Origin of the sequence: uncultured Roseobacter sp. (assembly GCF_947491795.1) — a bacterium.
Classification (GTDB): domain Bacteria; phylum Pseudomonadota; class Alphaproteobacteria; order Rhodobacterales; family Rhodobacteraceae; genus Roseobacter.
Window position 1 is genome coordinate 56,494 of the sequence record NZ_CANLKW010000006.1, and the last position, 43,800, is coordinate 100,293.

Sequence of the window (43,800 nt, forward strand, 5' to 3'; positions counted from 1 at the left end):
CGGCCCTGGTCGTCGGTTCCCAGCCAGAACGTGTCGCCGGTAAAGGCATTGGGGGTCATGGGCCTGGAAAAGCCGTTCATCAGGTTGAGAGACGCCGGATCGAACGGATTGTAAGGTGCAATAAGTGGCGCGAAAACGGCCGCCAAAACCATCAGCAACACCACGGCAGCCGAAACGATGGCCACCGGGGATTTGCGGAACTGCCATGCGAAATCGCTTTCGAGAGCCACGCGCAGGCGGGATTTCTCGGCAGTTTTGGCGGACGTATCTGTCGAAAGGTCAGCCATCAGTGCGCCGCCGTTCTGTCCGCGCGCAGGCGCGGGTCAATTGCAAAATAGAGCAGATCAACGATCAGGTTGATGCCCACAAACATCACGGAAATCAGCATGAGATAGGCCGCCATAACCGGGATATCGACGAACTGAATCGCGTTGATAAAGAGCAGTCCTACACCCGGCCACTGAAAAACGGTCTCGGTGATAATGGCAAATGCGATGATCGAGCCGAGTTGCAGACCAGTGACGGTGATCACGGGCACAAGAGTGTTTTTCAGCGCATGCCGGAAGTTTACAGCGCGCTCTTTCAGCCCCCGCGCCCGGGCAAACCGTATATAGTCCTGGCGCAGTACTTCGAGCATTTCGGAGCGCACAAGCCGCATTATGAGGGTCATCTGGTACAGACCCAGGGTGATTGACGGCAGGATCAGCGCTTGCAGGCCACTGGATGTCAGAAATCCGGTGCTCCATCCCCCTATGTCAACGGTCTCGCCCCGTCCGAAACTGGGCAGCCAGCCCAGTTCGACAGAAAAGAGGTAAATGAGCAGGATACCGATCAGGAATGTCGGTAAAGAAACGCCAATCAGCGATACCGACATGATCGCATTCGCGGCAAAACCGTTTCGTCGGATGGCGGTGAAAACTCCCAGCGCGATCCCGATGGATATCGCCAGAAAGCCGGATACCGCTGCCAGTTCCAGTGTTGCCGGTGCCCGTTCCATCAGGATGTCAGAAACCGGGCGGCCCTGGCGGTAACTGACACCGAAATTGCCCTGGGCGGCACCTGACAGGAATTTGTAATACTGAACAGGAAAGGGCTGATCCAGACCCAGTGTCGTGCGCAGCCGTTCAATATCTTCCTGGGTCCGTTCCTGACCCAGCATGTTGTCGATCGGATCGCCGACAAAGCGGAACATGGAAAAGGCCACGAGGCCCACGACCAGCAGCACAATGGCCGACTGAAACACGCGTTGGATGACGTAGGCGAGCATGGGTCCCTTTCCGGTAGTCGTACAGTTGTCGCAAGGCCACCCCTGAGGGTCAAGGGATGCTTCCGGGGATAATGGGTCACAGGATCATGCTTTTCGACTTTTTGATCAGGCCACTTGCAATTCCAGAATGAAAGGTGCATATGCACGTAAAGGAGATGAAAAATGCCACACCCGCCCTTCCACGAATGCCTGAACGCTCAGCTGCGCAGATCAATGCGGGCTGTTGGCAAAGCCTATGATGCGGCACTGAGACCGGCTGGTATCAAATCGACACAGTTCACTCTGCTAGCCGTTTTTGCATACCACCCCGAGTTGTCGGTGAGCCGCCTGGCCTCGATAATGGGGATGGATCGCACCACCCTCACCCGCAATCTGCAGCCGCTTTTGCGCGAGGGCTGGCTCGAAATCCGGGGAAATGACGACGGGCGCGTGCGCGTCGTCCGCATGACGACGGCAGGGAGCCGAAAGCTCGCGGAAGCAGCACCGCTATGGGAAAGTGTTCAGGCGAAAACCGCGGAGCTGCTGGGCCCGGACGGGCGCGAACAACTTGCCCAACGTCTTGCCAGGTTAGAGACGGGCTGATTTTTTCACCTATAAAGGTGCATATACACTCAAAATACGAAATCTCAGAAAGGAATGAGACATGGAAACCGAACAGATATTTCAGATGCAGTTTGTCCTGAGCCTGATCGTGACGGCAATGGTCGGACTATGGTGGGTGCGGCCATGGCTGGCACGGACAGATTTTCATGATGGCTTGTTCTGGCTTACTGTCCCGCACGCGCTGCGCCACCTTGGGATGGTGTTTCTTGTGCCTGCCGTTGTGCACACCGACATGCCGCAGGACTTTGCGCTGGAGGCCGGTTATGGAGACCTTGCAGCCGGTGTTATCGCATTGCTGGCCTTGCCTGCGCTGCACTACCGGCTGATCGTCGCCCTGCCGCTGGTCTGGCTGTTCAATATCGTGGGTACGGTTGATCTGCTGAACGCATTGCCACAAGCCCATGCCATCCCGTTTTTCCGGTCGGCCTGGTACATTCCGACATTCATTGTGCCGGTCCTGCTCGTAACCCACGCATTGATGTTTGCGGCACTGTTCGAGCGGCTGCGCGGCACTCCGGCCGGCAGGAAAACCGCTCTGTGAACAGCTTGGTTACCCTCGCCCGCCGTGCGGGCGGGGGCTTCAGTTCACGGTTACCCAGCGCAGAATAAAGAAGTTATCGGGGCGTTGGGTCAGTTCGATATTCGTTGCGGTGCCCCAGACCAGTGGCTGCACATAAAGCGGTACATAGGCCACTTCATCCTGCAGAATTTTTGCCGTTTCATCCAGCATGGCCTGACGTTTTGTATCGTCAATCTCTGACTGGATCATTGGCAGCAGCTCATCCACCCGGGCGTTTGAAAACCCGCCGAAGTTCCAGGACCCCAGCTTCTTTTCCTCGTTCGGCGTCGAGGCAAGGAACCGGACCGGGTGCTCTGCATCGAAAGTGCCCGGGGACCAGCCCAGCAGGTACATATCGTAGTTATCCGCGCGCAGCTCGGGCCAGTAATTCTGAACCGGCATCGCATCCAGCTGGGCCGAAATGCCGACCTGCGCCAGCATGCCCGTCACCGCCTGACATACAGATTCGTCGTTCAGATACCGGTCGTTGGGGCATTTCAGACCAAAGGAAAATCCGTCGGCATACCCTGCTTCGGTCAGCAGCGCCCGTGATTTTTCAGGATCGAAAGGCGCACGTTCTGCCAGTGCTTCGCTGAAGCCGCGCATCGCGGGGCTGACCAGCTGGCTGGCAGGTTCTGCACTGCCGCGCATGATCGTTTGCAAAATCGCGGGCACGTTCACAGCATGTGCGATCGCCTGCCGCACACGGACATCCGCAAACGGGTTTTTATCGCTGGTTTCAGCGGAATACTTAAGCGCGTCTGCCTCATGCGGGAACCCCAGCATGATCACGCGGGCTTCGATACCCTGAATGACCTGCACATCCGGGTTGGCGTCGAGGCGTGCGGCATCCTGGATCGGGACCGGGTTGATCAGGTCGATATCACCGGACAACAAAGCAGCCACGGCAGTCGCCGGGTTCTGAATGGGGGTGAATTCGGCACGGGTGATATTGTGCTCTGTTGTGTCCCACCAGCCGTCAAAGGGTTCCAGTACAGTGCGCAGACCAGGTTCGCGCGCGGTCACGCGGAACGCGCCGGTGCCATTGGCATTCAGGGTTGCATAGTTGCCGTTGTCTTTGTCCGGACGGGCGGCGCTGTTTGTTTCTGCCCACCCCTGATCAACGATCATCCAGTTTGCGATACTGTCCGGAAAAATCGGGTTCGGAGCCGTCGTCATGATATCGACGGTATAGTCATCGACTACGGTGACACCGGACACAGGGGCGAACCAGCTGCGCGTGTCCGAAGTTTCGTCGGACGCGCGCTGGTATGAGAAGAGAACGTCAGAGGCATCGAATGCGCTGCCATCGTGGAACGTTACCCCTTCGCGCAGCCTGAAGCGCCAGCCTTCGCCTTCTCCGATAGGTTCCCAGGATGTTGCAAGCGCGGGTTCGATGCTCATGTCTTTACCGCGACGGACAAGGCCTTCGTAGACGTTATTCAGAAAACCGAGCACCGGCGCAGAGTTGACCGCATGCGGGTCCAGCGTCTGCGGGTCGGTAGTGGCGGCCCAGGTAAACTCCTCGGCCAGGACACCCTGTGACAACAGGGCAGAAAAAGCAGCGGCTGTGAGTGCATATCGCATTTTGACGTCCTTTGTATCTGAAAGCGCAGGTCTGATCCGGCGGCGCGCCCCTGTCGGGGCGCATTCTGTGTCTGGAGACCGGAGGCTGAACCCTCCGGTCCGCAGGATTGCGAATGTCTGCGCGGCTGAAAAGAACGCCGCGCAGGGCGGATCAGTTCATGGTGAAGTATTTCACTTTGGGCTGATCCTCTGGATCTACGTCAATGCCCACTTTTTCTGACATACCCCAGTTCAGGACCTGGTGGTGGATCGGGATGTAGAGCTGTTCGCCCTGCACGACTTCCCAGATCTCCGAGATGGCCTGATCACGTGAACTCAGATCAGTATTGGAGGCCAGCGATTTGATTTTCGCGTCCAGATCCGGGTCGGTAAAGCCGGTGCCGTTCCAGGTGCCGATATCGGATTCGCGAGAGTGCACCAGGAAGTTAAAGATGTACTCGGAATCGTATGTCGGCACACCCCAACCCAGCATATAGAAGTCAGTCTTGCCATCTGTGATCAGCGGAAAGTGCTGTGCCTTGGGCTTGGCATCGAGGTTCACGGTCACGCCGATCTGCGCCAGCATGCCTACGGCAGCCTGGCAGATTGCTTCATCATTGATGTAGCGATCGTTCGGGCAATCCAGCTGAATGGTGAAACCGTCACCATAGCCTGCATCGGCCATCAGCTGTTTCGCTGTGTCGAGATCAGTTGTTGAGGACCCGTCCATCTCTGCCGACCAGCCGTTCACAAAGGGCGGCGCGATCATGCCCGCAGGCTCGGACTGGCCGCGCATCACAACCTGTTGGATCGCATCACGGTTGATCGACATCGACATGGCCTGGCGCACACGCACATCGGCCAGCGGATTTGCACCGTCAATGTTGTCCGCTTCCAGGTCATCCGCACCCTGGTTCATACCAAAGAAGATCACCCGGTTCTGAGGGGCCTGTTTTACCACCAGGCCCGCGGCGCTGTTCACGCGATCCAGGTCCTGGACCGGCATGTCCTGGAGGAAGTCAACCTCACCGGACAACAGTGCGGCAACGCGGGTCGCGGCATTCTGAATAGGGGTATAAATGATTTCCGTTACTTCCATCGGAAACTGGTCAATTCCCCAGTAATTGTCGTTTCGCGTCATGACAGTGCGCACGTCAGCTTCGCGGCTTTGCAGCACGTAAGGGCCGGTGCCATTGGTATTGCTGGTGGCATATGTCAGCTCGCCGCCCTCAAAGTCCTGCACGTTCACCGTGTCGTTTGCCTCGGTCCAGCCTTTGTCCATGATAAACAGGTTGGTCAGGTTGCTGGGCAGGATCGGGTTCGGGCCATCTGTGACCATCTCGATTGTATAGTCATCAACTGCGCGGACCTCGGTGATCGAGCCGATCAGCTCTTTCATATCTGAGTTCGGCTGCTTGGCGCGCTCAAAGCTGAAAACCACGTCTTCTGCGGTAAATGCGGCGCCATCGTGGAACGTTACACCCTGGCGCAGATTGAACACCCAGACGTTCGGATCATCCTCGGACGGTGCCCAGTCTGTTGCCAGCGCCGGCTCAAAAGCACCCGTGACATCGCGGATGATGAGCGGCTCGTACATCTGGTGGCGTATCGTGTGGGTGGGTCCTTCGTTCTGTGCATGCGGGTCAAGCGTCAGCGCATCACCAGCGCGCGCCCAGCGGAGCGTTTCCGCGCTTGTCAGCGTAGCAGTTGTCGACAGCAAAATGGCCGCCGTAATGACGGAGGTCGTGAGTTTCATTGGAGTCTCCCCAGATTTTGTTTTTCTGCCCGTAATGTTTGCCACCAGGGCCGGTTTGGCAAGCCCTTAGTACACCATAACGTGCGTGTGACATCTCTGTGCTGCCCGTTCTTCAGGCAGCTCCCGGAATTCGGATCATGCGGCTGCCTTCCTCAAATCCGTTCATCGGCAGCGGCCATGTACTCCCCGGCCAGCGCAGCTCCATCTGCTGACGGCGCGGGCGGTAAACAGCGGTATAAAGTGTGCCAAAACCCGCGTTGAAGGCCGTTGAATAGAGTGGAGGTTTCAGAAACGCGCCGATGAATTTCTCTTCGGGATCGCGGTGCAGTGTCAGTCGCTGCAACAAAAACCTCTCGCGCTCGACCGTGGCGGTAAACCGGGCGTGGCTGACCCATTCTACATTTTCCTGATGGTTTGTGGCCACCGCGGCATGGGTGATGACGGTCGGGCGATCCGGAGCCATCATTGCAGTGAGGTATTGCCGCTTTTTGTCGAGCACGGTGACATTATAGCTCATATGGGTCGGAATGCGGGCGAGCGCTGCGCCCGCTTCTTCGGCAGTATCGCAGGTCTGCAACACATAGCGCAGGATCAGCGGCACGCCAAAACCCTCGCCGACAATGCGCCTGCCCCCGAAAGTCAGCGAGATCGCGAGGCCCGCATCATTCATTCCGTCGACCATGCCAAACAGACCGTCTGATGTACCGACGACACGCCGCCCCTGCCAGTTTGTTCGCAGCACAAGGCTGTCGAAAGCATTTGGGTTATAATCGTAGTTGCGCACCAGCACCGGTTCTTTGCCCGTCCAGATTGCCTGGCTGCAGCCAGCCAGGTAGGGCGGCGGGCAGTAAAAGGACAAAAAGCGCGCGGCATGATCGCTGCCGCCAGCCAGTTCGCACAGTTCTTCCCAGAGCGGGATGATCTCCGGCATATGCTTTTTCAACGCCCTGCGCGACTCGGCATAGGTCGGGCGGGTTGTCTCACCTTCCTTCAGCCACCATCGCTGATAATCGGGCCAGTATTCGGCGAAAAGCCCGGACCATTTCGGACCGGGCGTTTCTTCTGTAAAGGCGCGCCATAACATTGGGTGCGCTGTCCTTTCGGATCAGAGGATTTTAAAGGCAGGATCCGCCAGCGCGGGTCCGGCCTCTGCCTGTGGCAGCGGTTTGGCTGCCACACATTGCTTGATGCCGTGGATCCACTTTTTCGCCCGGTCATTCAACTGGAAACTCTTGGTCATCGAACGACCCCGCGTCACGAGGATGCCAATGTCAGCACCTTCATAACGATAGTCACCCGGGCCCAGAATGCGCAGGAAGAACGCCTCATTCTCGGATTCTACTGCGCGGCGGTGATAGTCGAAGCGGTCATAGACCACGCGCCCGTCCTCGAGCATTTTGTAGATGCCCGTTTCCGGGGCCGCGGTGCAGATATCGACCGTATCGTCCGTGTGCTTGATCACCATCTGTGACCAGCTGTCGATATTGGCGCTGTCGGCCCAGCGGGCGTTGAGCTCATCCACATCCAGATTGAATTTCTTCTTCGAGAACTCCAGCAGGTGGAACAGAAACAGCGGCGCATCCGCATGGGCAAAAGCGGCGTGGTTCGTCATGGACGACGCGCCCGTGATGCGCGGGTTCAGCTCGCCCAACCAGATATCACCGGTTTTCTTGTCGATCAGGAAGTCGAGCTCAAAATACCCGCGATACCCCTCCTTGCGCAGTTGCTCACCGAACTTAAACGTCAGATCCCGCGCTTTCTCACGCACTTTGGGCGGAAAGGCGGTTGCGAGCATTTCATTGCCACACCAGCCGCCGCGATATGGCGTCAGCTCTTTGAAGCCGACCAGTTCGGTCATCAACGGGCCAACAATCGTGCCTTCAGACGTGGCACAGGCCTCGATGGCCGAGCCACGGCAATCAATCCGTTTCATGATCTTGATCTCGCCCTCGCCGATGATCTCGTGCTCATGACGGCGGAAATCAGCTTCGGACTTGATAAAGAACGTGGTGTGCCCGCTGTCGCCAAAGGCGGACTGCAGCACCAGGTCATGCCCGATCCCGGCCTTGTCACAGGTCTTTTTAAGATCCTCATAGGATTTGACCTCTGCCAGCACGTTCGGCACCGACGGCACACCGGCTTTGTTACCGATGCGGACTGTTTCGATTTTGTTGTCCATGTTCGTGCGCAGCTTGGCTTTGGGAAACCAGACCGACCCGCCGAGCTCTTTGGCCAGACGTTCGGTTTCCTCGTCAAACATCAGGAACACAAACTTAGGCTTGCCGCCGCGACGCTTGATAAAGTCGATGACCTCTTTGTGCTGCAGCAGGTAATTGTTGATGTCCTCGATGGACTGAAATTCCGCATGCGGCTGCTCAGACGGGCAAAAGACGTTGGGATGCCGGCCATCGTAACAGTCAATGTAGCAGATGTACTTGAAGTTCTTCACCCATTCGTCAATCCCGAGCAGGTTGAAGTTCGTGGCCGAGACAAAATAGACCGGATCCTCGTTGCGATGAAAAAAGCGGCGGATTTCCGAGATGTTTTTCAGAACCGTTGTAGACATGAATTGCTGTCCTCTCTGTTAGTTTATTCCGCCGCAGGGGCGATTTTTGGCGCATCTGCGCGCGCCTCGATGATTTCGTCCAGGGCTTCGGTCGTAAAGACCCGCAAGCCCAGATCCGGCCGGTAGCCGTGGATTTCGGTAACGTCCAGCGCCAGCATAAAGGCAAGGATTTCCTGACTGATGACCTGACCCGGTACGAGGATGGGGAACCCGGGCGGATAGGGAATGATAAAGCTGGCGGAAACGACCGTTTCACCAGCGTCCAGCGCCTCCTTCAGAGATCCGTTGATGTCCAGATAGTCACATTTGTTTTCGTCATATGCCAGGAAGAAGGCTGACCTGATATCGCCCTCGCCCGTCACCGGACAGGCACGGAAGGCATCGTGGAACCGGCTGAAATCGGGCAGCGGCGGCAGGTCTTCCATCAGCGCCTTGACTCGGCGATCAAACGACAGCCGCTCCATCTTGCTGGCGTCATCAATACGTTCATCCAGCGATTTCGCGATCTCCACCAGCACTTCGATCAGATAGGCAACCGAGGACCGTGTGGTGCCGATGTTTGTCATGAACAATACGGTATTGCGCGAGGTCTTGTTGATCTGAATCCCGTATTTGTCCATCAGGATATCGGTTTTGAACGTATCCCCGTCCCAGCCGGTACCACCGACGGCCAGCGTCACGCGGGTCGCATCCAGAACAAAGTCATCCTGTTCCCAGCTGTCCCACATATCGGTCCAGCCCTGTTCGGCGTCATAGTAACTGGTGATGCCAGACTGGCGGTATTCGTCCGGGATCATGTCGCCGGCGGTCAGCACGCGGAAGTATTTCTTCAACAGCGGATGGGTCATGATCGCGCGGCGCATCGACAGTGCGGCCTCGATCTGGCGCTGAACGAATTCATAGCCCTCCAGCTCGACCTGGCGGCGCCCCACATCGAGGCTCGCGATGATCTGATAGTTCGGCGAGGTCGAGGTATGCGTCATATAGGCTTCGTGGAAAGCCTGCTCCACTTCGCCTTTGAAATCCTGATCATTCACATGGATCATGGACCCTTGTCGCAGCGACGTCAGCGTTTTGTGGGTGGATTGTGTGCCATAAACCCGGACCCTGGCATCGGGTGGCGGGATCAGCCTTGTATCCAGCAGCTTTTCGTCATCGGCGTCTTCCAGCGTGCTTTGCTGGGCCTCATACATACGTTTGTGCGCATCAGAGCGGAAACGCGTGCGCAGCGTGTTTGCTGCCGTCATCGCGGTGCGCTGACGATACGTCGGGTTGAAACGGGCAAAGGCAAACCAGGCCTCATCCCACAAAAAGATCAGGTCCGGCTTGATGGCAAGGCATTCTTCCATGACCCGCTCAACATTATAGACAAGCCCGTCAAAGGTGCAGTTCGTCAGCAACAGCATACGCACCTTGTGCAGTTTGCCCTCTGCCTTGAGCTTCAGCAGCTGGTGCTTGATCTCGCGCAGCGGCACAGCCCCGTACATCGAGTATTCATTGAGCGGATAACTGTCGAGGTAGCATACCTGCGCACCGGCCAGCACCATGCCGTAGTGGTGTGACTTGTGACAGTCCCGGTCAACCAGAACGATATCGCCGGGCCGGACAAGGGCCTGAACGACAATCTTGTTGCAGGTGGATGTTCCGTTTGTGGCAAAGAAAGTCTGTTTTGACCCGAATGCCCGGGCGGCCAGTTCCTGCGCCTCTTTGATGGGTCCGTGCGGCTCCAGCAGGCTGTCCAGACCGCCGGAGGTGGCGGAGGTCTCTGCAAGGAAAATGTTGGGTCCGTAAAAGGCCCCCATATCCTGAATCCAGTGACTGCGCGAAATAGACTTGCCCCGGCTGATGGGCATCGCGTGAAACACGCCCGTCGGCTGTTTGGAATATTCGACCAGCGCGGTGAAAAACGGCGTTTTGTTACGCGCCTGAACACCCCGCAGGATGTTCAGGTGGAGTTCCATAAAGTCTTCCTGATTATAGAAGACACGCCGGCAGATCCCAAGATCAAGCCCTGCGATATCCTCCACTGAACGTTCGGTGACCAGATAGGCGTCCAGTTCCGGGCGCACCCGGTCAATCAGGCGGCACAGTTCGGGCCCGTAATTTTCGGGCTCCATATTGTCGATCTCTTCCTGACCCCCTGCCCGGTTCAGAAAGCGCTGCACGATCTGCTGATCCATCTTGGATTTCAGCACCAGACCCGGCCGTACGACGATTGCCTGGATGTTGTGATTAAACAGGACGGCAACAAGCGCGTCCTCAAGGCTGGGCACGACAAGCGCTTCGTAGATGAACGGGTCTTCTGGGCGGCGCATGCGCGTGACATTGCTGCGCAGCCAGCGTTCCTGATGCTCGTTCACATTATCAACGATCAGAACCTCAAAATAAGGTTTCGCGAGTGCGCGGGCTTCGGGCGACTGCATCGCCTCATCTTCGAGCTCATCGTTGTCGATGCTTTCCCGTTCCAGCGGAATATGACGGCGACGGTATGCGCCGGTTGTCAGTGCACGGGTGACACGCCCGATGGCAAAAGCCAGTTCTTCAAAATTACCATGCTCGAACTGGCGCCGCATATAGTCAAAGGCCGCCATACCGGGGAATGCCCAGTAGGGTTCAATGAAGGACAGACTGTTGAAAAGCTCTTCTGTCTTTTTTGTCAAAGACGCTGTCTGCCGGGCGTTTGGCCCGCGGGACAGGGCAGAGGTTGCCTCCCGCAGAGCACTCCACCGGTCAGAACGAAGCTGGATCGCCGAAGCGTAGTCGTTAGTAGCGTGCATCAGTAGTTCCCCGTTGTGCGGATACCATAACGCAGCTGCGAGCAGTCTTTGCCACTCTGCCTGTCTGCGGTGTTATCCGCTGGATTGTTGTTTGTCGTCTCCCGCAACCGGTTTCATCAGATCTGCGCCCGGCACCTCGTTCTGGACAGGAATATTGGCAGGTGCGCCCGGAACCACAATAGGATCGGCCCCTTTGAATGCCGGTGCTTCATCCTTTTTCTGCCCTGGTACATCAACATGCAGCCCTGCGCGTGATCCCTGTTGTGGTATCTCCAGTGGTCCCAACGTTTTAAGAAACGCGTCGGTTCCACTGTTTCTGTCGTAAACCGAAAAATCTGTTGATCTGTCGCGGAAACTCTTGAGAACCTGCCCCAGACCTTTCATGCCTGTTTCCCGCTGGCGGCGCACCATGCTGAGGTCGACCTCAATCGGGAACATATCTTCCTGACCGGCAGACTGGTGCAGGACATGCGCAGAGGGGTCCACGACAAGCGATTTGCCAACACCACCGGCACCGAGGCCGTTCACGTCGATGACATAACACTGGAACTGGGCGGCTGTTGCCCTTGCAATTGCGAGCTCAGCGTCGCGGTCCGTCGTCCCTGTCAGAACCGGGTGCAACAGTACTTCGACACCCTGTGCAGTCAGCTGGCGGGTGGTTTCCGGGAACCAGATGTCATAGCAGATCGACAGCCCGAAACGCCCGACCTCAGGCACGTCAAAAACGCAGAATTCCTCGCCTGCGGCAATCCCGGCCTCGTAAGGCCGGAACGGGAACATCTTTGCGTAGCGGCGGATGATTTCACCCTCCGGGTTAATCACCACAGAGGTGTTGAAAATCCGCCCCGTCTCAGGATCGCGCAGGAACATGGAGCCGGGAATGAGCCAGACCCTGTGGCGCCGCGCGGCCGCACAGAACTGGTCCAGCGCCTCGTTTTCGGGTGGCTGCGCGAAACGGTCAAGCGGGCCATAGGGGGCCAGCTCTGAAAAAAGCACCATCTGTGTCCATGGAAAGCGTGCCATGAGCACATCAAGACGCTGGATCATACCTTCCACGTTTGATTGCAGGGCGTTGACGTGCATCTGCACGCCGGCAATGGCAAAAGGGGTCATCGTAAAGCTCTCCGTCCGGTCAGGGCGCACAAAACTGCCCCGATACTACATCTCAGACTGAATGCTTTACGCCCATCTGTCAGGGGATAAAACAGGTGAAACACACTGCCGTTGCGATAAAACGCAAACCAGGACGCAAATGCCTGTTTGCAGGTCACCGGCAGTACCGGTTTCTGATCAAAGACGACGCAAAAGTGATTAGAAAATTAAACACTGCGATCCTCCCTGTCTGGTGCCCTGATGCTGTCATCCGCACCAAAGCGGATGATTCCCCACAACCAGTGTAACTTGCCCACCCGTTATCCTGACCGGCGCGTCCCATTATGCCCAAGCGTAAGCAGGTTCGCGGGTCAGCGCAAGTCCCGCATCCGTCCGAGGCAGGGCACTCTCTTCTTGCGCCGTCTGACCTTATGCTGGATCATCGCGACATGTTTAATATTTCTGCAATGCCTGCGCGACTGACCTGCCCTTGCGCGCAGCATTGCGGTCCACAAAGGCCGGAGATTTCATGCCAGACCCAGGTTCGATGACGCGTTTTTCGATTTTTGCCGGGGTGGGTGCCCTGACCCTGATCAGTCTGGCTCTGGCACTGGTTTGGACATGGTGGATGCTCATACCTTTCGCGTTTTTCGCCTGGCTGACAGCTTTGGGTGTGCACGATGTCCGCCAGACGAGCCATTCAATCCTGCGCAACTATCCGGTGCTGGGGCATATGCGCTTTCTTTTCGAAGGCATCCGACCGGAAATCCGCCAGTATCTGATTGAAAGCGATCAGGACGAGGAGCCGTTCAGCCGCGATGCGCGCAGCCTTGTCTACCAGCGCGCCAAGGGACAGGAGGACAAGCGCCCGTTTGGGACACGCATGCGGGTATACGATTCCGGATATGCCTGGGTCACACACTCTGTGGCGCCCGTAGAAATCCACGATACCGACTTTCGGGTGAGCATCGGCGGTAAGGATTGCAGGCAGCCCTACAGTGCATCTGTTTTCAACATCTCTGCGATGAGTTTCGGCTCACTTTCGGGCAATGCGATTGAAGCGCTGAATACCGGGGCACGCAAAGGCGGATTTGCACATGACACCGGCGAGGGATCGGTAAGCCGCTATCACCGGGCGGGCGGCGGAGATCTGATCTATCAGGTTGCGTCCGGATACTTTGGGGCGCGGGCCGCAGATGGCACTTTTGATCCGGAAAAGTTCCGTGTGACGGCATCCCAGGAACAGATCAGAATGATCGAGCTGAAGCTCAGTCAGGGCGCAAAGCCGGGGCATGGCGGTATGTTGCCCGCCTCAAAGATCACGCCCGAAATTGCCGAGGCCCGCGGCATTCCGATGGGCGAGGACTGTGTATCGCCCGCAGCCCATTCCGCGTTTTCGACACCCATCGAAATGATGGAGTTTATCGGTCAGATGCGGGAGTTGTCGGGCGGAAAACCAACAGGTTTCAAACTGTGCATCGGGCACCGCAGGGAGTTCATGTGCATGGTAAAGGCCATGCTGCAAACAGGTATCGTGCCTGATTTCATCGTCGTTGACGGGACCGAAGGTGGCACAGGGGCGGCACCTGTAGAATTCTCAAACCATATCGGCATGCCCCTCGTTGAGGGCCTGACCTTTGTTCACAACACGCTGCGCGGCGCCGGCCTGCGCGACCAGGTCAGAATTGGCGCGGCGGGCAAGGTCGTCTCCTCTTTTGATATCGCGCGCGCACTGGCGCTGGGGGCGGACTGGTGCAATTCTGCGCGTGGCTTTATGTTTGCGATTGGCTGTATCCAGGCTCAGGCCTGCCACACCAATCATTGTCCCGTTGGCGTTGCGACACAGGACCCGATGCGCTCCCGTGCGCTGGACGTTGGCTCAAAATCGGAACGCGTGGCGCGGTTTCACGGCAATACCCTTAAGGCGCTGGGGGAAATGACCGGTGCCGCGGGTCTGCGCCATCCCGGAGAGTTCATGCCCCAGCACCTTATGGTGCGCCTGGGCGACAAGGAAATGGCAGAGGGGAATGACGCCTACCCCTACCTTCCCGAAGGGTTTTTGCTGAGCGACAAAGGCGACGACGCGATACTGGGCGATTACAGAAAGCGCTGGCACCGCGCTGACCCCGCCAGTTTTGCACCACCGCCCTGCTGACGAAAAAAAGCACCCAATCGGGTGCCTTTTCCTTTGCAATTCGTCCCGCTGGATGTGTTAGGACGCCTGTTCTGCCACCGCTTCGGCCAGGGCGGCTTCAAAGATCTCCAGCCCTTCTTCGATAATGGCGTCGGATGCTGTCAACGGCACCATGATACGCAGCGCGTTTCCGTGCATGCCACAGCCCAGAAGGATCAGGCCCCGTTTCAACGCATGCGCGCAGACAGATTTGACCAGCGCCGCATCTGGTTTTGCGGTATCAAAATCGGTGACGAACTCGACAGCAAGCATTGCACCCAGCCCACGGATGTCCCACATCCGGAAGGGCGCTGTGCGTGCGCCGATCTCAGCAAACCGTGTGCGGAAATGCGCGCCCAGTTTTAGCGAACGGGTCAGCAACCCTTCGGTTTCCAATGCCTCGATGGCCGCCAGGGCCGCCGCACAGGCAACCGGGTTTCCGCCGTAGGTACCTCCCAGACCGCCAGGGTCCATCGCGTCCATCACATCCGCCCGGCCAATAACACCGGCGATGGGGTATCCACCGGCCATGGATTTGGCGACCGTGATCAGATCCGGCACAACGCCGGAATGCTCGATGGCAAACATGGTGCCCGTACGTCCGAACCCGGCCTGAATTTCGTCGGCGATCAGCAGGATGCCATGCGCGTCACAGATGGCGCGCAGTTCACGCAGCATCTCGAACGGAACCGGCGTATAACCGCCCTCGCCCAGAACAGGCTCGATGATGATTGCCGCGACACGGTCAGGCTGCGCATCAGTCAGGAACAGGTTTTTCAGACCGGTCAGCGCATCCTCGACGGTTATTCCGTCCCGTACCGAAGGAAAAGGCGCGCGGAACACGTCAGCCGGGAACGGCCCGACATCTTTTTTGTAGGGGCTGATTTTGCCGGTCATCCCCAGCGTCAGAAGCGTACGGCCATGATACCCGCCGGTGAAGGCAATAATTCCAGGGCGGCCAGTTGCTGCGCGGGCAATTTTGACCGCGTTTTCGACAGCTTCAGCGCCGGTTGTGACCAGCAGTGATTTCTTTGGATGATCGCCCGGCGCAAGCGTGTTCAGCTTTTCAGCAAGAGAAATATAGGATTCGTAAGGCACGACTTGGAATGAGGTATGCGTGAAACGGTCTTCCTGGGCTTTGGCCGCCGCAACGACGGCAGGATGCCGGTGGCCGGTATTCAGAACGGCAATACCGCCGGCAAAGTCGATGTAACGCTTTCCCTCGACATCCCAGAGTTCGGCATTTTCAGCATGATCCGCAAAAACGGGGGCAGCCGAAGCAACGCCGCGCGGTACGGCGGCTTCGCGGCGTGCCAGCAGTGCCGCGTTGGTCTGAACGTCCGGCGACGTTGCGACCACTTCAATCTTTGGTTTCTTTGCAGCGCGGGATTTGCGCGGTTTCTTCACAGCGGGGGTTTTCACAGTAGTGGCCATCGGGGCGTCCTCTGATGTAGGGGGTGTTTAAAATATCGATACTCTGTTTAATTTAGTTGTCAATCGCCATTTCTACGACAGGCAATTCCACTCTCAGAGTGGTCCGCAGTTTTGGTGTGACAATGTCCGGCCAGCCGGATAATCATTGGCACGCATCAGGCGCTTTACCGCTGTAACGCAAGGATATTATTTTGGATATCGGGCATCGCCTTCGCGCCATCCGGAAACAGCGTGGCCTTTCGCAGCGCGAACTTGCTGCGCGTGCGGGCCTCACGAACGGCACCATTTCTCTGATCGAAAAGAACCGGACCAGCCCGTCGGTGGCATCGCTCAAAAGCCTACTTGATGCGATTCCCATCTCTATGGCCGAGTTTTTCGCCACGATCGAGGAGACCGGTCAGAGCAAATACTTCTACAAAGCGGGCGAGTTCACAGAGCTCGCACCGGGGAGCAAAGAGGGGAGCGGCGGGCAGCCGTTGTCCCTGCGCATGCTCGGGCATTCCCAGGAAACTGCTTTGCAGGTGCTGCACGAAAGATATGCGCCCGGTGCCGACACCGGCCCGGAGTTTCTGAGCCATGATGCCGAGGAGGCAGGCGTCATCATCCGCGGCAACATCGAGATAACCGTCGATGAGGAGGTCAGCGTACTGGGTCCGGGGGATGGCTATCTGTTCAACAGCCGACTGCCCCACCGTTTTCGGAACATCGGTGAAGAGGTTTGCGAAATCATTAGCGCCTGCACGCCGCCAAGTTTCTGACGCCGTCCTCAGTCTTCACCGCTGCTGCGGTTTTTCCCGCGTGTCGTCAGGTACACGAAAACCGCAACCAGAGTCAGAATAGCAAGGCCGTAAAAAAACGGGTCTTCAGACATGGTTCGATCTCCTTTCTCCTGAGGTTCACGGGTACAACGCGACGCGCGGGCAAAAAGTTCCGCCCGCAGGATCGCATAGCAAATAAAGGTTAATAATCCCGTATTCCCGGATCGCGGTGCCGGACCGGGAATGTCAGTTCAAGACGGTGGATATTATCCTCGAAACAGACCTCAACATGACCGTTCAGCTGCCGGGCAAACGCATTGATCAGCTGGGAGCCAAGACCTGTTCCCTCTGACCCATGTGCTCCTGATGTGCTGTTGGATATCGAAAAGACTGCTGTTTCCGGTTCGGTTTGTTTCAGCGACACCGCCAGCGTGGCAGCATGATCCGTGCCAGGTGCACCGATGTATTTCATAGCATTCGTCACAGCCTCGGACACCAGCAGCGTCAGAGGTGCTGCATCATCTGCATCCATGTGTACCGCATCATAGTCCTGGGTGACCTCCACACCGGATCCTGCGGGCAGGCCAATCACCAGCAACTGACCTACGATCTCACGCAGGAGCAGGCCAGCATCCGCCCGGTCCAGCGCATCGGACTGATAGAGGTTCTTGTGCACGGTCGCGAGGCTGAGAATGCGATCCTGCAGGCGGCGCAGCACATCACGTGCGTCCTCGGACCGAGCCCGGCGGATCTGCAGGTTCATAATTGACGATATCAGCTGCAGATTGTTTTTCACCCGGTGGTGCACTTCTTTGAGCAGGATATTCTTGTCGCGGATATTGTCTTCGAGCGCGGCCTCGTCGCGGATGATCGATTCCGCCATGCTGACAAAGGTCCCCTGAATTTCCTGCAGTTCCAGCGGGACATCATCCCCCATCGTCTTGCGCGGCAGTGCACGGTTGAACGCAAAGAGCCGCATCTGCCTGCCCAGCTTGCTGATGTGACGCACCGCGAGGCGATTGAGCGACCAGAATGCAACCACCAGGCTCGCCAGCCACATCAGAACGGGCAGGAAAATGCTCAACCGGCCGGTCTGGTCCGCGCTTTGCAGAACATCGTCATGCTGCCAGATGCTCATGGAATATGCGACACCCGGAATGATCGGCACGACAGCATAAACGCTTTCTGTATCGCGTCGGTTCACATCAGAAAAAACAACGGGCTTTTCCCCGATCAGCGTGGCAAGGCTGCGGTTTTGCGGCAGATTGAGTGCCGAGGACTTCTGGCCCTGGTCCGACAGGAAAACCTCTCCCGATGCGTTGAATATCACCAGATCAAACGGCGACAGGGGCAAAGGTGGTCCCTGCGATGATCGGATGCGGGAAACTGGAATGGACAGCGTGATCCAGCCGACAAAGCGGTCGTTTGAGTAAAATGGCTCGAAAAGTACAAGAACGGTTTCCTGCGTCATTGGTCCGGCTTCGTGCCGCGTGATCGTGCGGACTGGCTCCTGCGGCAATGACTGGAAAACCGCAGTGTCCCGGAAACTGTCGCCCGCCCGCGCCGATGAGCAGCGCATGGCACCATCAGCGGACAGCAATCCTACCAGCGAAAAATGTTCCGCATCCTGCTGATAGCGCCGCAAAAACCGATTGCAGGTTTCGGGGTCGTCAATGGCCACACGGATGACCGAGGCCAACGCCTCTGCCGTGCCAAATGCCTGCTGGATGATCGTCCGCTCAGCGCTGGAAGACTGTTCAGTCAGGCCCAGCAGCGACAACTCCGCACTGCGTTCTGCCTGCCGGGCGATTTCCTGGGTCTGCACAATCGCGATCACACCAAAGGGCAGCAATGCCAGCGACAGAAACAAAAGGATCCTGAACGCGAGGCCGCGAAAAATGTTTTCACTCAGAAACCCGCCGGTCATGATCAGAAAGAGGCCGCCTTTGAGGCAGAGATCACCGACATTGTCGCCTCGTCCGTCAGCTCCAGCGCTTCATCCTCGTTCAGATGCATCAGCTCTGCCAGCCGCTGGCGGGCCCGGTTGGTCCGGCTTTTGATCGTACCGATGGCAACCCCGCACATCTCTGCGGCATCTTCATATGAAAATCCAGAGGCACCGACGAGCAACAGCGCCTCGCGCTGCTCATCACTGAGCTGCGCAAAAGCATCGCGGAAATCCGTCATCTGCAGACGACCGTCGTGCGCGGGTTTCTCTGCCAGCGCTTCGGTGTGTACACCATCCACATCGGCAACCTCGCGCCGCGCTTTGCGACGGGACGAATAGTAAGTGTTGCGCAGAATGGTAAACAGCCAGGCACGCATATTGGTGCCCTCCTGAAACTTGTCCATATTTGTCCAGGCTTTCACGACTGTGTCCTGCACCATATCATCTGCGGTCGCCCCGTTGCGCGTCAGACTGATCGCAAAGGCACGCATCGCCGGCAGGTGTTCCACCAGCTCATCACGCGGGTCCGGCGTGCTCATTTTTCTTTGTCCTTCGCCTGATCCTGTTCTTTCAACGCCTTCAGCAGGTCGGTGAAACGATCAGGAATACCTTCCTCAAGCGCTTCGTCGTAAACGCGTCTGAGATTTTCATCGATGACGCTTTCGCGCTTACGATCAGTGCCGGACTGGGCCATAAAGAGACAGCTCTCCTGGAAAAGGGACATGCACATGTCATTTTGTCTGGAACAAAACGCACAGTTCCACGTTTGGTTCCGACAAATATCAGAAAAAAGGAAATCCTGGAATGACCGATGCCTCTGCGCCAACAGACATCAGCGAGAAACTTGGTGAGGTTCTGCCATACCTGCGCCGTTTTGCACGTGCGATGACCGGCAGTCAGTCCAGCGGAGACCGGTTTGCAGCCGCCGCGCTGGAAGCTATTCTGGCAGACCGCTCGGTACTCTCCGGGTTTGATGTCAAAACAGGTGTTTTCCGGGTGCTCTACCGCATCTGGGCCTCCGCAGGTGCGCCCGTGGAAACCGGGGAAAGCGGGCTCAAAGCACGGGCGCAGAAACACCTCGCGCGGCTCACCGAAGACAGCCGCGAAGCGCTTCTTCTGCACACCATCGAAGGGTTTGCCTTTGGAGAGATTGCACAGATCATCGATGTGACCCAGGCAGAGGCCGAAGAGCTGGTGAGCATCGCGCGGCGCGAGATGGCCTCTGTGGTGTCCGGCTCGGTCATGATCATCGAAGACGAGGCCATCATCGCCATGGATCTTGAGAACATCGTCTCGGAAATGGGTCACCGGGTGACCGGGGTGGCCAGAACCCGCGACGAGGCTGCGACACTCGGCGCAAGCGAAACGCCCGATCTTATCCTCGCTGATATTCAGCTGGCGGATAACTCTTCGGGTATCGACGCCGTCAACGATCTGATTGCAAGCCTCGGCGACAGACCTGTGATATTCATCACTGCTTTCCCGGAACGCCTGCTGACCGGAGACAAACATGAGCCTGCGTTCCTGATCTCAAAGCCATATACAGAAGATCAGGTCGTTTCTGCCGTGAGCCAGGCGATGTTCTTTTCCAGCACTGAAACGCTGCATACCTGACGGATCAGCGGCCCCGGTGTGCAGCCTTGCGGGGCTGCACCACTTTTTAATCATAATTACGCCTGTTTTGGTGATTAACCAATTTTTCAGAGCTGCCTGACAGGGTGGTACTGAGCGAGGTGTTGCCATGACAGGATCCAGAATGAGAAGGCTTATCCGTCGGATTTTTTCGGTGACCGTTCTGGCAAGCGTGGTGACCGTTGTTCCCGCAGTCTCTTCCGTTCCCGCGCACAAGGTTGAGTACCGGTCAGCACCGGTTGTTGATGTACAACAGGTTCCGGGCAGAGATCTGGCAGAACGGTTTGTAACCGTTGATCTGGATGGTCGTCATCACAGAATTCGCACATCAGAAGACCAGTTGGCCGCAACGCCCGGCAACCAGGTCTGCATTTCAAAACGTACATTGCTGCGCGATCACTGGGTCATCTATACCCTCAAAGCTCCGGGCCTTTGCACGCCCGTCTGAGCATAAAAAAACCCCGCCTTGCAGCGGGGTCCCTTTGTTTACATCCGGTTTCCGGTCAGCTTTTGGAAACAGACCGCAGCATCCACGCTGCTTTCTCGTGAAATGTGGCCCGCGCGACGGCCAGATCCTCTGTCACCGGATCACCATGCTCTCCGGCAATGCGGATGAGCGCGTGCATGCGGTGCGCAATACGCTCGTGATCTGCAGCGAGGCTCTGACACATCTCGCCGGCAGAGGCTGGTTTTTCATCGTCCTGAACAACCGAGTTGGCAACAATTGCCGAGAGCGTCGAGGGCGCGAGCTGCCCCAGAGAGCGGATGCGCTCAGCGATCTCATCGGCCGCTTCAAAAAGATCCTGGTACTGCTCTTCCGTCAGATTATGCACGGCAAAGAACATCGGTCCTTCGACATTCCAGTGAACAGCATGTGTTTTGAAAATCAGACGGTATGTGTCCGCCAGCATATTCTCGAGACCCTGCGCCATGGCTTCGGTGTCGCGGACACCGGTGCTGACGTCGGTGGATTCGGGCACTACGTTCAATGCGCTTGTCATATCAATCTCCTGTATTGGTTCACCGGATCAACGCGTGAGACCGCACAGGGTTCCTGATTATTCCTCGGAAATGTTGTCTGTTTCTACAGGTTCCGGCGCCGGCGGGCCCTGGAGCGCCGCCTCCCGGCGCAGTTCCAGTTCTGCATTCAAAGCGGCACCCACCAGAACAATGAACGTACTGATCCAGAGCCAGACAAGCATCGCAATCACAGCCCCGATCGAGCCGTAAACTTCGTTATAATTGCCGAAGTGCGAGACATAATACGAAAAAGTAATCGAGACTGCAGCCCATGCCAGAACAGAAAAAACAGCGCCCGGGGTCACCCAGCCGATGGGGATACCCGACCGGTTGGGCCCATAGCGATAAAGCAGTCCGATGCCTGCAAAAATTACTGCAAGGGCAATGGTCCACCGCAGCACCTGCAACGTAAATCCTGCCACCGGCCCCAGAGGTAGAAACGCCAGAGCCACAGGAACAACCACGACCATCAACAATGCGACAACACCGACCGAAACGAGGCTGACGGTGAGAAACAAAGCCCGCACATAATGGCGCCAGGTTGCCCTGCCCTCTTTTCCGTACACCGCATTCAGGCCCTGCATCACCGCGCCGGTTCCGGCACGCGCCGACCAGAGCGCCAGAAACAATGAAATGCCGCCCGCCCAGCCGAGTTTGTCCGAGCTGGTACTGACCAGGCCCACGATCTGCGCATTCAGGATGTCATAAACATCGGCGGGCATCAGCCCTTTGAACTGCTCAAGTTGCATGACCACAACTGCCGGGTCTGCAATCAGGCTCAGAACGGCGATCAGAGCGGCGAGCGCCGGAAAAAGGGACAGCATCGAAAAAAAAGCAACACCAGCCGCAATCAGGCTGATGTTGTTTCTTCCGACCTGTCCGAAGGCGGCGAAAGCGGCTGCCCTGTAGGTCGCCAGTGGATAGCGCAGTGGCGCAATCATGTCAGACGGCGGACCGCACCGAGCGCGGGCCGGCAAGGAACCAGACGACAAAGCCAATGAGCGGCAGGACCAGAATGAGAAGCGTCCATATCACTTTGCGTCCTGTGGTTGCAGAAGATCCGATCACCGAGATGATAGCCCAAACATTGAGCGCCAACAGGATAAATCCGCCTACACCTGCATATTCCATTGTAACTTCTCCTTTTCAGTTCACGGATACAACTCGGAAGTCTTGTCGAAAGTTCCAAAAATGTCAGGCAGCGGGCAATTCATCCCGCACCTGTCCCCAGGCCATTAGAGTAAAAATGACCGTGCCGCCGATGATGTTGCCGGCCAGTACAGGCAGGAAAAAGGTACTGATCGCGGCAGAGGGCAGCAGGTCACCCATCAGGATAAGCACTGCCATCTCGACGGACCCGGCGACAATGTGCGTAAAGTCACCGGCAGCGATCAGCCATGTGAAGGTCAGGATGAGCAGAAAGCCTGCACCGTCCGCCTGGGGCAGCATCCACACGATCAGGGCAACAATGACCCCGGCCGGAATGGCGCGCCAGAAGCCCATCTGGGCTCCCATGCCCGTGGCATGGTGAGACAGGTCAACGACCGACTGCATAATCTCAGGCGCGATGGCGGGCGTGAACACAAACAGGCTGGCGACCGCAAAAGCACCCACGACATTCGCCGCGAGAACAATGCCCCAGAGCCGGAGCATGGCCAGAAGTGATCCCCAGCTGCGCGACACCATTACCGGCAGCACAGTCGTGATCGTGTTTTCAGTGAAAAGCTGCATCCGTCCAAGAATAACAGCGAGGAAACCCAAGGAATAGCCAGCGTTTTCAATAATGTAGGACGAGGGTGCATCAGGCAGATACGTGCGGAAAATGGCCTCGCCCAGAACGGACAGGCTGATCATCACCCCTGCTGCAATGCCGGACCAGACCAGTGATCGCTTTGGCCGCGACATTTCTTCTTCGCCTTCGCGCCGGATGATTTCATAAATCAGCTTGGGCGCGATCGCTCCGGCTTCGCGAACCTTGTTTTCTTCTTCTTTTTTTTCTGTGTCGCTATGCGTCGCCGTGTTCATTCTTTCTCCTTTCGCGCCCGCAATTGGCGGGCATCGCTTGACACCCAACGTGTCGTGCGCCCAAGAAGTTCCGGAACAATTCTACACAGGATTTCCGGAATGACTGCTTTTAACCCTGATCTGATGTCGGAAATCCGGGGGCGGTTTGCTCATGTGGAGGCATGCCCGTTTCAGGGACCGCGCATCTTTTTTGAAAACGCCGGTGGCGCGCTGACACTGCAAACGGCCGTTGAAACCTCGGCGACATTCGCGGCGATCCCTGACAACCAGGGCCGCGATAACCCGGCAGCGCACGCGCTGATGGAAGTGATCCGGCGTGCGAAAGACGATATGGCTGTTTTTTTTAACGCGCCTGGCGGTCAGTTTTTTGTCGGTGAAAGCGGGACGGAACTGACATTCCGGCTGATCCGAACCGCTGTCATGGGCGCGCCGGATGGCGGAGCGGTCATTGGATCAACAGTGGAACACCCCGCGTCCCGCTCAGCGGCGCGGCACTGGGCAGAAAAGGCCGGCAAACGCTACATCTCTGTCCCCCATGACAATGCGACAGGTGCAGTGACGCCCGGGGCCTATGCCCGGCTGATGACGCCGGATGTGCGCGTTGCCACAATCCTTCACACCTCTCCGGTCACCGGAATTGCCAATGATGTGGCAGCCATCACAGCTGCAATTCGCGCGGTCAGCCCACAGGCTTTCGTTTTTGTCGATGGCATTCAGCATGCCAGTCACGGCCGTATCGACATCGCCGGATATGACATCGACGGATATGTTGTCTCGCCTTACAAGGTCTTCTCGCGTCATGGCTATGGTGTCGCCTGGGTCTCTGACCGGATGACGGCCCTGCCGCTGGAGCAGCTTGACAATGGGCCCCGCGCTAACTGGGAAATGGGCACGCGGGATACCGGCGCCTACGCCACATTCTCTGACGTCGTGTCGTACTTTGACTGGCTGGGGGCCGCCCACAACGACAGCGATGATCGCCGCACCCGGATCGAAGCCGCGGGCCAGGCCATCCACGCACATGAGCAGGCCCTGACAAACGCCATGCTGCATGGCACTGGCAACCTGCCCGGTCTGTCCGAACTGCCGGGTGTTACAATCATCGGTGGCACCGATAACCCGCACCGCGAGGGCCTCGTCTGCTTTGCGCTCGACCATGTGCCCGCAGCGGATATTGTCAGCAGGCTGAATGATCAGGGCATCCGGACCCATATCCGCAAGGCAGATCATTATTCAGGGAACATCCTGACGCCGCTGGGTCTGGAAACAGCTGTCCGCGTCTCGCTTTGCCACTACAATTCCCTGGCTGAGGTCACGGCCCTGCTGACGGCTATGAAAGAGATCGCGGCAGACTAAAACCCGCTCTTGCCATTCTCTGCGTGGCGCTGAAAACTGCGCGTATGAATTCACCTTTGTCACAGGCTATCGCAGCGCGGCGGGACGATCTGATCGCGCTGACGCAGGACCTTATCCGCATTCCGACGCTGAATCCTCCGGGGCAGGACTACCGGCTGATCTGCGAATATCTGGACACCCGGCTGCAGAAAAGCGGGTTTGAAACATCGCTGATCCGCGCCACCGGAACCCCTGGCGACAGTGACAGGTACCCGCGCTGGAACATCGTGGCACGGCATTCCGGTGCCCGGAGCGGGGAGTGTGTGCATTTCAACAGCCACACTGATGTGGTTGAGGTGGGACACGGCTGGACGCGCGATCCCTTTGGCGGCGACGTCAGTGACGGTAAAATCTATGGCCGGGGCGCCTGCGATATGAAGGGCGGGCTGGCGGCATCCATCATCGCCGCCGAAGCCTTTGTCGAAATCCATCCAGACTATGCCGGGCATATCGAGATTTCCGGCACCGCCGACGAGGAATCGGGCGGATATGGCGGTGTGGCCTATCTGGCCGGGAAAGGCTTTTTTGACCCTGCGCGCGTTCAGCACGTGATCATCCCCGAACCGCTGAACAAAGACCGGATCTGTCTTGGCCACCGTGGGGGCTGGTGGGCCGAGATTGAAACCAGGGGCGAGATTGCACATGGTTCCATGCCCTTTCTCGGGGACTGCGCTGTGCGCCACATGGGGGCCGTACTGTCCGAATTTGAGGACAAGCTGTTTCCTGCGATGGCCGCGCGGCGCACCGATATGCCCGTCGTGCCGGAGGGCGCGCGCCAGTCCACCATGAACATCAACTCCATACATGGCGGCCAGCCCGAACAGGATGAGGATTTCACCGGCCTGCCCGCGCATTGCGTGCCGGACAGATGCCGCATCGTGATAGATCGCCGCTTTCTGGCCGAAGAACCGCTCGAAGAGGTGCGCGGTGAGATAACCGCGCTGCTGGAAGGGCTGAAAGCCACCCGCGCTGACTTTGACTATGAACTGACAGAGCTGAATTCCGTATTGCCCAGCATGACGGACCGCGACGCGCCCATCGTGCAGACAGTGGCCCGCGCGATAGAGGATGTCATGGGCAAACCGCCGGATTACGTGGCCTCGCCGGGCACCTATGATCAGAAACATATCGACAGGATAGGGCGGCTTAAAAACTGCATTGCTTATGGGCCCGGTATTCTCGAGCTGGCGCACAAGCCGGACGAATGGGTCGGAATAGACGACATGCTGGACAGTGCCCAGGTTATGGGGCGCGCGCTTCAGACGTTGTTGACGGCGTAAGCGATCACTCTTTGCCGGGCAGGTGCCGCACGGGCGATCAGGCCCCTGGTGACGCAGGGTTTTACCGTCAATTACCCCGGTCGGGCGGAATTCTGCGCCCGCTCACACAATCCAGGCCTTGAATGACGTCATGTTTGTTGGAACACTCGCTCCAGCCACAGCAGACGGGGGATCCTCATGCAGACGATACGAACAAGCCTTTTTGCCATTGCTCTTGCCGGCGCAGGACTGAGTGCACAGGCCCAAACGGACATTACCGTAGCACTCCAGCTTGAACCGCCGCATCTGGACCCGACCTCGGCTGCCGCCGGCGCCATCGACAGTGTGCTCTATTCGAACGTGTTCGAGGGGCTGACGCGTTTCATGGCCGACGGCTCTGTCGTGCCCGGACTGGCGTCCTCCTGGGAGATTTCGGACGACGGGCTCACATATACGTTCACTCTGCGTGACGGTGTGACCTTTCACGACGGCACCACAATGGACGCAGAGGACGTGAAGTTTTCGCTGGACCGCATTCTGGCCGAGGACAGTGCGAATGCACAAAAAGCGCTCTATGCCGCGATCTCGGGTGTCGAGGTCATCGATCCGCTGACTGTCCGGCTGACACTGTCTGAGCCTAACGGAAACATGCTTTTCAACCTCGCCTGGGGCGATGCTGTCATTGTCGCGCCCGAAAGCATCGACAACATCAAGCAACAGCCCATTGGCACCGGAGCATTCAGATTTGTTGAATGGGTCCAGTCAGACCGCATCGAGCTGACACGCAACGACGACTACTGGGGCACAGCTGCAGTTCTTGAGGCCGCGACGTTCAAGTTCATTTCCGATCCCACGGCCGCCTTTGCAGCCGTAATGGCCGAGGACGTGGATTACTTCTCTGCCTTCCCTGCACCGGAAAATCTGCCGCAGTTCGAGGCGGACCCGCGCTTTCAGGTCCTTGTCGGCTCCACCGAGGGCGAGACGATCCTGAGCACGAACAACAAGATGCCGCCCTTTGATAATCCGCTTGTTCGCCAGGCCGTCGCCCATGCAATCGACCGTCAGGCGATTATCGATGGCGCGATGTTCGGCTATGGCACCCCGATCGGCACGCATTTTGCACCGCACAACCCGGCCTATGTTGATCTGACCGGCCAGTCCGCCCACGATCCGGAAAAGGCAAAGGCTCTGCTGAAAGAGGCCGGTCTGGCGGATGGGTTTGAGACGACACTCTATCTTCCACCCCCATCCTATGCGCGGCGCGGTGGTGAGATCATCGCCGCCCAGCTCGCAGAGGTGGGGATCACAGCAAAGATCAACAATGTCGAATGGGCGCAGTGGCTGGAATCGGTGTTTCGCGGAAAAGACTTTGGGCTGACAATCGTAAGCCATACAGAACCGATGGATATCGGCATCTACGCCAACCCCGACTATTATTTCCAGTATGACAACCCCGCGTTCCAGGATCTGATCACCAAACTGAACAGCACCACCGATCCTGATATGCGCATGGACATGATGGGTCAGGCGCAGCAGATCATCGCGGACGACTATGTGAACGGCTACCTGTTCCAGCTGGCCAATACATCTGTTGCACGGGCGGAACTGCAGGGCCTTTGGGCAAATGCACCGACTCAGGCAACCGATCTGACGGCGGTGAGCTGGGCGGAGTAACAGGAGCATCCGTTCACACTGGTTAACAATTTGCGCAGGTTTGGGGCTATTTGAAACCGCTATGCTCAATAACTGCGCAAATTGGTTACCGTGACTGAAAAACAGGCAAATCAGAGCGATTTCAGTGACTCTTTCTACCTGAAGGTGTAGTTTCGTCGGACACTCACACTCTTTTTCGGGAGGAAAAAGGAATGGACGACCTCGAAGTGCGCATTTCAAGGTTACAGGACCAGATCGAAACCGCAGATCCGGATGAGCGGCTGCGACTGCAGCCACAGGTGGCGCGCGTGGTCGCCACGCTGATGTCACGGGGCAGATCCGTCCCGGCAAAGCTGCGCCGGATCAACCACATGCTGATGGAAGAAGCTCAGGACGAGATGTTCGACAACATGCCCGTCTGACGCGAAAGGCCCGCTGCACGGCAAAGGTGCAGCAGGCCAGACAGCCGAAACTACGGGTTACGGCAAAGCTTCAGCCTGGTGTCTTTCTGCGACGCCGGCTGAGCACCGCGAACCCACCCAGACCCACAAGCATCACCGGAAGCGACGCCGGCAGAGGCACGGGCGCTATGTCAAAAGCGATGGAATCCACACCGGCTGTCCGGTTGCCGCTGATGACTTCCATCTGGATGCGATCAAAAAAGATCCCGCTGAAACCGTAGATATTGTTGGTGATTGCGACGCCCGGTCGAACAACATTCGTCGTGAACTGTTCGACCAGCTGATCGCCCAGAAAAGCCGAGAAAACAGTCGTATTATTGTTGTTGTTGGTCGACGCAAAGCTTGCGGCAGAAACCGTCTGCGTAAAGATAATGCTCAGCGGGTTCAGGTTCTCGAGGCCGCTGTCCCCAAACCGGAAGTTACCTGAAAAGTTACCCTCGAAATTGGCCCGGCGCGGATTGTTCGTGAACAGTGAAACACCCGGATCAAACCGCACGCCAAAGTCCTCAAACTGATCGGTTATAAACCGGTCATCATCCGCGATATCGACCTCGCCGAAACCGACAAACCCATCCGGGTTCTGCACGCCCTCACTTTGCGCCACAATTGTTGCCGCAGACACTGCGCTCGCAGCTGCGAACAACACCGCTGCCACCAGTCCACTGTTAAAAATCTGTCTCACATTCAAGCTCCCACTCTTGCCATTCTTACAAACCACGGATGGCGAAGCCGGGAAGTTTCAGGTGTTGCAGATAATTATCCGAATTTTGCAGGCCGATGTACGAGCACGCTGACCCGCCCGCGCAGCACATCACTGATCGGTCCGTCCCGTGGTGCGTCGCGCAGGGTTGTGAACCAATGCTCAGGCGGGTTTTTACCCCGCCGGTTTCCGTCAAATGTCAGGGCGCGCAGAACACTTTCTGCATCCGCAGGCAATCTGTCCGGAATGTCGCGCCCGTTCAGCGTGGCCCAGACGCCTGTCCAGAGACGTCCAACCGACCAGGGATTGTACCCACCGCCCCCCAGGACCAGAAAACGGGGCGCCAGGCCCATCAGAGCCTGCACAACGGCCCAGTGCGCATTGTTGCTCAGAGACAGATGCGCCAAAGGGTCCTCCTCCACACCGTCGGCACCGCAGAGCAGCACAACGGCATCGGGGCGAAATGCAGTGACCTTTGGCACGATGAGAGCGTCCCGAACAAAAGCCATCTCCGTGTCGTTCAGACCCCGGGGCACGGGCAGATTGATCGCCGGTCCACCGGCATCATCCTCCAGCAGGCCCGTTCTGGGCCAGAGGCCTTCTTCATGCACCGAGATCATCAGGCACTCCGGATCGCCATGAAACCCCACTGCCACCCCGTCGCAATGATGCGCGTCGATATCCACATAGGCGATGCGACGGGCCCCGTTCCGGCGCAGACTGATCATCGCCAGAACCGGATCATTCAGATAGCAAAAGCCGTTCGCGCGGTCCGGCATGCCGTGATGTGTTCCGCCCGGCGGATTGTAGATCACACCCCCGTGGCGCAGCAGCTCGCCCGCCAGCAGCGAGCCACCGGCGGCCGTCGCCGGCCTGCGGAATATTTCGGGGTAAACGGGATTGGTGACAGATCCCAGGTCATGACGTCTGGTGTCGGTTTCTGTGGCCACCTGCGTTGCCTCGACCCGCTGCAGGGCTTGCAGATAGGCGGGCGTATGCCAGACCTCCAGCGCCTTTTGCCGCGCACGGGGTGCCGTGATGAACTGCCCGCGCGGCAGCCAGCCGAGGGCACGAGACAAATCCATAACGGTCGACACACGCGGCACCCGCAACGGGTGCCACCGCCCATAACTGGAATGACGGAAAATTTCTGCCCCGATAAACCGTGGTATCTCCATGCCCCAGACCTAAACCATTGAGCAGACGCAACAACCCCTCTGGACCCTGTGCGGGTGGCGTCCTAACCTGCCTGCAATGCTGCGCTATTTTCTCAAACGCACGGGTTCCCTGATCCTCAGCCTCGCGGTGGCCTCGCTGATTATTTTTGCCGTGATCGAAATCGCACCGGGCGATCCCGCATCCTTTATGCTTGGCATCAACGCACAGCCCGAAACCCTTGCGGCCCTGCGCAGCGAACTGGGTCTCAATGCCACCAAACCAGAACGCTATCTGTCCTGGATCAGTGGGATGCTGACCGGCGATTTCGGCACGTCGTACACGTACCGCACACCCGTTTCACAGATGGTGGCCGACCGGATCGGCGTCTCGCTGCCGCTTGCCCTTTACGCATTGATCCTGGCGGTCGTCATCGCCATTCCTGCCGGTGTTTTTGCAGCATCACGGCGCGGCAATGCCGCAGATACCGGTGTGATGGGGGCGACCCAGCTGGGCGTTGCGGTGCCGAATTTCTGGTTTGCGATGATGCTGGTGCTGGTCTTTGCGATCCAGTGGCGGTGGTTTCCGGCGGGGGGGTTCCCCGGCTGGGACAAGGGAACAGGTGCGGCGCTGCATGCGCTGACACTGCCTGCCATCGCGCTCGCCCTGCCCCAGGCGGCCATCCTGACACGCGTCATGCGCTCGTCGCTGCTGGAAGTGATGGGCGAGGATTTCATGCGTACCGCCCGCGCCAAGGGTCTTAGCAAACGGCGCGCTGTCTGGCGACACGGGTTGCGCAATGCCTTCATTCCCGTGCTGACAATCATCGGGCTGCAGTTCTCTTTTCTTTTTGCCGGCACAATTATTATCGAACAGGTCTTTTATCTGCCCGGGCTTGGCCGCCTGATTTTCCAGTCCATTTCCGCCCGCGATCTGATCGTCGTGGAAAGCGTGGTCATGCTGGTTGTCTTTGCGGTGATCCTGATCAACTTTCTGGTCGACCTGGCCTATGCCGCTGTTGATCCGCGCCTGAGGTCGCGCACATGAAGAGCCGTCAACTGATCATCGGCCTGGCGCTTTCAGGGTTCTTTATCGCCATGGCGCTGCTGTCGCTGATCTGGACGCCGTTCGATCACACCGCTCTGGATATTCCGGGAAAGCTGCAGAAACCCGGGGCCGCCCATCTTCTGGGGACGGACCATCTGGGCCGCGATATCCTGAGCATGGTGATGGTGGGTGCGCGCACGTCGGTGGCGGTCGCACTCCTTGCCCTGGCCATCGGGCTCAGCCTTGGGGTGCCACTGGGGCTGGCAGCAGCCGCGCGCCGGGGGGGGTGGCTGGACGAGTTCATCATGCGCGGCAATGACATCATCTTTGCCTTCCCGCTTCTGGTGATGGCGATCCTGATCACGGCTGTTTTCGGGCCTTCGGCCGTCAATGCCATTATCGCCTTTGGCATCTTTAACATACCGGTGTTTGCGCGGGTTACACGCGGTGCTGCCCTGCCGCTCTGGGAGCGCGAGTTCATCCTCGCGGCACGCGTTGCAGGCAAGGGCACGACACGTATATCGGTCGAGCATATCCTGCCCAATGTCACAAATATGCTGATTGTCCAGGGCACGATACAGTTCGCGCTTGGCATCCAGGTCGAGGCCGCCCTGTCTTTTGTGGGCCTCGGTGTGCAGCCGCCCACACCGTCGCTGGGCCGGATGCTTGCCGACGCACAGACCCTAGTCACGCTCGCACCACATCTGGCGATTGTACCCGGCGTGGCCATTATCCTGATTGTTCTCGGTCTGAACCTGGCCGGAGACGGGCTGCGCGACCAGCTTGATCCACGCCTGCGAAGGCTGCGCACATGACCCTGCTGTCGGTCGAAAACCTTGCCGTGAACATAGCGGGCACGCAGGTGCTGGAACAGGTGTCACTGAACGTTGCACCGGGCGAAATCCTGGCAATCACCGGCGAGAGCGGATCGGGTAAATCAATGACAGCCCTTGCCGTAATGCAGCTGCTGCCACAGGGGGCGGCAATGTCAGGTCAGATCCGTCTCGGAGACGAGACCATCTCGGAGATGTCAGAGGCACAGCTGTGCAACCTGCGTGGCAAAGACATCGGGATGATCTTTCAGGAACCGATGACGGCGCTCAACCCTGTCCAGACCATTGGCGCTCAGGTGGCCGAGACGATCCGCCTGCACGACGGTGCCAGCGCCGCAGAGGCCCGCACCCGTGCGGCCAACGTGCTGACACGCGTGGGATTGCCCCAGGACCAGTTCCCTTTGTCGAGGTACCCGCACGAGCTTTCAGGGGGTCAGCGGCAGCGCGTTGTCATTGCCATCGCCATCGCACTGCGCCCCCGGCTGCTGATTGCAGACGAACCAACGACGGCGCTGGATGTGACAACCCAGGCGCAGATCCTCGACCTGCTGACGGGTCTGGTCCGCGAGTTTGGCATGGGGCTGATTATGATCACCCATGATCTTGCGGTTGTCTCACAGATGGCAGACCGTATCGCGGTCATGAAAGACGGCAACATCGTCGAAACAGGCGCAACTCAGAGCCTGCTGTCGAAGATGCAGCATCCCTACACCCGTGCGCTCTTTGCAGCATCTGCCCACCGCGTATCACTGCCCCCCGCGCAAGCGCACCGCCCGCTGCTGGAGCTGAAGGGTGTCAGCAGGACTTACCCGGGCGCGCGGACCGGTCTTTTTGCCCGCGCGGCACCGACAAAAGCCGTCCGCGACGTCAGTTTTCAGATTTGCCAGGGCGAGCGGGTTGGTCTGGTCGGCGAGAGCGGCTGCGGCAAATCCACCCTGACCCGTGCCGTTCTGGGCCTTGATACGATCGATGCAGGGTCCATTAAACTGGACGGCACGCCGGTATTGCGGGCGGGCCGGCCCGATCACGCGATTCGCCGCCGCATGCAGGTGGTATTTCAGGATCCTTTTGGCAGCTTCAATCCCCGTCATACCGTCGAGCGTCTGATCACCGAGCCGTTCTTTCTGCTGGAAGAGCCTCTCTCCCCGGCCCGGCGGCAGGATGCAATCCGCGCCGCCCTGACGGATGTGGGCCTGCACCCCGATGACGCCCACCGCTACATCCACGAATTCTCCGGCGGTCAGCGTCAGCGGATCGCAATCGCCCGCGCCCTCATCCTGCGGCCGGACCTTATTGTGTTTGATGAGGCCGTCTCGGCCCTGGATGTCTCTGTCAGAGCACGCATTCTTGATCTGCTGGCGGATCTGTGTCGCAGCTATGGGCTGACCTGGCTGTTTATCTCGCATGATCTCAGCGTTGTGCGTACGATCACCGACAGGGTTCTGGTCATGCAGTCAGGCCGTATCGTCGAGGAAGGGCCTACAGAAACAGTGTTCAGTAACCCACAGCATTCCTGTACAAAAGAGCTGCTGGCAGCCGCACCGGTACTTCGGGTTCCTGCAGCAGAAAGTGGTTCAGGTGCCTGAAATTCAGCTCAAGAAAGTCAGTGCCGCGGATGCTTTTGAGGATGTGCTCGATCTGGCAACGCGCGCGCGCGACTATGTGATCCTCGAGGTGGGCCACGCACCGGACACAGAATACATCCGCCAGTTCTTTGAGGAAACGCCCCCCGGATTATCGCGCGACTGCCTGTCTCATTTCTGTGTTATGCTGGGAGAAGAGATCGCTGGCATCATCTGCATTGCGGACGGATATGAATTGCCCGGAGACTGGTGGCTGGGGCTGGTCCTGCTCGATCCTGCGTACCGCGGGCGCGGCTACGGCAAACAGGCACTGGACCTGATCAAAGAAGTTGCGGCGGCAGAAGGCAAAACCGCGCTGAAACTGGCCGTGCTGGACGCCAACATCCGCGCGAAAATGTTCTGGGCCCGCGAAGGGTTCGATCTGCACCGTCTGGCACCGGCCACGCCGGACAGCGACGGACATGACCGCCTTGTCCTGCGGTACACGCTCAATACGCGAGGAGAACAACATGAGACTGACCGGTAAAACAGCCATCGTCACAGGCGGAGCCTCCGGATTTGGTGCAGGGATCGTGCGCAAGTTCACAGCCGAAGGCGGGCGCGTCATGATCGCCGACATCAACGGGCAGGCAGCCGCTGGTCTGGCCGAACAGATGGGCGATCATGCTCTCGCACAGCAGGTGGATGTCGCAGACGGTACATCTGTGGACGCCATGGCGCAGGCCGCAATCAGCGCCTGGGGTCATGTCGATATTTTTGTGAACAACGCAGGCATCACACATTTGCCCGCCGCGATGGAGGACGTAACAGAAGAGGATTTTGACCGTGTCGTCGCGGTCAATATGAAATCCGTTTACCTGACAGCCCGCGCGCTGGTGCCCCATATGAAATCCAACGGCGCAGGTGCCATTCTGAACATCGCCTCAACCGCCGGACTGTCGCCGCGCCCCCGCCTGAACTGGTACAACGCCTCCAAGGGCTGGATGATTACCGCCACAAAAACAATGGCGGTTGAACTGGCCCCCGATGGGGTCCGGGTCAACGCGCTCTGCCCCGTGGCAGGCGAGACACCGCTGCTCAAGTCCTTTATGGGCGAGGACACTCCGGAGATGCGCAGCAAATTCATCGCCACGATCCCACTGGGCCGCTTTTCCACCCCACAGGATATGGGAAATGCCGCCTGTTTTCTGTGCTCGGACGAGGCCTCGATGATCACAGGCACAGCCATGGAAGTCGACGGGGGCCGCTGCATATGAAGACGATTAATCTTGCCGAAAAACTGGACCAGTTCACCAGCCACTGGGACCCGCATGTGATTGCAGACTACAACGAAAATGATGTGATGGTGGTGCGCTTTCAGGGCGAATTCCCCTTTCACCTGCATGAAAACACAGATGATTTCTTTCTCGTACTCCACGGCGAAATGGTCATGGACCTGGAAAACAGCGCGCACACAGTGCGTGCCGGAGAGCTTTTTGTGGTGCCAAAGGGCGTCACCCACCGGCCCCGCGCAACACATGAATGCAAAGTCCTCCTGATCGAGCCAAAGGGAGAGCCCAACACAGGCGATGCGGCAACTGCGGCCCCCAAACCGCGGATCTGAACTCTTGTTTCACCCTTCCGGAAATACTCAGATGAAAAATGTAATGCGCCCGCAGGGCGCGCAACTGAAAACCGCCTCATGATCCCGGGCGCGCGTAATCTCATAACGGATGTCCCGGGCCTTCTGGTTGGCAACGCCGGTGACAGGGCTCTCAGATCCGGTGTCACAGTCCTGACCGCTCAAACCCCTTTCTGCGCCTCGGTGCATGTGATGGGGGGCGCGCCCGGCACGCGCGAGACCGATCTGCTGGCACCGGACAAATCAGTTGCAGATATCGACGCGCTGGTTTTGTCGGGCGGTTCGGCCTTTGGTCTCGATGCCTGTCAGGGCGTCACCGGGGGGCTGCATGCTGCCGGGCGCGGCTTCACTGTCGGGTCCGCGCGTGTACCCATCGTGCCCGGCGCTATCCTGTTTGATCTGCTGAACGGCGGGGATAAGGAGTGGGAGACAAATCCCTATCCTGCGCTCGGGCGCCGCGCATTTCAGAACGCCGCGACAGAATTTGACACCGGCACAGCCGGCGCAGGCACAGGTGCGACTACTGCAACGCTCAAAGGGGGGCTGGGTTCCGCCTCCCTCGTGCTGGACAGCGGTATTACCGTTGGCGCTCTGGTCGCGGCCAACCCAATGGGGTCCGTGACCACTCCGGGCGACAGACATTTTTATGCAGCCCCTTTTGAGATCGGGCAGGAGTTTGGCGGCCTGGGGCCGGATCCTTCGAGCGGTCTCGGGCGCGATACGGGCAACCTGAAACTGGCCGCGTTCCGCGAGCGCAGCAATACAACGATTGCCATCGTGGCAACGGATGCCGTGCTCAGCAAAGCAGAATGCCAGCGGGTCGCAATTGCAGCCCACGACGGGATTGGCCGGGCGGTTGTGCCCGCGCATGGTCCTTCCGATGGTGATCTGGTTTTCGCGGCCTCAACCGGAGCACAGCCAATGCACCAGCCAGGGCGGGATCTGGCACTGATCGGACATGCAGCCGCACTGTGCCTATCGCGTGCCATTGCGCGCGCCATTTTTGACGCCACACCGGAACCCGGTGATCTGCTGCCCTGCTGGAAAGACCTGAACGCCTGAAGCCTCTGGCACCACACCCGCAGCATCAGACAGCGTTGCATGATCCGGGTTGTTCGGATGATGCCTAGCCGCGCTGCGCGTTCAGATCGACGATCTTGCGATCACGGCCAAAGGTGCGCAGAACTGTCTGCACGATCCCTTCCGCATCCAGCCCTGCATCCCGGTACATCTCGGCTGGGGACGCCTGATCAATAAACCGGTCCGGCAGACACATGGTCCGCACTTTGCAGCCATGATCCAGCAGGCCCTCGGCCGCCATCGCCTGCAGAACCATCGCGCCAAACCCGCCCTCTGCGCCCTGCTCCACGGTAATCAGTGCCGCATGGGTCCGCGCCAGATCAGCAATCAGCTCCATATCCAGAGGCTTGGCAAAACGGGCATCCGCGATCGTCACGCTCAGACCTTCTGCCGCCAGCAGCGTCGCTGCTGTTTCACATTCCGCCAGATGTGTTCCCAGGGACAATAGCGCGATCTCGCCATGCCCTTCCCGGATCATCCGGCCTTTGCCGATCTCCAGTGCTTCGCCGCGTTCCGGCAGTGTCACGCCTGTGCCGTTACCACGCGGATAGCGAAAGGCAATCGGTCCGTCGTTGTAGGCGACCGCCGTGGCAACCATGTGTTTGAGTTCCGCCTCGTCGGCGGCAGCCATCACAACCATACCCGGCAGCGCGCCCAGATACCCAATGTCAAAAGCACCCGCGTGCGTCGCCCCATCGGCACCGACCAGACCGGCCCGGTCAATGGCAAAGCGCACGGGCAGGCCCTGCAGGGCCACATCATGCACCACCTGATCATATCCGCGCTGCAGGAACGTCGAATAAATCGCACAAAAGGGTTTGAGCCCGCTGGCGGCCATACCGGCGGCAAATGTCACGCCGTGCTGCTCCGCAATACCCACATCGAATACCCGGCCGGGGAAACGTTTCGCCATGCGGTCAACGCCCGTACCGCCTGGCATCGCGGCCGTGACGGCCACGACAGAGGGGTCGCGCGCGGCTTCTTCCGTCAGAGCATCTCCGAAAACGGCCGTGTAGGACGGCGCGTTCGCCCTGGCCTTAGCCTGAACGCCTGTGCCGACGTCAAACTTGCTGACCCCGTGGTATTTATCTGCCGAGCCTTCGGCAGGGGCGTACCCTTTGCCCTTGACCGTGCAACAGTGGATCAGAACCGGCCCGGTAGAGCGTGCCTTGGCCGCGCGCAGCACACTGAGCAGCTGGCCCATGTCATGCCCGTCGATCGGACCAACATAGTCAAAACCCAGTTCCTCAAAGAATGTACCCCGGCTTTCCAGCCCGGTGACGAGCTCGCGCGCCCGGCGCGCACCCTCGCGGACCGGCTTCGGCGCAAGCTGCTCCATTCCTTCGGCCATCGCCACAAGCCCGCCAAACGGACCCACACGGCTGAGATCGGACAGGCTGGACAGATAAGACGACATTGCCCCGACAGGCGGCGCGATGCTCATTTCATTGTCGTTCAGTATGACGAACATGCGGCGGCCTTCGGCTCCGGCATTGTTCAGCGCTTCATAGGCCATACCGGCACTGATTGACCCGTCACCGATCACGGCGACAGCATCCCCGGTCGGCTGGCCCATGTCCCGCCCGACGGTAAAGCCCAGAGCGGCGGAAATGGATGTACTGGAATGGGCAGCTCCAAACGGGTCAAAATCAGATTCGCTGCGCTTGGTGAACCCGCTGATGCCCCCGCCCTGGCGCAGCGTATGCATACGGTCACGGCGGCCCGTCAGAATTTTATGCGGATAGCACTGATGGCCCACATCCCAGATCAGTTTGTCGCGGGGCGTGTCAAACACCGCGTGAATGGCGACGCTCAGCTCGACAACACCGAGTGATGAGCCCAGGTGCCCGCCTGTCCGGCTGACGGCTGCGACCACTTCGGCCCGCAGCTCATCGGCAACTGTGGAAAGTTCCCGGTCTGACATTGCCCGCAGATCGGCGGGGCCGGCGACACGATCAAGTGTCGGAGTTTCACTGGTTGTCATGCGCACATCTCCCGTGTCTGCGGACGGATGATCTTTGCCGGGATCATGCTCTCGCCGTCCGAAAAAGGGGTCGCACCGGGTTTTGGCCGTTGCGACCCCAGGTTCCTGTAGCCAACAGGAAGGGAACCGGGGTGTTGAGACCCCGTGCCCGGATCAGGGAAGCCACTGATCCGTGCCAGGCTGAAACGTGGGCCACCCCGTAAGGGCCGCCCGACCGTTCATTCGTATTCCGGCGCCTCGGTGGTCGCGAGTTCCGGCCAGTCCGCAATGACATTCATGCCCTGGAGGGGACGCTGATAGCCTTTGTGACAGGTTTTGCAGGCTGCCTTGGGCGCATCCGCATAGATGGGGCCCAGGCGTTCTGCGGGGTATTCGGCCTCGAGCGGGATCAGGTATTCCTGATTGAGCTCGATCACCATCTGACGGCCCAGCAGCGCAGTGGCCCACTGGGGCGTATGCTGTTCAGGGTCGTAAAAGGCGCGGCTGCTGTGACAGAAGACACAGTTCACACCCAGACTGTTCGCAAAATAGTTCATCAGCGAATAGGTCTGTTCCGTCTTCTGAATGGACGCCACATCCTCGTCATTTGGTACACCCTCAACACGGCTTTCCAGATCGTGCACGTTCACCGCTTCATAGTCGGTCAGGTACACTTCCAGTGCGTTGGACGGCAGCGAGGTAGCCTGGCTGAGCGATGTGGCACGGTTCTGCACCGATGCCCAACCGCCCGCCGCCTCGTTGACGGGATTGATGTTGAACCAGATCTCGGACGGCACGTTTTCGCCGCGGTGGCAGGTGTAGCAGTTCACACCGACCTCCCCGACCGCATTGACGTGGCCGGACCAGTTCTCGTTGATGTTCTGCGTCATCTGGATCATCCGGCGCGAGACGACCTTGGTATAGAGATCGTCGTTGCCGTATTCCTCCAGATCCACATCTCCGTGGCAGTAGGCACAGCCCTCATCCGGCGCGACCCATTGTGTCATGGCCGCCATCACCCGGTTAAAGTTGTCCTCGGTCAGATCACCCAGCACCTGGACGTTTTCATAGATGTCCCGGGCCAGGTCCTCGCCACCTTCGGGCACATAGGGCTCTTCGGTATAGTAATCCTCAATCGTCGGATCCGGTGCCAGCCGGGCCACGTTGTATTCGGGCACCGACATGCCTGTGCCACGCGGACCTGTCTGCATACTGGCCGTCTGGGCGGGGTTGCCATAGCTGACAACCATGATCGCTGCAAAGACAGCGCCGCCAAGAACACCAACCAGGATGGCCGGACCGAACACGTTGGTCGGATTGTCCGCGTTCCATTTGTCAAACCACTTGGGCAGCATGATCAGTTCTCCTTCCCGATAAAGGCTTCGTAGGAGCCGTAGTCGGCGTATCCGTAGGAGCCGTCATACATGGGTGCAAAGTTGTGCTCCTGCGCCCAGATGAACCAGTTGTCGACAACCGTGCCGGTCAGCAGGATCCCGATACCACCCGTGATGGGGGTCAGAACCGCAAACCACCAGGCCCAGCGGTGGATACCTTCCATGGTGGCGTTAAAGCCCATGGTCCAGCGCCAGAAGAGAGCTGCACGTTCCGTGGCTGTCCCGCGGTCATAGATCTGCTCCAGTTCACGGTCACCGCCATAGCGGGTCACGGCCAGAATGGTGCCGCCGTGCATACAAAAGAGCAGGACAGAGCCATAAAGGAACACAATCGAAAGACAGTGGAACGGGTTGTAATAAAGGTTGCCGTAGCGGATCGAGAAGGCCGTCGTCCAGTCCAGGTGCGGGAAGATGCCATAGGGTACAGCCTCGGACCAGGAGCCCATCAGAACCGGACGGAACAGACCGAGCACCAGGAAAAGCCAGACAGCCGCCGCAAAACCCCAGAAGATGTGTTTCCCCATCTTCTGCTGCTGTGCCAGCAGGTAGGCCCGCAAGAGCCAGGTCATCACCGAGACCAGCAGAAAGAAACTGGCGATGATGTACCAGCCGCCCTCGTCAAGCGGTGGCATCGACAGCCCGTATTCCGGAGAGGGCGGTTCAAGCGCCAGCCAGAACAACTGCCGGATAAACTGCGGGATCGAATAGCCGACCTGTGCCAGCATGTTGAAGCCCACAATCACAAACCAGGCGATACCCGTGGCAAAGGCCACCAGCGTCGTCCAGCCGACATAGTAAGGTCCGAGCTGGGCGTTGCCAAAGAGACCAACAAAGGTGTTGAAACGCGGCTTGCCGACCCGTTCCTCCATCATGTTGTTGCCCTGGTCGTCCATGCCCATTTCGGGCGTGCCCTGGACCTGCACCTGCGTGAAGATATTCTGATAGTCAGGGAACATCATGATCACATTCCTCCCGCTGCAATGGGTTCACCCCAGATCGGCAGATCAAGCCACCAGTTCCACCACTCGGGCCAGCCTGCCGTCCAGACGGGACCGGAGATGATGATACAGACCGCCGAGAAGAACACCGCGTTGATCGCCAGCAGATAACCCACACGGTGAATGCCCAGCGTGCCGACCGAATAGCCGATGAAGTCGCGGAAGAAGGTGTCTTCGTGATCCGGCGTCTTGGCCTCTTCGCCCTTTTCAGGGTTACAGGCCGACAGGATCAGGCCACCGTGCAGGGCCAGCGCCAGTGTGGTGGTGAAAAAGAGCGTCACCGCCAGCATATGAGCCGGGTTGTAGTGAAAGTGCAGATAGGCGTAGCCGGTGTTGCTGACCCAGTCGAGGTGGCTGAAAATGCCATAGGGGAAACCGTGCCCCCAGGCGCCCATCAGCAGCGGCCGGAAAATCACCAGCGTCACATAGGCCAGGATCGCAAAGGCAAATCCAAAGGGAACGTGATAGCCCATCCCCAGCTTGCGGCAGATTTCCACTTCGCGCAGGGCCCAGCTGATGAAGGCGCCGGTCGCGCAGAATGTGATGATCTGCCAGAGCCCGCCCTCCAGCAATGGCGCCATGCCCAGACCATAGCTCAGATCAGGTGGCGCGATGTTGATCAGCCAGGGGTTGAACGTCCCCTGCTGCGACGCGCCCCAAAAGATCAGGATGGTGCCCAGAAGGGCGAAAAAGGCTGTCGTGACCCCGAAAAAGCCCACATAGAAAGGGCCCACCCAGAAGTCGAACAGATCGCCGCCGATCAGCGTCCCTCCGCGGACGCGATATTTTCTTTCGAAGCTGAGCAATGCCATCTTCATTCTCCGCGTGTGTGCGGCGCGCCTGATCTCATCGGGGCCGGTGTGCGGGACTTTTGCCCCTGCCCCGCTTTCGGGGGCAGACGCCCGGAATGCCTCCGGGGTGCACGCCGGTCCGCTGCAAAGGCGGAGGCCGTCGTATTATTGCGTCATATGTCCTGTTCGCCGCGGGCGGTTGGCGCACACTCGTCCGCCCGCAGCATTTTCTGGTACTCACGCACCGGTTCAGACAGTCCCTTGCCGGACACCGTCTTTACTGAGCAGACTGTGCTGCCAGTTCGAACCAGTTGAAGTGATCTGTGCTGAGCAGGACGAGGTGGATCATCGCTGCCAGCAAAAAGAGGAAAACGCCCTGTGCAACAAACACACGACGCGGATCGAAGATGAGCCAGATCTTGTAGAACTTTGCCATATCCAATTCCCCTTAGAACCACGGGCGCCAGATGAACGTTGCCAGATGAGCGACAACGGCCACGGCTGAAAACAGCCAGAGCCCGCTCATATAGACAGCGTGCAATTCTTGCGCCTGCTCGTCGGTTAGACCTGTGAAAGACAGGTTGTTATCAGCCATAAATATTCCTCCGGAATGTTATGCTGACGCCGCGTTCCCCGCGGCCGGGTCCTTTGGGGGCTGGCCCCCTCAGGGTCTCCAGAGCCCTGTAGGCAGGCCTCCGGTCCTTGATCCCGGCAGGCGCACACACACCAGGAATTCGGGTCGTACACCGGGGCTTGCCCACCGTTATGTGTACGATGTGGTTCATCAGTAGGCCGAAAAGATCATCGGTGTGATGATCCGGGCCTGGGTCCAGGCACGGGCCATCGGCCCCTTGTCGGTAAAGCTGCGGGTCCTGATCGCCTGCAGCGCCCAGGTCAGGGTCGCCAGCGGCAGCGTCGCCACAAAGATGATGGCGAAATAGACCATGAATTCCGCCTTTACGGCTTTCCGGCTCGGTGCCTGGGGTGCGTTGTCAGCGCCCGTGTCAATCATGTCAGATGTCATGTCGCTCATGTCTGATCCTCCCGATCAATGCCGGCCGCAGCCGGGTCCAGTGCCCGCACGGTGCCCAGCACCACGCGTTCGTCTCCGGCGGCAAGTGCTGCCGCCTCTGCCGCGTCGCGCAATGTCTTGGCGGCGGAAATACGTGTCAGAATGGGATGCGATTCCACGATGCGGTCCAGCATCGCCTGGGCATCCGGATCCCAGGGGAAATCGCGACGCAGCGGTGTCAGCGTCGCATCCGTGGCATCCATCTCCGTGCCCAGCGGCAGGATGTGGAAGAGCGCATCGAAAAGCCCGTTGCAGATTTCCTGGATCAGATATGTAGCCCCGGCATACCCCATAAAAGGCGTGCCGGTATGGCGGCGGATGGCCGCCCCCGGAAAGCTCGCCGGGATGAACGCGGGGCTGGGCCCGTGCCCGCCTTTCAGTTCTGCGAGGTACATTTTCTCGTTGATCGACCCCATTACAATCAGCGGGCGCGTCGATCCCATCAGGGCGCGCACCTCTTCATTGTTGGTCTTTTCGCCCGCCGTCCGCGCCACGGCAAAGGCACAGGGCAGACCCATGTCGTCCTCAAGAAACAGCCGGATGCCGCGGGCATAGGTCTCATTGGCCACAATCGCGAAACTCGCCGTGGCAAAGAAATCCTGCGTCACAGACCGCCACAGATCCCACACCGGTTTGATCGTGGAATGTTTCTCGCGGGTGATAAAAGGTTCGGGGTCGAGGCCCACGAGGTTCCCCAGTGCGCGCAGGAACTTCGTCGTGCTCTCGACCCCTATCGGGGCTTGTAGATACGGCTTGGCAAGAAGCTCGCTCAACCCGCGCCCGAACTCGCGGTACATGCAGATGTTCACATCCGCATTTACCAGATCTCTCATTTCGGCCACATGCGCACCCAGCGGCAGCACCATGTTGACCTCGCAGCCGATCCCTTCGACCAGCCTGCGGATCTCGGCCAGATCGGATGGCATGTTGAACGTGCCATACATCGGACCGAGGATATTCACGCGGGGACGCGCACCTTCCCCGCGTTTCTTCTCGGGCGGCATCCGACCCTTGGTCATACCGAACTCGGTAAAGATCCAGGTCATCGCCCGATCCGCCGCTTCCCACTGATCCTCATCAATGGTGCGCGGCAGAAATCTCTGAATATTCGTGCCTTGCGGCGTCACACCGCCGCCGATCATCTCGGCAATGGAGCCTGTCACAACAACGGCAGGCAGCGCCGGGTCCAGCGTGTCCCAGGCGCGCTTCATCGACTCTTCGGTCCCCGCACCCATCTCGCCTTCACCCAGACCGGTCACCACAATCGGCAGCTCATGCGGCGGCAGCGCATCGGTGTAATGCAGCACCGAAGTCACCGGCAGGTTCTCACAACCCACAGGTCCGTCGATCACCACCTGCAATCCTTTGACGGCGCAAAAAGCGTATACTGCGCCCCAATAGCCGCCCGCGCGATCATGATCGGTGACTAGCATGCGCCCCCTCCCACAACTTCACCCTTCTGCAAACACTCCGGGTGAGCGCGCAGCGCGAGGGCAGAGCCCTCAGGCGCGGGGCTGTGTTCTGCGCGAACGCAATCAGCTGCGCTGATCGCTGCCGCGCGCCGTGCGCGTTTATGATCATAAACGCGCATTAAATCATCTGCGCGGCTTTCGCCGCCC

General features: G+C 58.7%; 43 protein-coding genes (1 of these 43 only partly in view). 17 read left to right on the forward strand and 26 right to left on the reverse strand.

Translation table 11 applies throughout. The features are described 5' to 3' along the window. Together Q1A34_RS19270 and Q1A34_RS19275 are read right to left on the reverse strand one after the other, a co-directional pair. Window positions 1-287, reverse strand: partial view of an ABC transporter permease gene (locus Q1A34_RS19270; protein WP_300038385.1) — the 5' portion only. Its footprint begins 670 nt before the window's first position; 287 of the gene's 957 nt are visible here — the first part of the coding sequence; it begins with the start codon at window positions 285-287; the stop codon falls past the left edge of the window. Continuing rightward, complete coding sequence (locus Q1A34_RS19275) at window positions 287-1,267, reverse strand: ABC transporter permease (RefSeq protein WP_300038388.1); 981 nt, start codon at window positions 1,265-1,267, stop codon at window positions 287-289. The genes Q1A34_RS19270 and Q1A34_RS19275 overlap by 1 nt, the downstream gene beginning before the upstream one ends. A 162-nt stretch (window positions 1,268-1,429) precedes the next feature. Here Q1A34_RS19275 and Q1A34_RS19280 point away from each other — a divergent pair, with 162 nt between their 5' ends. Together Q1A34_RS19280 and Q1A34_RS19285 are read left to right on the forward strand one after the other, a co-directional pair. Further along, complete coding sequence (locus tag Q1A34_RS19280; protein WP_300038391.1) at window positions 1,430-1,849, forward strand: MarR family winged helix-turn-helix transcriptional regulator; 420 nt, start codon at window positions 1,430-1,432, stop codon at window positions 1,847-1,849. A gap of 61 nt (window positions 1,850-1,910) precedes the next feature. Continuing rightward, entirely contained in the window at window positions 1,911-2,411 is a 501-nt protein-coding gene (locus Q1A34_RS19285; protein ID WP_300038394.1) for a hypothetical protein, read from the forward strand. A 39-nt stretch (window positions 2,412-2,450) separates the two neighbouring features. Here Q1A34_RS19285 and Q1A34_RS19290 read toward each other — a convergent pair whose 3' ends face one another. The 6 genes from Q1A34_RS19290 to Q1A34_RS19315 form a co-directional block, all read right to left on the reverse strand. After that, window positions 2,451-4,016 carry an ABC transporter substrate-binding protein gene (locus Q1A34_RS19290; RefSeq protein ID WP_300038396.1) on the reverse strand — a complete coding sequence of 522 codons (1,566 nt, stop codon included), beginning with the start codon at window positions 4,014-4,016 and terminating at the stop codon, window positions 2,451-2,453. Window positions 4,017-4,167: 151 nt separating this feature from the next. Next, entirely contained in the window at window positions 4,168-5,751 is a 1,584-nt protein-coding gene (locus Q1A34_RS19295; protein WP_300038400.1) for an ABC transporter substrate-binding protein, read from the reverse strand. Window positions 5,752-5,863: 112 nt separating this feature from the next. After that, window positions 5,864-6,835, reverse strand: coding sequence for a C45 family peptidase (locus Q1A34_RS19300; RefSeq protein ID WP_300038403.1), 972 nt, complete (start codon window positions 6,833-6,835; stop codon window positions 5,864-5,866). A gap of 21 nt (window positions 6,836-6,856) precedes the next feature. Further along, window positions 6,857-8,317, reverse strand: a complete 1,461-nt coding sequence (locus Q1A34_RS19305) for a biotin carboxylase (RefSeq protein ID WP_300038406.1) — start codon at window positions 8,315-8,317, stop codon at window positions 6,857-6,859. A 23-nt stretch (window positions 8,318-8,340) separates the two neighbouring features. Continuing rightward, a complete protein-coding gene (locus Q1A34_RS19310; RefSeq protein ID WP_300038409.1) occupies window positions 8,341-11,094 on the reverse strand; it encodes an aminotransferase class I/II-fold pyridoxal phosphate-dependent enzyme in 2,754 nt (917 codons plus the stop codon). 72 nt (window positions 11,095-11,166) lie between these two features. Continuing rightward, window positions 11,167-12,207: a carbon-nitrogen hydrolase family protein gene (locus Q1A34_RS19315; protein ID WP_300038412.1), complete on the reverse strand. Its 1,041-nt coding sequence runs from the start codon at window positions 12,205-12,207 to the stop codon at window positions 11,167-11,169. A gap of 508 nt (window positions 12,208-12,715) precedes the next feature. On the opposite strand from Q1A34_RS19315, the gene Q1A34_RS19320 reads away from it, so the two are divergent. Beyond that, window positions 12,716-14,341 (forward strand): FMN-binding glutamate synthase family protein, encoded by a 1,626-nt coding sequence (locus Q1A34_RS19320; protein ID WP_300038415.1) that lies wholly within the window; start codon window positions 12,716-12,718, stop codon window positions 14,339-14,341. 57 nt (window positions 14,342-14,398) lie between these two features. Here Q1A34_RS19320 and gabT read toward each other — a convergent pair whose 3' ends face one another. After that, on the reverse strand, window positions 14,399-15,793 hold the full coding sequence (gene gabT / locus Q1A34_RS19325; RefSeq protein WP_300038418.1) for a 4-aminobutyrate--2-oxoglutarate transaminase: 1,395 nt from the start codon (window positions 15,791-15,793) through the stop codon (window positions 14,399-14,401). Between the two features lie 191 nt (window positions 15,794-15,984). Between gabT and Q1A34_RS19330 the strand changes: the two genes are divergently transcribed. Continuing rightward, a complete protein-coding gene (locus Q1A34_RS19330; protein ID WP_300038421.1) occupies window positions 15,985-16,551 on the forward strand; it encodes a cupin domain-containing protein in 567 nt (188 codons plus the stop codon). Between the two features lie 202 nt (window positions 16,552-16,753). Here the strand turns inward: Q1A34_RS19330 and Q1A34_RS19335 are convergent, their stop codons facing one another. The 3 genes from Q1A34_RS19335 to Q1A34_RS19345 are packed head-to-tail and all read right to left on the reverse strand — an operon-like array spanning window position 16,754 to window position 19,193. Beyond that, on the reverse strand, window positions 16,754-18,478 hold the full coding sequence (locus Q1A34_RS19335) for a histidine kinase dimerization/phosphoacceptor domain -containing protein (RefSeq protein WP_300038424.1): 1,725 nt from the start codon (window positions 18,476-18,478) through the stop codon (window positions 16,754-16,756). A gap of 2 nt (window positions 18,479-18,480) precedes the next feature. Then, window positions 18,481-19,038 (reverse strand): RNA polymerase sigma factor, encoded by a 558-nt coding sequence (locus tag Q1A34_RS19340; RefSeq protein ID WP_300038427.1) that lies wholly within the window; start codon window positions 19,036-19,038, stop codon window positions 18,481-18,483. After that, on the reverse strand, window positions 19,035-19,193 hold the full coding sequence (locus Q1A34_RS19345) for a NepR family anti-sigma factor (RefSeq protein ID WP_300038430.1): 159 nt from the start codon (window positions 19,191-19,193) through the stop codon (window positions 19,035-19,037). Before Q1A34_RS19345 ends, Q1A34_RS19340 begins: the two co-directional genes overlap by 4 nt. A 110-nt stretch (window positions 19,194-19,303) precedes the next feature. Here Q1A34_RS19345 and Q1A34_RS19350 point away from each other — a divergent pair, with 110 nt between their 5' ends. Further along, complete coding sequence (locus tag Q1A34_RS19350; RefSeq protein WP_300038433.1) at window positions 19,304-20,113, forward strand: response regulator; 810 nt, start codon at window positions 19,304-19,306, stop codon at window positions 20,111-20,113. A 142-nt stretch (window positions 20,114-20,255) separates the two neighbouring features. Continuing rightward, window positions 20,256-20,579, forward strand: a complete 324-nt coding sequence (locus Q1A34_RS19355) for a hypothetical protein (protein WP_300038436.1) — start codon at window positions 20,256-20,258, stop codon at window positions 20,577-20,579. A gap of 55 nt (window positions 20,580-20,634) precedes the next feature. On the opposite strand, the gene Q1A34_RS19360 is transcribed toward Q1A34_RS19355, so the two are convergent. The 4 genes from Q1A34_RS19360 to Q1A34_RS19375 form a co-directional block, all read right to left on the reverse strand. Next, complete coding sequence (locus Q1A34_RS19360) at window positions 20,635-21,132, reverse strand: DNA starvation/stationary phase protection protein (protein WP_300038439.1); 498 nt, start codon at window positions 21,130-21,132, stop codon at window positions 20,635-20,637. 57 nt (window positions 21,133-21,189) lie between these two features. Next, on the reverse strand, window positions 21,190-22,092 hold the full coding sequence (locus Q1A34_RS19365) for a YihY/virulence factor BrkB family protein (RefSeq protein ID WP_300038442.1): 903 nt from the start codon (window positions 22,090-22,092) through the stop codon (window positions 21,190-21,192). 1 nt (window position 22,093) lies between these two features. Further along, on the reverse strand, window positions 22,094-22,282 hold the full coding sequence (locus Q1A34_RS19370; protein WP_300038445.1) for a PLD nuclease N-terminal domain-containing protein: 189 nt from the start codon (window positions 22,280-22,282) through the stop codon (window positions 22,094-22,096). A 63-nt stretch (window positions 22,283-22,345) separates the two neighbouring features. Next, window positions 22,346-23,176 carry a formate/nitrite transporter family protein gene (locus Q1A34_RS19375; RefSeq protein WP_300038447.1) on the reverse strand — a complete coding sequence of 277 codons (831 nt, stop codon included), beginning with the start codon at window positions 23,174-23,176 and terminating at the stop codon, window positions 22,346-22,348. 99 nt (window positions 23,177-23,275) lie between these two features. On the opposite strand from Q1A34_RS19375, the gene Q1A34_RS19380 reads away from it, so the two are divergent. The 4 genes from Q1A34_RS19380 to Q1A34_RS19395 all read left to right on the forward strand — a co-directional run bounded on the left by Q1A34_RS19380 (window position 23,276) and on the right by Q1A34_RS19395 (window position 27,905). Continuing rightward, entirely contained in the window at window positions 23,276-24,532 is a 1,257-nt protein-coding gene (locus Q1A34_RS19380) for an aminotransferase class V-fold PLP-dependent enzyme (RefSeq protein WP_300038449.1), read from the forward strand. Window positions 24,533-24,576: 44 nt separating this feature from the next. Then, window positions 24,577-25,851 (forward strand): acetylornithine deacetylase/succinyl-diaminopimelate desuccinylase family protein, encoded by a 1,275-nt coding sequence (locus Q1A34_RS19385; RefSeq protein ID WP_300038451.1) that lies wholly within the window; start codon window positions 24,577-24,579, stop codon window positions 25,849-25,851. 177 nt (window positions 25,852-26,028) lie between these two features. Then, window positions 26,029-27,504, forward strand: coding sequence for an ABC transporter substrate-binding protein (locus Q1A34_RS19390; RefSeq protein ID WP_300038454.1), 1,476 nt, complete (start codon window positions 26,029-26,031; stop codon window positions 27,502-27,504). A gap of 191 nt (window positions 27,505-27,695) precedes the next feature. Further along, window positions 27,696-27,905 carry a hypothetical protein gene (locus tag Q1A34_RS19395; protein ID WP_300038456.1) on the forward strand — a complete coding sequence of 70 codons (210 nt, stop codon included), beginning with the start codon at window positions 27,696-27,698 and terminating at the stop codon, window positions 27,903-27,905. 70 nt (window positions 27,906-27,975) lie between these two features. Here the strand turns inward: Q1A34_RS19395 and Q1A34_RS19400 are convergent, their stop codons facing one another. Both Q1A34_RS19400 and Q1A34_RS19405 read right to left on the reverse strand, forming a co-directional pair. Continuing rightward, window positions 27,976-28,626 (reverse strand): VPLPA-CTERM sorting domain-containing protein, encoded by a 651-nt coding sequence (locus tag Q1A34_RS19400; protein ID WP_300038458.1) that lies wholly within the window; start codon window positions 28,624-28,626, stop codon window positions 27,976-27,978. Between the two features lie 74 nt (window positions 28,627-28,700). Beyond that, a complete protein-coding gene (locus Q1A34_RS19405; protein WP_300038460.1) occupies window positions 28,701-29,822 on the reverse strand; it encodes an acetoin utilization protein AcuC in 1,122 nt (373 codons plus the stop codon). Window positions 29,823-29,898: 76 nt separating this feature from the next. Here Q1A34_RS19405 and Q1A34_RS19410 point away from each other — a divergent pair, with 76 nt between their 5' ends. The 7 genes from Q1A34_RS19410 (at window position 29,899) to Q1A34_RS19440 (ending at window position 35,945) form a co-directional block, all read left to right on the forward strand. Continuing rightward, the gene (locus Q1A34_RS19410) at window positions 29,899-30,846 is read left to right on the forward strand and encodes an ABC transporter permease (protein WP_300038462.1); all 948 of its coding nucleotides are present in this window, start codon (window positions 29,899-29,901) and stop codon (window positions 30,844-30,846) included. Then, a complete protein-coding gene (locus tag Q1A34_RS19415) occupies window positions 30,843-31,661 on the forward strand; it encodes an ABC transporter permease (protein ID WP_300038464.1) in 819 nt (272 codons plus the stop codon). Before Q1A34_RS19410 ends, Q1A34_RS19415 begins: the two co-directional genes overlap by 4 nt. Next, window positions 31,658-33,265 (forward strand): dipeptide ABC transporter ATP-binding protein, encoded by a 1,608-nt coding sequence (locus tag Q1A34_RS19420; RefSeq protein ID WP_300038466.1) that lies wholly within the window; start codon window positions 31,658-31,660, stop codon window positions 33,263-33,265. The genes Q1A34_RS19415 and Q1A34_RS19420 overlap by 4 nt, the downstream gene beginning before the upstream one ends. Beyond that, entirely contained in the window at window positions 33,258-33,788 is a 531-nt protein-coding gene (locus Q1A34_RS19425) for a GNAT family N-acetyltransferase (protein WP_300038468.1), read from the forward strand. The genes Q1A34_RS19420 and Q1A34_RS19425 overlap by 8 nt, the downstream gene beginning before the upstream one ends. Further along, complete coding sequence (locus Q1A34_RS19430; protein ID WP_300038470.1) at window positions 33,772-34,518, forward strand: SDR family oxidoreductase; 747 nt, start codon at window positions 33,772-33,774, stop codon at window positions 34,516-34,518. Before Q1A34_RS19425 ends, Q1A34_RS19430 begins: the two co-directional genes overlap by 17 nt. After that, window positions 34,515-34,865: a cupin domain-containing protein gene (locus Q1A34_RS19435; RefSeq protein WP_300038472.1), complete on the forward strand. Its 351-nt coding sequence runs from the start codon at window positions 34,515-34,517 to the stop codon at window positions 34,863-34,865. Before Q1A34_RS19430 ends, Q1A34_RS19435 begins: the two co-directional genes overlap by 4 nt. 78 nt (window positions 34,866-34,943) lie before the next feature. Then, entirely contained in the window at window positions 34,944-35,945 is a 1,002-nt protein-coding gene (locus tag Q1A34_RS19440; RefSeq protein ID WP_300038474.1) for a P1 family peptidase, read from the forward strand. A gap of 64 nt (window positions 35,946-36,009) precedes the next feature. Here Q1A34_RS19440 and dxs read toward each other — a convergent pair whose 3' ends face one another. The 8 genes from dxs to bchZ all read right to left on the reverse strand — a co-directional run bounded on the left by dxs (window position 36,010) and on the right by bchZ (window position 43,614). Next, window positions 36,010-37,947 carry a 1-deoxy-D-xylulose-5-phosphate synthase gene (gene dxs, locus Q1A34_RS19445; RefSeq protein ID WP_300038476.1) on the reverse strand — a complete coding sequence of 646 codons (1,938 nt, stop codon included), beginning with the start codon at window positions 37,945-37,947 and terminating at the stop codon, window positions 36,010-36,012. A gap of 218 nt (window positions 37,948-38,165) precedes the next feature. Then, window positions 38,166-39,281 (reverse strand): photosynthetic reaction center cytochrome PufC, encoded by a 1,116-nt coding sequence (pufC, locus tag Q1A34_RS19450; RefSeq protein ID WP_300038478.1) that lies wholly within the window; start codon window positions 39,279-39,281, stop codon window positions 38,166-38,168. Between the two features lie 2 nt (window positions 39,282-39,283). Then, the gene (gene pufM / locus Q1A34_RS19455; protein ID WP_300038480.1) at window positions 39,284-40,279 is read right to left on the reverse strand and encodes a photosynthetic reaction center subunit M; all 996 of its coding nucleotides are present in this window, start codon (window positions 40,277-40,279) and stop codon (window positions 39,284-39,286) included. Window positions 40,280-40,281: 2 nt separating this feature from the next. Continuing rightward, window positions 40,282-41,130 carry a photosynthetic reaction center subunit L gene (pufL, locus tag Q1A34_RS19460; protein ID WP_300038482.1) on the reverse strand — a complete coding sequence of 283 codons (849 nt, stop codon included), beginning with the start codon at window positions 41,128-41,130 and terminating at the stop codon, window positions 40,282-40,284. A gap of 256 nt (window positions 41,131-41,386) precedes the next feature. Beyond that, window positions 41,387-41,545 carry a light-harvesting antenna LH1, alpha subunit gene (gene pufA, locus Q1A34_RS19465; protein WP_159975336.1) on the reverse strand — a complete coding sequence of 53 codons (159 nt, stop codon included), beginning with the start codon at window positions 41,543-41,545 and terminating at the stop codon, window positions 41,387-41,389. 12 nt (window positions 41,546-41,557) lie between these two features. Then, window positions 41,558-41,704 carry a light-harvesting antenna LH1, beta subunit gene (gene pufB, locus Q1A34_RS19470; RefSeq protein ID WP_298844626.1) on the reverse strand — a complete coding sequence of 49 codons (147 nt, stop codon included), beginning with the start codon at window positions 41,702-41,704 and terminating at the stop codon, window positions 41,558-41,560. A 189-nt stretch (window positions 41,705-41,893) separates the two neighbouring features. Further along, entirely contained in the window at window positions 41,894-42,142 is a 249-nt protein-coding gene (pufQ, locus tag Q1A34_RS19475; protein WP_300038484.1) for a cytochrome PufQ, read from the reverse strand. Then, window positions 42,139-43,614: a chlorophyllide a reductase subunit Z gene (gene bchZ, locus Q1A34_RS19480; RefSeq protein ID WP_300038486.1), complete on the reverse strand. Its 1,476-nt coding sequence runs from the start codon at window positions 43,612-43,614 to the stop codon at window positions 42,139-42,141. Before bchZ ends, pufQ begins: the two co-directional genes overlap by 4 nt. Window positions 43,615-43,800: the final 186 nt, after the last annotated feature.

Excerpts from the sequence above, each read along its gene's own strand:
- Q1A34_RS19275 (WP_300038388.1), bottom strand. The coding sequence starts at position 1,267 with ATGCTCGCCTACGTCATCCAACGCGTGTTTCAGTCGGCCATTGTGCTG.
- Q1A34_RS19280 (WP_300038391.1), top strand. The coding sequence starts at position 1,430 with ATGCCACACCCGCCCTTCCACGAATGCCTGAACGCTCAGCTGCGCAGA.
- Q1A34_RS19285 (WP_300038394.1), top strand. The coding sequence starts at position 1,911 with ATGGAAACCGAACAGATATTTCAGATGCAGTTTGTCCTGAGCCTGATC.
- Q1A34_RS19290 (WP_300038396.1), bottom strand. The coding sequence starts at position 4,016 with ATGCGATATGCACTCACAGCCGCTGCTTTTTCTGCCCTGTTGTCACAG.
- Q1A34_RS19295 (WP_300038400.1), bottom strand. The coding sequence starts at position 5,751 with ATGAAACTCACGACCTCCGTCATTACGGCGGCCATTTTGCTGTCGACA.
- Q1A34_RS19300 (WP_300038403.1), bottom strand. The coding sequence starts at position 6,835 with ATGTTATGGCGCGCCTTTACAGAAGAAACGCCCGGTCCGAAATGGTCC.
- Q1A34_RS19305 (WP_300038406.1), bottom strand. The coding sequence starts at position 8,317 with ATGTCTACAACGGTTCTGAAAAACATCTCGGAAATCCGCCGCTTTTTT.
- Q1A34_RS19310 (WP_300038409.1), bottom strand. The coding sequence starts at position 11,094 with ATGCACGCTACTAACGACTACGCTTCGGCGATCCAGCTTCGTTCTGAC.
- Q1A34_RS19315 (WP_300038412.1), bottom strand. The coding sequence starts at position 12,207 with ATGACCCCTTTTGCCATTGCCGGCGTGCAGATGCACGTCAACGCCCTG.
- Q1A34_RS19320 (WP_300038415.1), top strand. The coding sequence starts at position 12,716 with ATGCCAGACCCAGGTTCGATGACGCGTTTTTCGATTTTTGCCGGGGTG.
- gabT (WP_300038418.1), bottom strand. The coding sequence starts at position 15,793 with ATGGCCACTACTGTGAAAACCCCCGCTGTGAAGAAACCGCGCAAATCC.
- Q1A34_RS19335 (WP_300038424.1), bottom strand. The coding sequence starts at position 18,478 with ATGACCGGCGGGTTTCTGAGTGAAAACATTTTTCGCGGCCTCGCGTTC.
- Q1A34_RS19340 (WP_300038427.1), bottom strand. The coding sequence starts at position 19,038 with ATGAGCACGCCGGACCCGCGTGATGAGCTGGTGGAACACCTGCCGGCG.
- Q1A34_RS19345 (WP_300038430.1), bottom strand. The coding sequence starts at position 19,193 with ATGGCCCAGTCCGGCACTGATCGTAAGCGCGAAAGCGTCATCGATGAA.
- Q1A34_RS19350 (WP_300038433.1), top strand. The coding sequence starts at position 19,304 with ATGACCGATGCCTCTGCGCCAACAGACATCAGCGAGAAACTTGGTGAG.
- Q1A34_RS19355 (WP_300038436.1), top strand. The coding sequence starts at position 20,256 with ATGAGAAGGCTTATCCGTCGGATTTTTTCGGTGACCGTTCTGGCAAGC.
- Q1A34_RS19360 (WP_300038439.1), bottom strand. The coding sequence starts at position 21,132 with ATGACAAGCGCATTGAACGTAGTGCCCGAATCCACCGACGTCAGCACC.
- Q1A34_RS19365 (WP_300038442.1), bottom strand. The coding sequence starts at position 22,092 with ATGATTGCGCCACTGCGCTATCCACTGGCGACCTACAGGGCAGCCGCT.
- Q1A34_RS19370 (WP_300038445.1), bottom strand. The coding sequence starts at position 22,282 with ATGGAATATGCAGGTGTAGGCGGATTTATCCTGTTGGCGCTCAATGTT.
- Q1A34_RS19375 (WP_300038447.1), bottom strand. The coding sequence starts at position 23,176 with ATGAACACGGCGACGCATAGCGACACAGAAAAAAAAGAAGAAGAAAAC.
- Q1A34_RS19380 (WP_300038449.1), top strand. The coding sequence starts at position 23,276 with ATGACTGCTTTTAACCCTGATCTGATGTCGGAAATCCGGGGGCGGTTT.
- Q1A34_RS19385 (WP_300038451.1), top strand. The coding sequence starts at position 24,577 with ATGAATTCACCTTTGTCACAGGCTATCGCAGCGCGGCGGGACGATCTG.
- Q1A34_RS19390 (WP_300038454.1), top strand. The coding sequence starts at position 26,029 with ATGCAGACGATACGAACAAGCCTTTTTGCCATTGCTCTTGCCGGCGCA.
- Q1A34_RS19395 (WP_300038456.1), top strand. The coding sequence starts at position 27,696 with ATGGACGACCTCGAAGTGCGCATTTCAAGGTTACAGGACCAGATCGAA.
- Q1A34_RS19405 (WP_300038460.1), bottom strand. The coding sequence starts at position 29,822 with ATGGAGATACCACGGTTTATCGGGGCAGAAATTTTCCGTCATTCCAGT.
- Q1A34_RS19410 (WP_300038462.1), top strand. The coding sequence starts at position 29,899 with ATGCTGCGCTATTTTCTCAAACGCACGGGTTCCCTGATCCTCAGCCTC.
- Q1A34_RS19415 (WP_300038464.1), top strand. The coding sequence starts at position 30,843 with ATGAAGAGCCGTCAACTGATCATCGGCCTGGCGCTTTCAGGGTTCTTT.
- Q1A34_RS19420 (WP_300038466.1), top strand. The coding sequence starts at position 31,658 with ATGACCCTGCTGTCGGTCGAAAACCTTGCCGTGAACATAGCGGGCACG.
- Q1A34_RS19430 (WP_300038470.1), top strand. The coding sequence starts at position 33,772 with ATGAGACTGACCGGTAAAACAGCCATCGTCACAGGCGGAGCCTCCGGA.
- Q1A34_RS19435 (WP_300038472.1), top strand. The coding sequence starts at position 34,515 with ATGAAGACGATTAATCTTGCCGAAAAACTGGACCAGTTCACCAGCCAC.
- Q1A34_RS19440 (WP_300038474.1), top strand. The coding sequence starts at position 34,944 with ATGATCCCGGGCGCGCGTAATCTCATAACGGATGTCCCGGGCCTTCTG.
- dxs (WP_300038476.1), bottom strand. The coding sequence starts at position 37,947 with ATGACAACCAGTGAAACTCCGACACTTGATCGTGTCGCCGGCCCCGCC.
- pufC (WP_300038478.1), bottom strand. The coding sequence starts at position 39,281 with ATGCTGCCCAAGTGGTTTGACAAATGGAACGCGGACAATCCGACCAAC.
- pufM (WP_300038480.1), bottom strand. The coding sequence starts at position 40,279 with ATGATGTTCCCTGACTATCAGAATATCTTCACGCAGGTGCAGGTCCAG.
- pufL (WP_300038482.1), bottom strand. The coding sequence starts at position 41,130 with ATGGCATTGCTCAGCTTCGAAAGAAAATATCGCGTCCGCGGAGGGACG.
- pufA (WP_159975336.1), bottom strand. The coding sequence starts at position 41,545 with ATGGCAAAGTTCTACAAGATCTGGCTCATCTTCGATCCGCGTCGTGTG.
- pufB (WP_298844626.1), bottom strand. The coding sequence starts at position 41,704 with ATGGCTGATAACAACCTGTCTTTCACAGGTCTAACCGACGAGCAGGCG.
- pufQ (WP_300038484.1), bottom strand. The coding sequence starts at position 42,142 with ATGAGCGACATGACATCTGACATGATTGACACGGGCGCTGACAACGCA.
- bchZ (WP_300038486.1), bottom strand. The coding sequence starts at position 43,614 with ATGCTAGTCACCGATCATGATCGCGCGGGCGGCTATTGGGGCGCAGTA.